We start from the raw sequence: 55321 nt of genomic DNA, 5'->3' as shown, positions 1-55321 counted from the left end.
GGCGCGCCTGGGACTGCTGCCGGCCACGATCAGCCCCTATGTGATCCGCGCGATGGGCGAGCAGGCCGCGCGCCGCTACTTCATCACGGCCGAGCGCTTCGACGCCGCCGAGGCCCTGCGGATTGGCTTCGTCCATGAGGTGGTGCCGGTCTCGGGGCTCGACGCGCGCGTGGCCGAGATTGCCGCCGCGCTGGTGGCCAACAGCCCGAATGCCGTGCGCGAGAGCAAGCGGCTTGTCCAGGAAGTGGCGGGAAGGGCCATCGACAATGACCTGCTGGCCGATACCGCTAACCGCATCGCCGCCATCCGTTCGTCCAGCGAGGGGCGCGAAGGTGTGCGCGCATTCCTCGAAAAGCGCACGCCGTCGTGGCGTCCCCAGTAATTTTTATCGACCGTTGACGGGCGTTGCTGGCGAGAAGCCGGTGGTGGAGCGGTCCATGCTGCACTGCACTCGCCAAGATCGCACAACATCCGTCAACGTGTCGCCAACGCGCTGACGGCGCCCGGTTTGCCAAGTCCACAGGGACCTTCCTACCATGAGCCTCCCCAATCCGTTCGCCCTGCAAGCGCGCCCCGGCACAGCCGGGCGTGACGCCTGCGCGGACGGTCAACAAAGGAGGGTCCCCTTGGAACACCTTTCCCCATTACCGACAGGCGGCGACGCGTCCCTGGCGGCGCGCAGCCAGCGCGCCGTCTGGCACCCGTGCACGCGCCTGCGCCCCGACGCCGGCGCCAACGAGCCGCCGCTGGCGATCGCGCGCGGCGAGGGTCCGTGGCTGGTCGACACCGACGGCAAACGGTACTTCGACGCCATCAGTTCATGGTGGGTCAACCTGTTTGGCCACGCCAACCCGGCCATCAACGCCGCGCTCACCGCACAACTGCAAACGCTGGAACACGTGATGCTGGCCGGCTGCACGCATGCGCCCGCCGTCGAGCTGGCCGAGCGGCTCTCCGCGCTGACCGGCGGCGCGCTCGGCAATACGTTCTACGCGTCCGATGGCGCGTCGGCGGTGGAGATCGCGCTCAAGATGAGCTTCCACTACTGGCGCAATACCGGCCTGCCGGCCAAGCGCGAGTTCGTGTGCCTGCGTCACGGCTATCACGGCGAGACCGTTGGCGCGCTGGCGGTGACCGACGTCGAGATCTTCCGCGATGCCTATGACGCGCTGACCCGGCGTGCGCACGTGGTGATGTCGCCGGATGCCCGCCAGGCCGCCCCCGGCGAATCCGCGGCCGGCGTGGCCGCGCGCGCGCTGGTCGAACTCGAGGCGCTGTTGCGCGAGCATGCCGGCCAGATCGCCGCGCTGATCGTCGAACCGCTGGTGCAGGGCGCGGCGGGCATGGCGATGTACGACCCGTTGTACCTCGAAGGCGCACGCGCGTTGTGCGACCGCTACCGCGTACACCTGATCGCCGACGAGATCGCCGTGGGCTGCGGCCGCACCGGCACGTTCTTCGCCTGGGAGCAGGCGCGCGCGGGCGACCCCCTGCCCGCGCACGCGTGGCCCGATTTCCTGTGCCTCTCCAAAGGCATCAGCGGTGGCTACCTGCCGTTGTCGCTGGTGTTGTCGCGTCCGGAGATCCAGCGCGCGTTCGTTGCCGACGACATCGCACGCAGCTTCCTGCATTCGCATTCGTACACCGGCAATCCGCTGGCCTGCCGCGCGGCGCTGGCCACGCTGGACCTGTTCGAATCGGAAGACGTGATCGCCCGCAACCGCGACCGCGCGCAATGGCTGGCCGACGCGATGGCCCCCCTGGCCGCCGATCCGCGCGTGACGCACGTGCGCCAGCGCGGCATGATCTGGGCCGCCGATATCGATGCGGACGCCGCCGGCGCGGACTTTGCCGCGCGCTTCCATCTGGCGGCGCGCGAGCGCGGCGTACTGGTGCGGCCGATCGGCACCACACTGTACGTGATGCCGCCGTATGTGTTCGACGCCACGCTGGCGCAGTGGCTGGGCGATCAGTTGCTGTCCACGCTGCGCGCCGTGGTAGGCCCGCTTGGTGCATCCACTGAGGCATCGCCGCTTGGTGCATCCCCGATCCAGGAGGTGCGCCATGCTGCTTGAACACCTGACACGCGCTGCTGCGGAGCGCGAAGCCCAGTCGCTCACGCGCCGCCGCCGCATTGCGCATACGGCCTGCGCGCCGCACCAGTCAGTCGGCGCGATCGATGCCACCCCCACGCCGCTGCTGACGTTCTGCAGCAACGACTACCTGGGGCTGGCCAACCATCCGTCCATCGCCAACGCGCTCGCGGAGGGCGCCTATCGCTATGGCGCGGGCAGTGGCGCATCTCACCTGGTCAGCGGCCATTCGCTGGCCCACGCGCAGCTCGAGCACGTGCTGGCACGCTGGATGGCGCCGTTCATCCCGCAGGCGCAGGCGCTGTACTTCTGCACGGGCTACATGGCCAACCTCGCGGTGCTGACGTCGCTGGGGACGGCTGGCGCCACGCTGTTCTGCGAAACGCTGAATCACGCCTCGCTGATCGATGGCGCACGGCTTGCGCGCGCCGACGTGCAACGCTACCCGCACGGCGACACCGGCGCGCTGGACGCCCTGCTGGCTGCCAGCCAGAGCGCGCTCAAGCTGATCGTCACCGACAGCGTGTTCAGCATGGACGGCGACATGGCGTCGATGGCGGCGCTGCTGGCGCTGGCCGAACGCCACGACGCGTGGATCATCGTCGACGACGCGCATGGCTTCGGTGTGCTCGGCGAGAACGGCCGTGGCGTGCTGGAGCATCTGGGCCTCGCCTCGGAGCGCTTTGTCTATATCGGCACGCTGGGCAAGGCGGCCGGCGTGGCGGGGGCCTTCGTGGCCGCGCACGCGACGATCGTCGAACACCTGATCAACACCGCGCGTCCCTATATCTACACGACGGCCGCGCCACCAGCCGTGGCGCATGCGCTGCTGACCAGTCTCGACATCATCGACGGCGAGGAAGGCGGCAGCCGTCGCGCGCACCTGGCCGACCTGATTGCGCAACTGCGCGACGGGTTGGGCCGGCTTGCAGCGCAGGCGGGTTGGACCCTTGGCGACAGCGAAACCGCCATCCAGCCGCTGATCGTTGGCGACAACGCCGCCGCGCTGGCGTTGTCGGCGGCGCTCGAGGCCGACGGCATCCGCGTGGGCGCCATCCGCCCGCCTACCGTGCCAGCGGGCACCGCGCGACTGCGGATCACGCTGTCGGCGTCGCATACGGCCGAGGATGTGCAGCGGCTGCTCGACGCGGTGGCGCGAGCGGTGCCGGGCGCCAGCGATATTGCCGGTATTTCCGACAGGGAGGCCGTGTGAGCGCCATCGCCAACATGCCGCCCCGCTTTGCCTGCTTTGTCACCGGCACCGACACGGGCGTTGGCAAGACGCACGCCACGGCCACGCTGCTGCATGCGCTGCATGACGCCGGTTACAGCACGGTGGGCATGAAGCCCGTGGCCAGTGGGGGCGAATGGCTCGACGAGCGCTGGCAGAACGACGACGTGGAGCAGCTGCGCGCGGCGTGCTCGGTCATCGTGCCGCAGGAGGAGATGTGCCCGTTCCTGTTGCGCACGCCGGTGTCGCCGCATCTGGCCGCCGCCATGGAAGGCGTGCGTATCACGCGCGAGCCGATCCGCGCGGCGTTCGATGCGCTGCGGCAGCGCGCGCAGGCCGTGGTGGTGGAGGGCGTGGGCGGCTTCCAGGTCCCGCTCGACGTGGGCGCGGCCCGCTGGAGTACGGCGGACCTGGCCGTGATGCTCGACCTGCCCGTCGTAATGGTGGTCGGCATCCGGCTCGGCTGCCTGAACCACGCCACGCTGACCGCCGACGCGATCCGGGCGCGCGGGCTCAGGCTGGCTGGCTGGATCGCCAACCGCATGGACCCCGACATGCTGCTGCCGCACGAGAACATCGCCACGTTGCATGACGCGCTGGATGTGCCCTGCCTGGGCGAACTGCCCTGGCAGGTGGCGCCCGCCGTCGCCGCCAGCCATCTCGACCTCGCACCGTTGCTGGCCAGTGTGCCGCGGCAACGCCAGGCCGTGACCTCCCATACCGACGCGGCCCCGAGCCGCGCCTGAACCGAATTCGCATTGATCATGACGCAAACCACCAACACCCAGACCGTCGCCACCATTTCCGCCGAAGCCCTGCGCCAGTCGGCCCGCAACCTGCAGGCCGCCGCACCGCAACCGGACGCCGCGTGGCGCGTCGACGACGTGGCCGCGCTGTTCGCGCTGCCGTTCAACGACCTGCTGTTCCGCGCACAGCAAGTGCATCGCGAGCACTTCGACGCCAACACGGTGCAACTCTCCACGCTGCTGTCGATCAAGACCGGCGGCTGCGAGGAAGATTGCGGCTACTGCCCGCAAAGCGCGCACCACGATGCCGGCGTGAAGGCCGAGAAGCTGATGGCGCTGGATGAAGTGCTCGACGCCGCGCGCGCGGCCAAGGCCAACGGCGCCACGCGCTTCTGCATGGGCGCCGCCTGGCGCAGCCCGAAGGACCGCCACCTGGAGCCCGTGATCGACATGGTGCGCGAGGTGAAGGCGATGGGCCTGGAAACCTGCGTGACGCTGGGCATGCTCAAGGCCGAGCAGGCGCTGCGCCTGAAGGACGCCGGGCTGGACTACTACAACCACAACCTCGATACCTCGCCGGAGTTCTACGGCAAGATCATCGGCACGCGCACGTATCAGGACCGGCTGGACACCATCGGCCATGTGCGCGAAGCGGGCATCAACGTCTGCTGCGGCGGCATCGTCGGCATGGGCGAGACGCGCGAGGCGCGCGCCGGCCTGATCGCGCAGCTGGCCAACCTGGATCCGTACCCCGAGTCGGTACCCATCAACAACCTGGTGCAGGTGGAAGGCACGCCGCTGGCGGGCACCGCCGCGCTGGACCCGTTCGAGTTCGTCCGCACGATTGCCGTGGCACGCATCACGATGCCGCGCGCGATGGTGCGCCTGTCCGCCGGCCGCGAGGCCATGGACGAAGCGTTGCAGGCGCTGTGCTTCATGGCAGGCGCCAATTCCATTTTCTATGGCGAAAAGCTGCTGACCACCGGCAACCCGCAGGCCGACCGCGATCGTGCCCTGCTGGCTCGCCTCGACATCCGTGCGGAAGGGTATGCCGGATGACGAGTCTGCCGTGAGGTAAGCAAGCTGGCCGCCCCCCGGATATAACAAGGAGGAGCCATGTTCAACAAGATCCTGATCGCCAACCGTGGCGAGATTGCCTGCCGTGTGGCGGCCACGTGCCGCCGGCTGGGGATTCGCACGGTGGCCGTCTACTCGGATGCGGACGCGGAGGCCCGGCACGTGGCGTTCTGCGACGAGGCCGTACATATCGGCGGACCCGCCGCGCGCGACAGCTACCTGCGCGCGGACCACATCATCGAGATGGCGAAGGCAACCGGCGCCCAGGCGATTCACCCGGGCTATGGCTTCCTGTCCGAGAACGAGGCGTTCGCCGAAGCGTGCGCCGCCGCCGGGCTGGCCTTCATCGGGCCGCCGGCAGCGGCCATCCACGCGATGGGCAGCAAGAGCGCGGCCAAGCAACTGATGGAAAAGGCCGCGGTGCCGCTGGTGCCCGGCTATCACGGCGAGGATCAGGACGCCGCGCTGCTGCGCCGCGAGGCCGACCGCATCGGCTATCCGGTGCTGCTCAAGGCCAGCGCGGGCGGTGGCGGCAAGGGCATGCGCGTGGTGGAGTCGGGCGACGGCTTCGAGGCCGCGCTGGCGTCCGTCAAGCGCGAGGCCTCGGCCAGCTTCGGCGACGACAAGGTGCTCGTCGAGAAATACCTGACCCGTCCGCGCCACATCGAGATCCAGGTCTTTGCCGATACTCACGGCAACTGCGTCTACCTGTTCGAGCGCGACTGCTCGGTGCAGCGCCGTCACCAGAAGGTGCTGGAGGAAGCCCCCGCGCCGGGCATGACCGAGGATCGCCGCCGCGCGATGGGCGAGGCCGCGGTGGCCGCCGCCAAGGCGGTTGGCTACGTCGGCGCCGGCACGGTGGAGTTCATCGCCAACCAGGATGGTTCGTTCTACTTCATGGAGATGAACACCCGCCTGCAGGTGGAGCACCCCGTCACCGAGATGATCACGGGGCAGGACCTCGTGGAATGGCAGCTGCGGGTGGCGGCGGGCGAAGCGCTGCCGCTGACGCAGGACCGGCTGCAGATCAGCGGCCACGCGCTGGAGGCGCGCATCTACGCCGAGAACCCCGACAAGCAATTCCTGCCGTCGACGGGCACGTTGCGCTTCCTGCGCACGCCGCCGGCGGTGCAGTTCATGCGCGGCGGCGACGCCCATGGCCCGGCTGGCGTGCGGATCGATGCCGGCGTGCGAGAGGGCGACACCATCAGTCCGTTCTATGACCCGATGATCGCCAAGCTGATCGTCTGGGGGCGCGACCGCGACGAAGCGCTGGCCCGCATGGCCCAGGCGCTGGCCAGCTATCACGTGGTGGGGCTGTCGACCAATGTTGCATTCCTGCAGCGGCTGGTGAAGTCCGAAGCGTTCCGGACGGCGGATCTCGACACCGGCCTGATCGAACGCAACCAGGCCGTGTTGTTCCCGCCGCAGAAATCGGTCGGCATCGAGTCCATCTCGCTGGCCGTCGCCGCGCTGCTCGAGCGCGACATCCGCACGCGCCACATCGACGCGGCGGACCGGAATTCGCCGTGGACCCACGCGGGCGCATGGCGCCTGAACGGCCGCGATACGCGCACGCTGCACTTCACGTGCGGCGGCAGCAAGCTTGAGGTCGTGCTGAAGGACGACACGCGCCGCAGCACGCTGATCTATGCCGACCAGGCGGCGCCGTTCGCGTACATCTTCAATGCCGACGACATCCGCGTCGACCTGGGCACACGCCGCACGCACGGCCAGGTCCATGTGGAGGGCGACACGTTCCACGTCTTCACCGCCGGGCGCCATACGGTGCTGGAGTGGCAGGACCCGCTGTCCCACGCCGGGGAATCCGAAGGCGAAGGCGGCAAGCTCACCGCGCCGATGCCCGGCAAGGTTATCGCCGTGATGGTCGAGCCGGGCAGCACCGTCACGCGCGGCACGCCGCTGCTGGTGATGGAAGCGATGAAGATGGAGCACACCATCAGCGCGCCGGCCGACGGCGTGGTGAGCGAGGTGCTCTACGGGGTGGGCGAGCAAGTGGCGGAAGGCGCGCAACTGCTGGCATTCGCGGTGGGTGACACCGCACCCGCCTGATCGCGCAGGAACCGGTGGGAGGTGGGGCGTCCGCCATGCGGAACACCGTCCCGCAATCCCACCGCTTCGCGCCGACCTCTGCCAAAATGCACTGTATCAACGTCCCCCGAAGAGATTGGAGTCGAGATGAAGTTGCAGTTGTACGTGCCGGATGGCCGCTATGAGCCGTGGATCGAAGGGTTCGCCGAAGTGTTGCCCGAGGCGCAATGCCTCAAGTGGGAAGAGAGCCAGGGCCAGGCTGCCGACTACGCCGTGGTGTGGCGCCCGCCGCTGGAAATGCTGCGCGGCCGCAAGGACCTGAAGGCCGTCTTCAATCTCGGCGCTGGCGTGGATGGCATCCTGAAGCTGCGCGACAGCGATCCGGACGCGCTGCCGGCGGGCGTGCCCATCGTGCGACTCGATGACGCTGGCATGGCCGCGCAGATGGCCGAGTACGTCGCCGCCGCCGTGCTGCGCTATTTCCGCAAGCTCGACGCCTACGACACGCAGGAGAAGGCCGGCACGTGGAAATTCCTCAAGCCGCACCGTCGCGCCGACTTCACGATCGGCGTGATGGGCATCGGCGCATTGGGGACGCACATCGCCCGCACGCTGGCCGGCTTCGGTTTCCCGGTGCGCGGCTGGAGCCGCTCACCCAAGACCGTGGAAGGCGTGCAGTCGTTCCACGGCGAGGAAGGCCAGGCGGCATTCCTCGGCGGATTGCGCGTGCTCGTCAACGTGTTGCCGCTGACGCCGGACACCGAGGACCTCATCGACACCGGCTTGCTGTATCGCCTGGCGCGCGGTGCCTACGTGATCAACGTGGCACGCGGCCAGCATCTGGTGGAAGAGGACCTGCTGGCTGCAGTGCAGGAAGGACAGATCGCGGGCGCCACGCTCGACGTGTTCCGCAAGGAGCCGCTGCCGGCCGAGCATCCGTTCTGGCAGGAGCCGCGCATCACCATCACGCCGCATATCTCGGCACTGACGCTGCGCGAAGACAGCATCGCCCAGATTGCGGGCAAGATTCACGCGTTGGCCGAAGGCAAGCCGATCGCCGGCATTGTGGATCTGGCGCGCGGGTATTGAACACTGATTTGATAAGAATGGAGGCGTGGCCGGAGTGAAGGGACGCCGTGCCGGCGGGTGCGAGGCCGGCCGGAATGCTCCCGACGCAGCACCGCCCAAGGAGACAGTCATGAATCTGCCCCAGTACGTGAAGATCGTGGAAGTGGGTCCGCGCGATGGCCTCCAGAACGAAAAGGCGATGGTGCCTACCGACGTCAAGGTCGCGCTGGTCAACCAGCTGACCGACGCAGGTTTCGTCAACATCGAGGCCGCGTCGTTCGTGTCGCCCAAGTGGGTGCCGCAGATGGCTGATGGCGCGGATGTGATGGCGCGCATCCAGCGTCGCCCCGGCACGCTGTACTCGGTGCTGACGCCCAATATGAAGGGCTTCGAGGGCGCCGTGGCGGCCGGGGCCGACGAGGTGGTGATCTTCAGCGCCGCCAGCGAGGCGTTCTCGCAGAAGAACATCAATTGCTCGATCGCCGAGTCGATCGCGCGCTTTGCGCCGGTCGCGGCCGCCGCCAAGGACGCCGGCGTGCGCCTGCGCGGCAGCATCTCGTGCTCGCTCGGTTGCCCGTACCAGGGCGAGGTGCCGGTGAGCGCCGTGATCGACGTGGTGCGCCGCATGCGCGAACTCGGTTGCGACGAGATCGACATCGCCGACACGATTGGCGTGGGTACGCCGGGCAAGGTGCAGGACGTGATGCGCGCGGCGGTGGCGGAGTTTCCGATCGACCGGCTGTCGGGCCATTTCCACGATACCTATGGGCAGGCGCTGTCCAACATCCTGGCCAGCCTCGAGGTCGGCATCGGCATCTTCCATGCCTCCGTGGCAGGGCTGGGCGGCTGCCCGTACGCGAAGGGCGCGACCGGCAACGTGGCGACCGAGGACGTGTTGTACATGCTGCACGGCATGGGCTTGCATACCGGCATCGACCTTGAAGCCGTGGTGCGCACCGGCGACTACATCTCGCAGGCCATCGGCCGCCCGAACAACTCGCGCGTGGGACGCGCGTTGCTGACCAAGTGGGCCGCCGCCGGTGACGCGGCGGTCTGCGCGTGAAGTCGTCACGCGAGCATACATAAGGAGAACCCGACGATGAGCGAAACGACCGCGCTCCCCGATGCCGCGCAGCGCGTGGCGGACCTGCTGGCCGGTATCGGCCATGACCGCCCGGTGGTGATGCTGCCGGCCACCGGCAAGACCTCGGCGGAAGCGGCCGCCGGACTGGGTTGCAGCGTGGCCGAGATCGCCAAGTCGATCATCTTCCGCCGCGTGGCGGATGACGTGCCGGTGCTGGTGATCGCCAGCGGCAGCAATCGCGTCGACGAGGCCAAGGTGGCCGCGCGCGTGGGCGCGCTGGGCAAGGCCGACGCGAAGTTCGTGCGCGAGAAGACCGGCTATGCGATTGGCGGCGTCTGCCCGATCGGCCACGCCGTGAAGCCGGTGATGCTGCTGGACCAGGACCTGTTCCGGTATGACAGCCTGTGGGCGGCCGCCGGCCATCCGCACGCGGTGTTCAACCTGACGCCGCAGCAGCTGCAGGTGATGACCGGGGCTGAGGTGGCCGACGTCGCGCTGGGCGTGAAGCAGGGAGCCGCGCAATGAGCCAGGCAGGGGGCGAGCCAATCGGCGCCGCGAACGCGCGGGGCCTGCGTCCCGGCCTGCGGTTCGAGTGGCAGTATGTGGTGCCTCCCAAGGCCACCGTGCCCAATCTCTATGACGACATCCCGGGCTGCGCGGACATGCCTGATGTGCTCGCCACGGGCTACATGGTCGGCATCATGGAATGCGCCTGCCTGCAGATGCTGCGCGAGCACATGGACTGGCCGCGCGAGCAATCGCTCGGCACGCTGGTCAACTTCACGCATCTGGCCGCCACGCCGCCCGGGATGACCGTCACGGTCAAGGGCGAACTGGTGGCCGTGGAAGGCCGCAAGGTGCGGTTCGCCCTGACGGCGTGGGATGGCGAAGACAAGATTTCGGAAGGCGTGCACGAGCGTCACCTGATCGACCCGGCGCGCTTCAACGACAAGATCGCGGCCAAGGTCGGCCGCATGAAAGGCTGACGTGATGGCTTGCATGACGCCTGCCACACCGGATGCGGCTGATATGCCGGAGACACCCGAGGCGCCCAGCGCCCCCGATACCCCCGACACCCCCGACACCCCGGCCCGGCGCCGGCTGCATGCCGACCTGATCCGTGGCGCCGCCGCGGCCCAGCAGGCGGAGCCGGTGCCGTCGCCGTGCCGCAACGTCTGCAAGATGGACGCGGCACGACTCTATTGCGAGGGGTGCCTGCGTACGATTCCCGAGATCACCGGTTGGTCGAAGGCCGATGACGCGGAACGCCGGCGCATCTGGCAACTGCTGCCCGATCGCCTGGCACCGCGCGGCGCGCTGGCTGTGCCCGGGAGCGTGCCGGGGAGCGCCGCATGACCACGCCGGCGCAACTGCCCGCCACGATGCGCGTGTTCGAGCGTGGCTGGCTGTCGGCCAACAACGTGCTGTTCATCGACGACAAGACCGGTGAGGCCGCGCTCGTCGACAGCGGCTACGTGACGCATGCCGGGCAGACCGAGGCCCTGGTGGAATCGGCGCTCGATGGCCGGCCCCTGCATCGGCTGATCAATACCCATCTCCACTCGGATCACTGCGGCGGCAATGCGCAGCTGCAAGCGCGCTGGCAGCCGCGCACGTGGATTCCGGCCGCTGACGCGGCTGCGGTATCGGCTTGGGACGAGGACGCACTCAGCTACAAGGCCACCGGCCAGCAGTGCCAGCGCTTCACCTTCGATGCCGTGCTGCACGACGGCGACCGCCTGCGCCTGGGGGGTATCGACTGGGAAGTGGTGGCCGCGCCGGGCCACGACGCGCATGCCGTGATGTTGTTCGCACCGGGACCGCGCATCCTGATCTCTGGCGATGCGCTGTGGGAGAACGGCTTTGGCGTGATCTTTCCCGAGCTCGATGGCGAGAGCGGGTTTGACGAACAGGCCGCCGTGCTCGACCGCATCGATACGCTCGACGCCCGCATCGTCATCCCAGGCCACGGCCGCGTGTTCGCCGATGTGGCGGCGGCCGTGACGCGCGCACGCGGACGGCTTGCGCATCTGCGTGGCGACGCGCTGCGCAACGCCACGCATGCCGTGAAAGTGCTGGTGAAGTTCCGGATGCTGGAGGTGCAATCGGTGTCGCGCGACGCGTTGTTTGCGTGGATGTGCGACACGCCGCTGATGCAGCGGATTCACGCGCGCTTCATGCCCGCGCAATCGCTGGACGGGATGTTCGACCAGACGCTGCGGGGACTGGCCGGCGTGGGCGCGCTGACGCTTGACGGCGACCTCGTCGTCAACCGGGATTGAGCGGAGCGGGAGACGCGGCCATGATGCAACCGCTGCGTGGCAAGGACTTCATGTTGCGGCCATTTCGCGCGGCCGACGTGGCGCAGTTCGTCGCGGCCGTGCGCGAGTCCATGGCGACCGTGGGCGTATGGATGCCCTGGGCGCGGATCGACTACAACGCCTACGACGCACAGGAATGGTTCGCGCGCTGCGACGTCAACATGGCGGACGGCAGCGCGTTCGATATCGGTGTATTTGCGCCCGATGGACGCGAGCTCTACGGCGGCGTGGCGATCAACCAGATCCGGCGCGAGGACAATCTTGGCAATCTCGGCTACTGGATTCGTCAGGGCCGCCAGCGGCAGGGCCTGGCGACCGGTGCGGCGACGATGATGGCGTGCCACGGCTTCCACGGACTGGGGCTGACGCGGCTGGAGATCGTGGCGGCGGAGGCTAACCTGGCGAGCCGTGGTGTGGCGGAGCGGGTTGGCGCGCAGTTCGAATGCATCGCGCGAAACCGGCTGATCCTGCGCGGAAGGCCGATTGCGGCGGCCGTGTATTCGCTGGTGCCGGAGTCATTCGGCGGCATCTGATACGCAGCCTGCCGATGCCGGATGCCCCCTCCCGCATGGCGGGAGAGGACTGGGGCGGCCAGCATGGCGGCGCGGGCGCGGATCGCGCAGATCGCGCCGATCCGTCAGAACGTCGTCCGCATCCCGATCTTCACACTTCGACCCGGCAGCGGCGCGATGTCACGCAGGATCGACGTGGCGCTGCGGGCTTCCGTGTTGGTAAGGTTGTCGCCACGCACATACAACAGCGTCTGCGTGCCCGACAGCTTCAGCTTGTAGGTCAGCGCCACACCGAGCAAGGTGTAGGCATCGCTTGCGGTGTCGCCCGCGGGCACGCGGCTCTGGCGCGCGTACCAGTCGAGATTGACGCGCGCGCCCCAGGGGCCGGCGGCGTACGCCAGCGCACCGCCCAGCCGCAGCGGCGACAGGCGCGGCAGCGGCTCGCCCGTGTTGCGGTTCTCGCCATGCACGTAGTCGGCCCGTGCTTCGAAGTCGAGCGTGTCGCTCGTCGTCAGCATTTTCTGCAGCAGGCGCGTCTTGCCTTCGGCCTCGAAGCCGTACAGCGTGGCCGGCACCCCCAGGTATTGCTGCTCGGGCAGCGCGCCGTCGCTGCCGGCGGCCACCACATTGCCTTCCGCGTCGCGGAAGTTGCCCGTGTTCAGCAGCGCCAGGTAGTTCTGGAAGCGGCTGTAGTAACCGGAGAGGCTGCCGCTATGCGGCCCTTGCTTGAAGCGCACGCCGAGGTCGATCGAGGTCGCGCGTTCCTTGTTCGCGTTGGGGTCGCCCACTTCGAAAGCACCGGTGGCCAGGTGCGGGCCGTTGGCGTACAGCTCGTAGAACGTTGGCGCGCGCTCGGTGTACGACAGGTTGGTCGTCACGGACCAGACCGGGTTCAGCTTGTACAGCAGGCCGGCCGACGCGCTGCCGGCGTTGAAGCTGCGGTCGGCATCCGTGAAGCGGTCGTTGCCATTGGCGCTGGCCTTGACGCTGCTGTGGTCGAGCCGTCCGCCCAGATTGAGCTTGAGGTCACCCGATGCCGTCAGCGGCAGTTCCTCGAAGACGAATAGCGCGGCATTGTCGGTGGTGGTGCTCGGCACGAACGCTTCCTCGCCGAGCGCCGAGAAATCGGTATGGCCGAACTGCGTGCCAATCACGCCGGTCATGTTGCCGATCTTGCCGTGCGTGGCTTCCAGGCGTGCATCCCAGCCGTGATTCTTGAACGTGGTGCCGGTGATGCCGTCTTCGATTTCGCGGTGCTCGTAGTCGGTGTAGTTGAACTTGCCCTTCACCGATTCGATGACCCCGCCAGTGGTGCCGGCCAGGTTGCGTGCCTCGCCCTCCAGCGCAAACCGGTCCTGGCGCATCTTGATGCGCGCGGCTTCCTCGGCCGGCGTGCCGTAGTCGTTGCGATAGGTCGAGTAGTTGGCGCCGACAAAGCCGTCCGCCCACGTGTAGGAGCCGCCCATCGAGCCGCCTTCCTGGTGGGCGTTGGTGTTCGGGATCTTGCCGTAGGCCTCGGTCTCGCCCTCGGGCAGCGGTTGCGTCGCGCGCAGGTTGCCGCTGCGGGCAAAGCCGGGGATGCGCAGGTCGCTGGTCTGGCGGACGAAGGCGTCGGCGTGCACCGCGAACTTGCCGTTGCCGGCCTCGATCAGGCCGCTGGCGTTGCGGCCCTTGTCGCCGCCGATGGTGCCGCTCACGTCCGTGGCGCCGGACACGCCCGTGATGGGGTCCCGCGGAATCCGGTTGTCGATCACATTGACCACACCGCCCAGCGCGCTGCCGCCGTACATCAGCGCCGCCGGTCCGCGGACGACTTCGATTTTTTCCGCCACGAGCGGGTCGATCGGCACCGCGTGGTCATAGGACAGCGTCGAGGCGTCCAGTGTGGAGCCACCGTTCTGCAGCACCTTGATGCGGTCGCCGTCCAGCCCGCGGATGGCCGGGCGGCTGGCGTTGGGGCCGAAGTAGCTTGACGCCACGCCGGGCAGGCTGTTCAGCGTTTCGCCCAGCGTGCTGGTCTGGCGCACGGCCAGCGCATCGCCGCCGAGGGTGGAGACCGGTGCGACCATGTCGTTGAGATCGCTGCCCAGCGGATTGGCGGTGACGACGACTTCCTTGAGTGTCTGGGGTACCGGGGCCTTGGCATCGGCTGGCGGCGTGGCGTCCTGGGCTACGGCGTGGGACGACAGACTGGCGCTGACGATCAGGGCGGCAACGGCCGCCAGCGGGGTGCGGCGCACCGCCGGGGAGAGAGTGGGATTCGAGAACATGGCTCGCGATTCGAATTCGGAAGGCGAGCGCCCGGCTGATGGCGCGACGTGCCCCGGTACTCGGACCGGCGCATGGCGATATGGCGAATCATCAGGTGGGCGCTGCGCAAGACAGGCGGATGGGCGGCGTCAGGCCGCCATCCGCGCTCAGGCGATCAAACGAAGACGGGCGAGGCAGGCGGGGCGCGCGTGTGGAAAGGGCGCGCGGCGGGAAGATCTGGCCAGCGCCAGGCCAGGCTGGCCGGCTTGACCGGTTTGCCGAAGGCAAGCAGCGGTAGGGTGAATGTGTCGACGTGACTGTCGGCGATGGTCGCACCGTCGAACAGCACGCAGGAGTGCAGGCCGAGTTTCAGCGACAGCGGCTCGGCGTGATCTGCGTCGGTGGCATCGGACGCGACGGATGTGTCGGATGTGTCGGACGCGTCTGACGTAGAGGACAATGCGGCGGCGGCCTGTGACAGGTTCAGCAGCCCGCCGTGGACCACGCGGTGTGTCAGGCCGGCCTGTTGCGCGAGCAGCAGGCACAGCACAAGCCACAACGCGGGCCAGATACCCAGGCCGCGCGAACGCCACCGGGCCAACTGGCCGGTCAGGCGATCGTGGAGTGTACGCGACTCAGTGCCCATGTCCGCAATCGCACGGGTCGTCGCCGTGCTTATGGTCATGATCGCGGTCATGACCATGCGCAGCGTCGTGATCGTGGTCGTGATCGTCGCCAAAGGCATCACCCCAGTCCGGGAACGGATCCGGATAGGCGGCCCACGTCTCGGGACCGGCAGCCATTTCGGCATCGGTCAGCAGGCAGGCGTCCAGCAAGGCTTCCAGCGCGTGGGCGTTCAGCTTCTCGCCGATCAGCGCCAGTTCCTGCCGGCGGTCGCCGAACGGGGCGGGCAAGCCGTCTTCGATCATGTCGGCTTCGATGCCGGCGCGCGATGCCGCGTCGGCCGGCCATTCGTCGGCGTCGATGGCGGCCCACCAGGCACCGGCCGCGCCGGGACGGCATACCCCGCCGGCCTGGCTCCAGTCGCCGGCGATATCCATGCGGCTGGCCAGCCAGAAGATGCCCTTCGAGCGCAGCACGTCGCCGTGCTCGCGCATCCATTCGGTGTGAATTAGGTCGGCAAAGCGCTGCGGATGGAACGGGCGGCGCCGGCGATACAGCAGTGTGCCGAGTCCGGCCGCCGCAGGCACGGGTTCGCCCTGGAGCGCCGCCTGCCAGCCGGCCGCGTTGGGCGTGGCATCCATATCGAAGCGGCCGGTGTCCAGCACGCGGTCCGCCGGGACCTTGCCGTGGCTGGCATCGACGATGTCGGCGCGCGGGTTCAGCGCATGCAGCACGGCATTCAGATGCCCCAGCTGGCCGGCGTCGACGAGGTCGATCTTGTTGACGACGATGACGTCGCAGACCTCGATCTGGTCGATCAGCACATCCACCACGGTGCGATCGTCGCCGTCATGCGCGCGGAGTCCCCGGTCCGACAGGTAGTCGGCGTCGTGGTAGTCCTGCAGGAAGCGGCTGGCATCGACAACCGTGACCAGCGTGTCGAGATGGGCGACGCCAGCGGATGCGGCGCCCTGTTCGCCGTGTTCGTCTTCGAAGGCGAAGCCCTCGGCGATGCCGAGCGGCTCGTCGGCCGCGCCGGCTTCGATGACCACGCAGTCGTGTTGGCCAGCTTGCGCGAGACGATCGACCTCCGCCAGCAAATCGCCCTCGCCGCCGAGCACGGCCACGCGCTTGCCGGGTTGGGCGAGCAGATGGTTCAGCACGGAGGTCTTGCCGGCGCCGGAGAATCCGGACAGCACAGTGACGGGCAGGCGATCGGCCATGGCGCGCGGTGAGTGGTGTAAGGGGTTATTGCAACAAAGTTGCGACTGTAGCAGAAAGCCGGCGGCGGCAACAGGTGATCGCGTCTCAAAGTGGCGCCGGCCGGTGTCTCCCAATGGTAGTGCCGTGGCCATGGCGCGACAACGACATTGGTTCGGCCATCGGCGAAGCGAGCGCGCCGGCACGCTGGCGTGCAGCGCACCCGGATCGCATCGCACCAAAACAAAACGGCCCGGAATTCCGGGCCGTCTCGGTGCCGCCTGGGCGTGCGGGGGATCAGTCCCCGAACAGCTTCTGGCGCAGTTCGCGGCGCTGCTGGGCTTCCAGCGACAGCGTGGCGGTCGGGCGGGCCAGCAGGCGGGGAACGCCGATCGGCTCGCCGGTTTCCTCGCACCAGCCGTAGTCGCCGGATTCGATGCGCTGCAGCGACTGCTCGACCTTCTTCAGCAGCTTGCGCTCGCGGTCGCGCGTGCGCAGTTCCAGCGCGTGTTCTTCCTCGATCGTTGCGCGGTCGGCGGGATCGGGCACGATGACCGTTTCGCGCAGGTGTTCCGTGGTCTGATCGGCGTTCTTGAGAATTTCGTCGCGAAGCTGCTCAAGGCGATTCCTGAAGAAGGCAAGCTGCGCCTCGTTCATGTAATCCTTGTCGCTCATCTTCAGGATTTCAGCTTCAGTCAGAAGTTTGTTGCTGCTCATGGTTGCTGCTGATTCTCTTGTTGATGCGACCGGCGGCGTCTTCGTCCGCTCGGGTGCAGTGGCCGTCCGCTTGCGCGGCGCGGTCGTTTCACTCTGGCTGGCTGCAGTCTTGCTGCTTCGCGTGCCTCCCTTGGCCTCGCCCGCATCGGCGTGCGCCGTACTGCCGCGGGGAGCTGGCGCAGCCTTCACCGACTGCGCCTTGAGCGTCTCCGCCGCAGCGGTACCTGTCTTGCTGCGGCTTTCTTTCGTCTTTGTTGCGGCTGTCATGGGGACACCTCTCTCTACGCGTCGAAGAGTGACGGCGCTCTTGCCGAGGTACCCCAAGCGGAGGGCGGTCTCCGCACGAAGCACTGCGACCGCGCCTGCCGGCGGCCCGCCTCATGCTGACGACGACCGCCGCCCTGCAAATACGGACGGCGTCAGAAAAGGTGCGTCGCCCGCATCAAATCCGGCCTATTGTACTTGAACAAATTTTTCCGAGATATGGGAGAAAGCCGGACAACAGGCAGGAGTTTTCCCGGTACCCCTCTGGTAGGGAGGCGTGGGGAGGTGTCCGGTGTCACCGCCCGACCCCGCAACAGGGGGCCGGAACGGTGCCCGCCGCGCAAGCGGCGGAAGGGGCACTCAGGCCAGGCAGGCCGCCAGACCTTTCAGAATGGCGTCGCGCGGCAGGTCCACGCCGATAAAGACCATCTTGGTGCCCGGGGTTTCATCGTCCCATTTGGCGCCGACGTCGCTGCCCATCAGCTGGTGCACCCCCTGGAATACCACCTTGCGGTCCACGCCTTCCATATAGAGCACGCCCTTGTAGCGCAGCAGCTTCTCGCCGTACACGGACAGGATGCCCGACAGGAACTCCTCGAGCTTGCCGTAGTGGAACGGCTTGTCGCTGCGGAAGACAAACGACGCGATGCGGTCCGTATGGTGGTGATGGTGGTGGTGATCGTCCGCGTGGCCATGCCCGTGGTCGTCATGGTCGTGATCGTGGCCGCAGTGCTCGTCATGTACGTGGTCGTGATCATGGTCGTGCTCGTCGGCGCGCAGGAAGTCGGGGTCGATCTCCAGTTTCTCGTTCAGGTTGAAGCCGCGCAGGTCGAAGATCGTCTCGATCGGGGCTTCGCCGAAGTGCGCCGTGTTGATCGGGGCGCGCGGGTTCATGTGCAGCAGACGGTGGCGCAGGTCGGCCACGTCGCCGTCGCTGACCAGGTCGGCCTTGGTGATGAAGATGGCATCGGCAAAGCCCACCTGGCGTTGCGCCTCTTCCTGCTTGTCCAGCTGCAGGTGCGCGTGCTTGGCGTCCACCAGCGTGATCACGGCGTCCAGCAGGTAGCGTGAGGCGATTTCCTCGTCCATGAAGAACGTCTGTGCCACCGGGCCCGGGTTGGCGACACCGGTGGTTTCGATCACCACGCGGTCGAAGTCGAGCTTGCCCTCGTCGCGCTGCGTGATCAGGTCGGACAACGCCTGCACCAGGTCGCCGCGGATCGTGCAGCAGATGCAGCCGTTGCTCATCTGCACGATCTGCTCGCGCCCGTCCTGCACCAGGATCTCGTTGTCGATGTTCTCTTCGCCGAACTCGTTCTCGATCACGGCGATCTTCATGCCGTGCTGCTCGGTGAGGATGCGCTTGAGCAGCGTCGTCTTGCCGCTGCCGAGGAAGCCAGTCAGGATCGTGACCGGGGTCAGTTTGGACATGTAGTTGTTCTCCGAGGAAAGCGTTTGCGCGTCCGTGCGCATCAGTGCGCGGCGTCGCCGCGAGGCTTGCCGCATTCGGCGCAGACGCCGTTGACCGTCAGTTCCACGTGCTCGACGGCAAAGCCGCTGGGCACCTTGGGCGTGACGGACGGCGCGGGCAGGCCGGCGGCTTCCAGGCAAAACGTGCGGTCGCAGCGGGTGCAATGGAAATGGCTGTGCTGGCGGTGGACTTCGGCGCGCGCGGCTTCGTGCTCGACCAGCGCGAAGCGGAACACGCGGTCGTTGCCGGCGCGCTTCTGCGCCAGGCCCTGCTCCACGAGCCAGTCCAGCACGCGATACACCGTGACGCGGTCCACCTCGCCGTCGGCCGGCAGGCGGTCGATCACGGCCTGGTGGGTCATCGCGTCCTCGGCGTCGATCAGGCAGGCCAGGATGGCCACGCGCGGCTGCGTCACCCGCGCGCCCAGCTGGCGCAGGCGTTCCTCGGCAGCGTCGAGCGTGGTGCCGGGCAGCGGGGCGGCGGTAGTGGGCGCCGGATGCGGAGTGGGACGGGTCATGCGGGCCATTTAACCATAGCCATCCGCCCGATGCAATTCAGTTGCGTAAGCAGGGTTTTGCCGGCAGCGGCAGGTGCCGATTGCGCCTATGATCGGCAGGGAGAGAATCAGTCGCCGGCCCAGGAATCGAGGAGACGATGCCATGCAGAACGACGCCAGCGCGTTGCTGTTTCCCAACTTCGAGTGGTTTCGCGTGCAGGTGGACGACGTCGAGATTGCCGGCGTGCGCGGCGGCTCCGGTCCGCCGCTGCTGCTGCTGCATGGATTTCCGCAGAGTCACCTGATCTGGCATAAGGTGGCCCCGGCGCTGGCGGACCGCTTCACGGTCATTGCCACCGACCTGCGCGGCTACGGCAGCAGTGCCGCGCCGCCGGGAAATCCGGGCCATGAGGCGTACAGCAAGCGGGCCATGGCGCACGACCAGGTGGAGGTGATGCGTCGGCTGGGTTTCAAACGCTTTGCGCTGTGCGCGCACGACCGTGGTGCGCGCGTGGCGCACCGGCTCTGCATGGATCATCCGGACAGCGTCGACCGCGCCATGTTCCTCGACATCGCCCCCACGCTGGCGATGTACGAAGCGACCAGCATGGCCTTTGCCGCCGCGTACTGGCACTGGTTCTTCCTGATCCAGCCTGCGCCGTTCCCGGAAACGCTGATCAACGCCGAGCCCGAGTTTTTCCTTGAGAAGTTGCTCGGTCTGCGTCATGCCGGGGCGAATCCCTTCGCGCCGGACGCCATGGCGGCCTACATCGCCGCGATGCGGGACCCGGCGCGGGTACATGGGATGTGCGAGGACTATCGCGCCGCCGCTACCGTCGACCTGGACCACGACCGCGCGGACCGCGAAGCGGGGCGCAAGCTGGCGTTGCCCATGCGCGTGCTGTGGGGCGAGCACGGCGTGGTGGCGCGCTGCTTCGAGCCGCTGGCGCTGTGGCAGGCCGTCTCCGAAGATGTCTCGGGCGCCGCGCTGGCCTGCGGCCACTACGTTCCGGAAGAGGCCCCGGACGCGCTGCTGGAGGAGATGCTCGGTTTCTTCGGGTAGGCCGCATTCTCGCGGGTTACCCCCTATACCTCGTGCATGTTCGCGGTTGCTAACATCCACCTCCGGCTCCGCCTGTCGGCGGGGCCAGGCGCCGCACGGCACCCATACATCCTGCCGATGGTCATCGTGGCAATCCGATATGGATCGCACGACCGGAGCGCCCGCACGCGGCGCGCCTCCGGCGGCAGCTGCGGCGCAGGAACGGGGCATAGGGTATTCAGGAGAGACAGAGATGAAACGAGTTGCAATGAACATTGCGGCCGCGCTGGCTGTTGCAGGCGTGGGTGCTTTCACCGGGGCGCAGGCGCAGGAATATCCGGGCAACAAGCCGGTGCAGGCGGTGGTGCCGTTTGCCGCGGGTGGCCCGACCGACAAGGTGGCGCGTGAGCTGACGATGGTCATGTCCAAGCATCTGGGCACGACGATCGTGATCGAGAACCTGGGCGGTGCCGGCGGCACCATCGGCGCCAAGAAAGTGGCGCAGGCCAAGGGCGATGGCTACACCATCCTGATCCACCACATCGGCATGTCCACGGCCCCGGCGCTGTACCGCAACCTGGGCTTCGATCCGCTGAAGGATTTCGAGATGATCGGCGAAGTGGCCGACGTACCGATGGTGCTGGTGGGCAACAAGCAACTGCCGCCGGCCAACTTCAAGGACCTGGTGCCTTATATCAAGGCCAACGCCAGCAAGCTGTCGCTGGCCAACGCCGGGATCGGCTCGGCTTCGCACCTCTGCGGACTGCTGTTCCAGAGCGCCATCCAGACCGAACTGACCACCGTGCCGTACAAGGGCACGGCGCCGGCGCTGACCGATATCCTCGGCGGCCAGGTGAACCTGATCTGCGATCAGACCACCAACATCGCCGGCCAGCTGAAGGCCAACGCGTTGAAGCCGTACGCCGCGATGCAGTCGCGCCGCGTGGAAGCGTTCAAGGACATCCCGACCGCCGCCGAGCAGGGCCTGCCGGGTGTGGAAGTGAAGATCTGGCACGCCATGTACGCGCCGAAGGGCACGCCGAAGCCGGTGATCGACAAGCTGTCGGCTGCGCTGCAAAAGGCGGTGGCAGACCCGACCTTCCGTGCCAAGATGGCCGAACTGGGTGCGGAGGCCGTGCCGGCCCAGCGCGCCACGCCGGACTCGCTGCGCACGTTCCTGACCGCCGAAATCAACAAGTGGACGCCGGTGATCAAGAAGGCGGGTGTGTACGCCGACTGATGACCACCTGACCGGCCATTGCGCCGGCACCAGATGGACGAAAGGCCACGCAGCGATGCGTGGCCTTTTTGCATTGGCACGATGGGCGGCGCGCGTCTCCTATATTGGGGAGACACGCCGGCCGGCGGCGGGGAGGAAACGGGCCGGACTGGCCGTTGCATTCCCGGATGGAATCGCGCACTGAAACCCGCACGAAATCCGCTGCTGAAATGGCACTTGAAAGCGGGGCGGGTGGCGCCACCTACCGACCTGACACACACGACAGAAGGCACCATGGAACAGTATCACGGCACTACCATCGTCAGCGTTCGCCGCGGCAACCAGGTCGCGCTGGGCGGTGACGGCCAGGTCACTCTCGGCAATATCGTGATGAAGGGTACGGCCCGCAAGGTGCGGCGCATCTACAACGGCAAGGTGCTGGTCGGGTTTGCCGGCAGCACGGCCGATGCCTTCTCGCTGCTGGACCGCTTTGAAGCCAAGCTCGAGAAGTACCAGGGCAACCTGACCCGCGCCGCGGTGGACCTGGCCAAGGACTGGCGATCGGATCGCGCGCTGCGCCGCCTGGAGGCGATGCTGATCACGGCCGACCGCGACACCACGCTGGTCATCACCGGCAACGGCGACGTGCTGGACCCCGAGGGCGGCATCGCGGCGATCGGGTCGGGCGGCGCCTACGCGCAGTCGGCGGCCAAGGCGCTGATCGAGAACACCGAACTGGCGCCGAAGTACGTGGTCGAAAAGGCCCTGACCATCGCCGGCGAGCTCTGCATCTACACGAACACCAATTTCGTTATCGAGACGCTGGAATAAGCGTCGCATCGCGGGCCGCGCACCAGCGTTGCGCGGCCGCTCCCGATTCCGACCGGACCCATCGGTCCGGCGCACTGAACGGATACCATGTCGCAAACCATGACCCCGTCGGAAATCGTTTCCGAACTCGACAAGCACATCATCGGCCAGAACAAGGCCAAGAAGGCCGTGGCCGTGGCGCTGCGCAACCGCTGGCGTCGCCAGCAGGTGGCCGACCCCCTGCGCCAGGAAATCACGCCCAAGAACATCCTGATGATCGGACCGACCGGCGTCGGCAAGACGGAGATCGCCCGCCGGCTGGCCAAGCTGGCCGACGCGCCGTTCATCAAGATCGAGGCCACCAAGTTCACGGAAGTGGGCTACGTGGGCCGCGACGTCGACACGATCGTGCGCGACCTGGCCGAAATGGCCATCAAGCAGACGCGCGAATCCGAAATGAAGAAGGTGCGCACCAAGGCCGAGGAAGCCGCCGAGGACCGCCTGCTGGATGTGTTGCTGCCGCCGCCGCGCGACATCGGCTTTGCACAGACCGAGGACAAGGATTCCAACACGCGCCAGGTCTTCCGCAAGAAGCTGCGCGAAGGCCAGCTCGACGACAAGGACATCGAGCTCGAAGTGGCCGCCGGCCTGCCGAGCATGGACATCATGGGTCCGCCGGGCATGGAAGACATGACCGAGCAGATCCGCACGATGTTCGCCGGCCTGGGCCAGGGCAAGAAACATCGCCGCAAGCTGAAGGTGAAGGAAGCGTTCAAGCTGCTGATCGACGAAGAGGCGGCCAAGCTCGTCAATGAAGAGGAGCTCAAGCACAAGGCCATCGCCAACGTGGAGCAGAACGGCATCGTGTTTCTGGACGAGATCGACAAGATCGCCAGCCGCAGCGAGATCGGCGGTGGCGAGGTGTCGCGCCAGGGTGTGCAGCGCGACCTGCTGCCGCTGGTGGAAGGCACGACGGTGAGCACCAAGTACGGCATGATCCGGACCGACCACATCCTGTTCATCGCGTCGGGCGCGTTCCATCTTTCCAAGCCGAGCGACCTGATTCCCGAACTGCAGGGCCGCTTCCCGATCCGCGTCGAGCTGGAATCGCTGTCCGTGCAGGACTTCGAGGCCATCCTCACGCAGACCGATGCGAGCCTGACCAAGCAATACCAGGCACTGCTGAAGACGGAAGAGGTGGAGCTGCTGTTCGCGCCGGATGGTATCCGCCGGCTGGCGGAGATTGCGTTCTCGGTGAACGAGAAGGTCGAGAACATCGGCGCGCGCCGCCTGTACACGGTGATGGAGCGCCTGCTGGAAGACCTGTCGTTCCACGCGACGAAGTCGTCGGGCGAGACGGTGACGATCGATGCCAAGTATGTCGACGAGCGGCTGGGCGATCTGGCCGGCAATGAGGACCTGTCGCGCTACGTTCTCTAACTCGCTGACGCGCGCGATCACGCGCAAAGAATAAGAGCCGGACATCTGTCCGGCTCTTTTTTTGTCTTGCGTTCAGTGCCTCAGTGCACGTGGCCGGCGTGGCCGCCCTGTGCGCCTTCGGGCGCGACTACTTCGAGCGCCGGAGCGGGCGACTTCAGCTCACGCGGGTTTTGCCCGGCGGCAGGAACCTGCGTCCACTCGCTCTTGCCGTTCTCGCATTCCTGCAGCACCGGGAAATACAGCTTGCCGCCTTGCTCCGGCAGTTTCATCAGCATCCGGAATTCATCGAAGTGCGCGTCGGCCAGCGTGCCGCCGAACCAGCGCAGCGTGCGGACGTCTTCCTCGACGGTCTTGCCGTGCGACGCGTACGGCTTGGCCAGCTTCTCGCGGCGAACCTCGACTTGCCAGCCCGCCTTCGGCTGCGGATGGGCGCCTTGCACGCCGTCCGGGATGGTGACCGTGATGGCGCGCGTCGCGCTGCCGTTGCAGCCGTGGCCCACCAGTAGCACGCCCTTGAAATAGCTGCCGGCCGCGGCCTGCTTCTGCTCGAACACGATATGCGCCGATGCGCTGGGCGACCAGGCCGCCGCCGCCAGGCAGGCAACACCGGCGAAGGTGGCGAACAGGGGGGCGAGAGCAGGGCGCAGGCGCAGGGTCATGATGGATCGGGATTCGGAAGTCGGTAAGGAAATTGAAATCGCGCGCCAGTCTAGCGTCAATCCGCCGCATGGCTGTGCGACCTGGTGCCGCAGCGCGCTGCGCCGGTCACATCGGGGCACGCGACGCAGCGCGGTTATCCGTGCGTATCGGCTTGGCTCTCACCAGTAAGGTTGGTAAGCATTGGTAAGCACACTGGCGCGGCACCCGGGGCGAATGAGACCCTTGCGCACCTTGTCGGTCAACTGGGACCGGGGCGGGAGCCACCGCATCCACCTCAAATACCTGCCGGGAGTCAGCCATGTCGCGCAATACCTCGCGTACCCCCTTTTTCAAACGCAACCAGGTGCGAAAGCGCCGGGTGGCGATTGCCACGGCGAGTGTCGTGGCCGGAATCACCGCCGCCACCGTGTTCCTGTGTCTGCGGCCCGCGGTAGCGCCTGCCGTCGCGGCGTCGCTGCCGATCACGACTTCGGCGAAGGCCGATCAGCCGGAGCGCCAGGCCGCGCACGATGGCGCGGCCGCCGTGGCCGCCGTGGCGATGGCATCGGGCGCAATGGTCACGCTGGTCGACCGTCACGCCAGCGATGCCGTGCGCATGGCCGATGCTTCGGACAATGCGTCCGTGGACGACCTCGGCTGGGACTACGTGCAACTGCGCCTGTAAGCGACGGCGCCTGCAAGCGAGGGGCCTAGCGCGACACCGGCCGCTTGCCCAGCTTGCGCTGCAATGTGCGCCGATGCATGTTGAGCGCCCGCGCCGTGGCCGAGATATTGCCGCCGTGCTCCGTGAGCACGCGCTGGATGTGCTCCCACTCGAGCCGTGCCACGGATAGCGGCACCGGTTCCTCAAGCGCGGCTTCCGCCGCATCTTCCGAAATCCCCGCCATCAGTGCCGTCAGGATCGAATCGACATTGGCCGGCTTGGCCAGGTATTCGTCCGCCCCCTGCTTGACCGCCGCCACGGCCGTGGCGATGCTCGCATAGCCTGTGAGCACCAGGATGCGCGCGTCCGGCAGCGCCGCGCGCAGCGGTGCCACCAGATGCAGGCCCGATTCGGCCGGCGCGGTGCCGCCCGATTCCGCCGGGGGCCCCAGATGGAGATCGAGCGTGACATACGCAAACGACGTGCGCGCCGCCAGCGCGAGCGCCGTACTGCCGTTGTGCGCCACCTGCACCGCATAGCCGCGCCGCGTCAGCGCACGGGCCAGCGTGCCGGAGAACACCTCGTCGTCATCGATCACAAGGAAAGGGGTGGCGTCGGTAGGCGCGGAGGCGTCGGTCATCACGGTTGGAAGTCGGGTTGGGGCGCGAGCGCGCGATCGGCTGCGCGAGTCGCGCCCGGAAGTGGCAGCCGCAGTTCGGCCACGGTGCCACCGTCGGGGTGATCATGCCAGGCGAGGTTGCCGCCGAGCTGGCGTGCCGCGCTTTGCGCGAGATAGAGTCCGATGCCCTGGCCGCCATGCGCGCTGACCACGGGCGCTTCACCCAGTCGTGCACGCAGCGCGGGCGGGATGCCGCCGCCATGATCGGTCACGCGGCAGCACAGCGATGCGCCTTCGAGCGCGATGTCCAGCCGCAGCGGCGGTCCCTGGCGCGTCGCCTGCCCCGCCGATCGCTGGCTGCGCGCGGCGTTATCGAGCAGGATCGTGAGGATCTGGCTCACGCGGGCGGTATCGGTGGGTTGCGTCGCCGCTTCCGGCGTGACGCACGATTGCAGGCTGGCCTGCGGGTGGCGCAGTTGCCAGCGTTCGACGAACGGCGCGAGCCACGCGTCGACCGGCTGCGGCGCCAGCGTCTCGTGATCCTCGCGCAGCCGCGCAAGGATCGACCGGCACAACTCCAGTTGCTGTTCCATCGTGCGCAGGTCCGACAGGTAGTCCGCCACCGGCGTGGCGCCGCGCCGGCCATCGGCGGCATCGGCGCGCAGCTCGCCGGCAATGACGGCCAGCGTGGCCAGCGGCGTGCCGATCTCGTGGGCCACGGCCGCAGCCTGGTCGTTCAGCGCTTCCACTCGCGCTTCGCGCAGCAGCTGCTCGCGCGCCTGGTTGAGTTGCGCGTCGCGCTGGCGCAGCACGCCGGACAGGCGCGCGACGAAGAACGCGATCATCACCGCGCTGGCCATGAAGTTCAGCCACATCCCGGCCAGGTGGTAGTTCACCGCGTTGTCCGGGTTGTGCAGGTTCAGCGGGACGTATTCGAGCAACAGCAGCGAATAGCAGGCCAGCGCGTACAGCGCGAGCACGGAGACCAGCCGCCACGGCAGGATGGCGGCGGCAATCGCCAGCCCCGGCAGGTAGAACGACACAAACGGGTTGGTCGCGCCCCCGGTGTAGAACAGGATCGCGGACAGGGCGGTCAGGTCCACCATCATCTGGCCCATCAGTTCGGCGTCCGCGGGCGCGGTATTGCGTGTGGCGTGCCACCGCAACCGCGCCACCGTGAGCAGATTGAATATCGTCTGCAACACGAACAGGAACAGCAGCGGCTTGTAGGGCAGGATGATGCCGGCGATGGATTCGCACGACACCAGCAACGTTGCCTGCCCGGCCAGCAGCGCCCAGCGCAGCCAGCACAGGCGGCGCAGGCTGACCAGGCTGTGGCGCTGGGGCGCCGTGCCGGGAAAGCTGGCGGGGGCGGAGTGGTGGACAGTGGACATGGCGATGGTGGCTTCCATGCCGCGAGTGTAGCAATGCCACCGCACCGACCCCACGCGTGCGACACCGTGCCGCATTCTGGCGCGCGGCGGGCGCTGCCAGACTACGCGGTTGCGCTGTCCCGGGCCTCGCCCTGGCCGGCATGGTCTAATGACCGCACTTTTCTAGCAGACTCGTGGAGACCTCCAAGATGCAAGCCAACTTCCGCGCGGCCCGCGCCGCCACGATCGTCACCCTGGCCCTGGGCGGCCTGCTGGGCAGCGCGCATGCCATGGCGCAGGTGGACGTCAGCAACGCCTGGGTGCGTGGCACCGTGCCGGCGCAGACCGCATCCGGCGCGTTCATGACCCTTCATGCGCACGACACGGCCAAGCTGGTCGGCGTGTCCTCGCCGGTGGCCACGGCCGAACTGCATGAGATGAAGATGGAAAACAACGTGATGCGGATGCGTCAGGTTCCGTCTCTGGACCTGCCGAAGATGCAGAACGTGGAACTCAAGCCGGGCGGCTATCACGTGATGCTGATGGGCCTGAAGTCCCAGCTCAAGGCCGGGGACACGGTGCCCATCACGCTGAAGATTGAGCAGAACGGCAAGGTGATCGAGCAGCAGGTCAAGGCCGAGGTCCGCGACCTGACCGCCGCCGCGCCGGCGGCCGCATCCGGTGCTGCCGGCGCTCACGGCGATCACAAGCACTGATCACGAGATCACGGCGCGAGGCGACAGCGCGCGCAGGGTCAGCCGCGCAGGCTGATGGCCTCCTCGGCCTCCGGCGCGGCGGCGGCCTGCAGCATCCGCTCGCGCAGCCAGGTGTGGCCGGGATCGGCCTCGGCCCGCTCGGGCCAGATCATGCTGTAGGTGAAGCCGGGAATCGCGAACGGCGCCTCGAATATCGCCAGGCGCGGATCGGCCAGCGCCTGCAGGCTGCGCCGCGCAGCGGTCAGCACCATGTTCGTCCCCACGATCAGTCCGGGCGCCACGCTCCAGTGCGGGACCGTGCAGGCAATCTTGCGCCGGCCGCCCAGGCGGGCCACGGTGGCGTCCACCACCTCGCCGCGCTCGCTGGCCGCCGTCACCAGCACGTGGGACCGCGCCAGGTAGGCCACATGGTCAAGCCGGCCGGTGTCGCGTACCGTCGCGGCGTCCACGGCGCAGGCAAAGTCATCGTCGAACAGGATATCCGTGCGCACGCCATCGGGCTGGTAGCTGAAGGCACCGAGCGCGATGTCGATTTCCCCGTCCGCCACCTGCGCGGTCATGGTCTCGCGGCTGGACTGCGTGACCACCAGGTCGATATTGGGCGCGGCCTTGCGAACGGCGCGCAGCAGCCGCGGCAGCACCACCAGCGTCCCGTAGTCCGACATCGCCAGCTTGAACGTGCGTCGCGCGGTGGACGGCTGGAAGCCCGTGGGGCCCAGCAGGATGCGCACCTGCGCCAGCGCCTCCGCCAGCGGGCTGGCCAATTCGTGGGCGCGTGGCGTCAGCACCAGGCCACCCTGGCCGCGCACCAGCACGGGATCGTCGAGGAGTTGTCGCAGCCGTGCCAGCGAATGGCTGACGGCTGGCTGGCTCAGCTGCAGCCGCAGTGCGGCGCGCGAGATGTGGCGTTCGGCCAGCAGTGCTTCCAGCACCACCAGCAAATTGAGGTCGATTCCGCGTAGATCATTCATGTGACGAATGTTAAACCGGATGACTTCGGTTTTGTCATTCGTCGTGCGGAATTTTTCAGGACGCGCCCGCGTCCTGTCGCTGTTTCAGGCAGTTCGGGCAGAGACAGTGCTGCCCCGCCACGATCTGGCGGGCGGGCAACAAGGGCTGGCTGGCGCACCAGCATTCCCGTAGCCCAGCCACATAGCCGCACACGAACGAGGCGCCGCAGCGGCTGCAATGTTCGACGGGGCGAAGCTGACCCGTCTGGATCGTCGACGGATCGGTCATGGCTGGTCGGCGCCGCCCTCGTCCTGCCCCAGCCGGCGCATCGCCTCGCGCATTGTCCGCATCTGACCGCTGAAATTGGTGCAGGCCTCGCAGATGGCCAGATGGCTGCGCACGCGCAATCGCTCGATCCACGACAGCGGACGGTCCATGCCCTTCATGGTCAGGTGATGTACATCTTCACAGTTCGGCATGAAGCGGCGGGAAGGACGGGGCTCGGACATGGGCTGTGGGCAGGTGCGCTTTGGTGTTGGGGCGAGTTGGCTTCGGGGTCGATGCTGTCGGGCCTGTGCCTTTCAGCGGAATTTCGGCGGTGTTTCAGTGGCGTTTCAGCGGAGTTTCAGCGGGCCACGGGTTTTGTGGCGTCACCGCCACGCTGCCCGAACCAGTTCACCTCCAGGCATTCGCGCAGTCGCATGCGGGCGCGGTACAGCATGACCCAGGCATTGGTCGCGCTGATCTGCAGATCCTGACAGATTTCTTCCGTCTCCAGTTCCAGCCATTCCCGCATCATGAAAATCCGGCCGGCCTTGGGCGGCAAGCGGTCGACGCAGACCTGCAGGATCTCGAAGAATTCCCGTCGCTCGAATGTGCTGTGCGGGTCGCCCCAGTCGGATGGCGGGTGTTGGTAGTGGCCATTGCGCGCAAACAGCGCGTCGAAGGCATCCTGCTCGGACTGCGACTCGCCGTCGTCGGCGGTGAGCGTCAGCCGCACCTCGCGCTTGCCGCTGCGCAGGATATCGATGATCTTGTGCTTGAGAATGCCGACCAGATAGGTGCGCAGCGTCGACTGGCCTGCAAAACGCTCTGGATGCTCCAGCGCGGCCAGCAGCGTCTCGGAAACGGTGTCCTCGGCCAGCGCCTCGTCGCGCAGCTGCAGGTGGGCAAAACGCAGCAGGTAGGGCCGCACGGTCTGGAGTTCAGCGGGATCGAGGCTCATGTCGTGAGGCCCTTCGGGTCTTGTGGTCCGGGGCGGGCTTTGCGAACGATCGTTGTGCCGCGCAAACTGCCACTCACTGCGGCAATCACTGTGGCGCGATATGGACACACGTACGGCGCGATCAGAGTCCAGATGACATCGCCAACCCGCTTCCCTCGCGCGCCCTGCGGTTTCTTGTAAAATCGGCGCCTGCCGTGGCCGGTTGGCGCACATTCGGGAGATCCCCCCAGGGCGCCTTTGCTCCCGACGGTTCCCGGCGCAACACCGGCCTCGCCCGTCAACGCCTGCCAGGCGGACGGATTCGCCATGATACCTGTTGAATCACACGGATGTCCCTTGCCATGAACGCCGACACCCCCGGGCCTGCCACCACCTCGGTAGCGGCCATTGCCCCCGCCCTCAAGGCCGAGATCCTCGCCGAAGCGCTTCCCTATATCCGCAAGTTCCACGGCAAGACCATCGTGGTCAAGTACGGCGGCAATGCGATGACGGAAGAAAAGCTCAAGCACGGCTTTGCGCGCGACGTGATCCTGCTGAAGCTGGTCGGCATGAACCCGGTGGTCGTGCACGGCGGCGGCCCGCAGATCGATGAAGCCCTGAAGAAGGTCGGCAAGGTCGGCACGTTCATCCAGGGCATGCGTGTCACGGACGAAGAGACCATGGAAGTGGTCGAGTGGGTGCTCGGCGGCGAAGTCCAGCAGGACATCGTCATGCTGATCAACCAGTACGGCGGCCAGGCCGTGGGCCTGACGGGCAAGGACGGCGGCCTGATCCGCGCCAAGCGCCTGCAGATGCCCGACCGCGAAAACCCGGGCGCCTTCATCGACATCGGCTATGTGGGCGACATCGAGGCGATCAACCCGGCCGTGGTCAAGGCGCTGCAGGACGACGCCTTCATCCCGGTGATCTCGCCGATCGGTTTCTCGGACGATGGCCAGGCCTACAACATCAACGCGGACGTGGTCGCCGGCAAGATGGCCGAGATCCTGAAGGCCGAGAAGCTGGTCATGATGACCAACATCCCGGGCGTGATGGACAAGAAGGGCAACCTGCTGACCGACCTGTCCGCCCGCGAGATCGAGGAACTGTTTGCCGACGGCACCATTTCCGGCGGCATGCTGCCGAAGATCTCGTCGGCACTGGACGCCGCCAAGAGCGGCGTCAACTCGGTCCACATCGTCGACGGCCGCATCGAGCATTCGTTGCTGCTGGAAATCCTGACCGAGCAGGCCTTCGGCACGATGATCCGCTCGCACTGAGCGGACCAGCGCGGGGCGGCGCCGGATGCTTCGGCCCGCCGCTCCGCCGGTCACTTCCCCCATTTGAATTCCCCAGCAGCCGGCGTGTTTCTCCGACAACCTACCTCGCGCCGCGGTCTTCGCGCGCGCCCATCGGGGCAACGGCCCCGGCATCCGCTGGTGAGGCGTCCCGCCGGCGATACGTCGGGCGATACGGTCTGGCTGTTCGATCTCGACAACACGCTGCACGACGCCTCGCACGCGATCTTCCCGGCCATCAATCGGCTGATGACCGCCTACGTGGCGCGCGTGATCGGCAGCGACGACGCCACAGCCAGCCGCATCCGCGTGGACTACTGGCAGCGCTACGGCGCCACGCTGCTCGGCATGATCCGGCACCACGATGTCGATCCGGCGGACTTCCTGCGCGCGGCGCATGACTTCCCCGAGCTGGCCGACATGGTGCGCGTGCGCCGTGGCCTGGTGGCGGCGCTGCGCCGGCTGCCCGGGCGCAAGATCCTGGTCACCAACGCGCCGCGCCAGTACGCGCGGTCCGTGATGGCCATTGCCGGCATCGACCGGTGTTTCGAGCGCGTGGTCGCCATCGAGGATATGTGGGTGCATGGCCACCTGCGGCCCAAGCCGGACCGCCGCATGCTGCGGCGCCTGCTGGCACGCACCGGAGTGGCGCCACACCGCGCGGTGCTGGTGGAAGACACGCTGTCGCATCTGAAGCACTATGCGGGCACGGGCATCCGCACCGCTTGGGTGACGGGGTACCTCCGCACGCTGGCGCCCTCACGGCCGCACGCGGCGCCGGCTCCGGTCGATGCCGCCGTCCCCGGCGCCACCGGAGACGCGGCGATGCGCTCGACGCTGGCTGCCGAGGATCGCCAGGGCGTGGGTCATGCGGCACAGGAGCACTCGGTTACGCTGGTGGCGGCGGAAAGCCAGGATCCGCCGGCAGCCGGTGGCGGCGCGAAACTGGCGCCGCAATCGCAGCCCGACCAGGCCCCGCGCGTACGGGCGCGCGTGGTGAATTGCCCGGGCTATGTGGACATAAAAGTACAATCGATGCATCAACTCCTACGACGAATGCGGAGAATCGGGTCATGACGCAAACCATCGCACGCCAGCCAGAGGCGCCAACGGGCGCCCTCGAGCCGGACGTCCCTGCGCGCAAACGCCCCCGTCCGGGCGAGCGCCGCATCCAGATCCTGCAGACACTGGCAGGCATGCTGGAGCATCCCCGCGGGGAAAAAATCACCACGGCGGCGCTGGCCGCCCGGCTGTCGGTCTCGGAAGCCGCGCTGTACCGGCACTTCGCCAGCAAGGCGCAGATGTTCGAGGGCCTGATCGGCTTTATCGAGCAAACCGTTTTCGGCCTGATCAACCAGATCACCACGCAGGAAGAGCACGGCCTGCGCCAGGCGCAGGCCATCGTACGCATGCTGTTGTCGTTTGCCGAGAAGAACCCCGGCATGACGCGCGTGCTGACCGGCGAGGCGCTGGTGGGCGAGCACGAGCGTTTGCAGGAGCGCATCAACCAGATGGTGGACCGCATCGAGGCGTCGTTGCGGCAGTGCCTGAAGGTGGCGGTCACGCAGGCGGCTTTTCCGCCCGATGTCGATATTCCCGTGCGCGTGACGCTGATCACGGCGACGGTCCAGGGGCATTGGCACCGGTATGTGAAGAGCGGTTTCCGCAAGGCGCCGAGCGAAACCATCGACACCCAGCTGCGCGTCCTGCTGGGCTGAAAGCCGCCGCACCACGAACACCAGCCGGGCCTCAGGGCCCGGTTGTCGTTTCTGCCCGCCTCCACCGCACGCGTGCCTTATCCGGCAGGGCGAGCATCGTATGCGATACGCATCGCGCGGATTGCTCTATAATCTGCGCGTCGCGCCGATTTGATGACTGGCTTGCGGGCGCGCGGCAGCCGGAGGGACCCTGGGTCCGCACCGACTGCCAATATAAATGCGGCTAAAGAGGTTGGGTCGGTGCCTCGCGGATCAGGGTCCACGGATAGCGCCGACACGCGGGAAACCGCGCAAGCCCGACTTGGCTGCGATGCAACACACGCACTGCCAGTCGGGTTTTTTTATGCCTGTTTGCTGACGGGCCCCGTTCCATGACCGATGTCGCTCCTCCCGCTGCCGTGTTCGATGTGCCGACCGATTCCGTCGGCGTCGTCACGCCCCAGCGCATGCATTTCGCCGATCCGCTGAAGCTGCGCAATGGCAGCCAGATCGCCGGCTATGACCTGATGGTCGAAACCTACGGCACGCTCAACGCCGCGCGCTCCAATGCCGTGCTGGTATGCCACGCGCTCAACGCCTCGCACCATGTGGCGGGCATCGCCGCCGACAATCCGCGCGACGTCGGCTGGTGGGACAACATGGTCGGGCCCGGCAAGCCGCTCGATACCAACCGCTTCTTTGTCATCGGCGTCAACAACCTCGGCTCGTGCTTCGGGTCGACCGGCCCGATGAGCACCAACCCGGCCACGGGCGAGCCGTACGGCGCGCTGTTCCCGGTGGTGACCGTCGAAGACTGGGTCAACGCCCAGGCGCGCGTGGCCGACGCCTTTGGCATCACGCAGTTCGCCGCGGTGATGGGCGGCAGCCTTGGGGGCATGCAGGCGCTGGCCTGGAGCCTGATGTACCCGGACCGCCTGCGCCACTGCATCGTGGTGGCCTCCACGCCAAAGCTGTCGGCGCAGAACATCGCCTTCAACGAGGTGGCACGCAGCGCCATCCTCTCCGACCCCGACTTTCACGGCGGCAATTACTACGCGCGCAACGTCAAGCCCAAGCGCGGGCTGCGCGTGGCGCGGATGATCGGCCATATCACCTACCTGTCGGACGAGGACATGGCCGAGAAATTCGGCCGGTCGCTGAAGAGCGAGGACATCCGCTTCTCGTTCGACGTCGAATTCCAGGTGGAGAGCTACCTGCGTTACCAGGGCGACAAGTTTGCCGAGTACTTCGACGCCAATACGTACCTGCTGATCACACGGGCGCTGGATTACTTCGATCCGGCGCTGGCCTACGGTGGCGACCTGACCCGCGCGATGTCGCACACCCAGGCCAGCTTCCTGGTGGCGAGCTTCACCACGGACTGGCGCTTTGCCCCCAACCGCAGCCGCGAGCTGGTGAAGGCGCTGCTGGACAACAAGCGCCCGGTCTCCTATGCCGAGATCGATGCCCCGCACGGCCATGACGCCTTCCTGCTGGAAGATCCGCGATACCACAACCTGATGCGCGCCTACTACGACCGCATCGCCGAGGAGATCGGCGCATGAATGCCTCCGCCAATCCCAACATCCTGGCGCTGCGTCCGGACTTTCGCGCGATCGCGCGCTGGATCGAACCCAATTCCACCGTGCTGGATGCCGGCTGCGGCGACGGCAGCCTGCTGCGCGTGCTGCAGGACGAACTGGACGTCCAGGCCTATGGCATCGAGATCCGCGACGAAGAGGTGCTGGCCTGCGCCCAGAAGGGCGTGCACGTGATCCAGCAAAACCTGGAGGGCGGGCTCGCGCTGTTCGAGGACCAGAGCTTCGATACCGTGATCCTGTCGCAGACGCTGCAGACCATCCACAACACGGCACAGGTGCTGCGCGATACGCTGCGCGTCGGCCGCGAGTGCATCGTCTCGTTCCCGAACTTCGGCTACTGGCCGCACCGCCTGTCGGTGTTCCGGGGCCGCATGCCGGTGTCCGAGTCGTTGCCATACCAGTGGTACAACACCCCCAACGTGCGCGTGCTGACGATCAGTGACTTCGAGGCGCTGGCCCCCAAGGTCGGCCTGCGCGTGCTGGACCGCGTGGTCATGCACGAGGGCGTGACGGTGAACTGGGGCGTCAACTGGCGCGGCAGCCTGGCCGTCTACCGGGTTTGCGCGGCGTGAGCGGAACCCCCGGCCAGGCGGCGTCGCGAACTGGCGGCACGTGGCGCATGATTGCCGCGATGGCGCTCTCGGGCACCATCGGCTGGTTTGTGGTGACGAGCGGGCAATCGCCGCTGGACGTGGTGTTCTTCCGCTGTGTGTTCGGTGCGCTGGCACTGCTCGGCATGCTGACGCTGCGCCGCGGTTGGGTACGGCTGAGCCGGCGCCAGGCGGGCTGGCTGGCGTTCGGCGGCGTGACGCTGATCCTGAACTGGCTTTGCCTGTTTTCGGCGTACCACTACAGCGGCATTTCCGTGTCGACGGTGGTCTATCACACGCAACCGTTCTTTCTGCTGATCCTCGGTACGCTGTTCCAGCGCGAACCGTTTCCGCTGGGCCGCCTGCCGTGGCTGGTGCTGGCCTTTGGCGGCGTGGTGCTGATCACCGGCCTCGAGCATGGCGCCGTGGGCGGCATGCTGGCCGGCATCGGGCTGGCGCTGTCGGCGGCGCTGCTGTACGCGCTGACGACGCTGGCCACGCGCAAGCTCAAGGAGATCTCGCCGGGGCAGATTGCGGGGCTGCAGATGGTGATCGGCATCGTCATGCTGGCGCCGCTGGCGCATCCCGCCGTCGGCACGTACGACGCGAAGACCTGGGGTGCGTTGCTGGCGCTGGGCTTCATCCACACCGGCTTCATGTACACGCTGCTCTACGGCGCCTTCCAGCGGCTGACGATGGTGTCGATCGCCACGCTGTCGTTCGTCTACCCGCTGGTGGCAATTGTCATCGACGTGATTGTCTTCGACCTGCGGCTGTCGCCCATGCAAATTGCCGGCATGGTGCTGGTGCTCCTGGGCGTGATTGCCAACCAGCTGGGCTGGACGCTGCCGATCGGGCGCCGCGCACGCGGCTGACCGGTCTGCCTGGCGGGACTGGAGTCCCGCTGGCTTGACGCCGGGGCAGGGCAGGCATACCGTACGTCAATTACCGAACGATCGTACTTTTTTGCCATGACCCAAGCGCCCCTCGCAACCGCCATCGTGGCGGATACGCTACATCCGCTGGACGATGCCCTGACGCTGGAGCCCGCCGGCCCGCACCGCTTCCTGGGCCGCACGAGCCAAGCCTACTGGAACATGATCGGCCCGTTTGGCGGCGTCACGGCGGCCACGCTGCTGCAGGCCGCGCTGCAACACCCGGAGCGGCTGGGCGATCCGAGCGCGCTGACCGTCAACTTTGCCGGGCCGATCGCCGAGGGGCCCTTCGAGATCGAGGCACGGCCTTCCCGCACCAACCGTTCGACCCAGCACTGGCACCTGGAACTGCGCCAGAACGGCGAGGTGACGACCACTGGCAGTGCCGTGTTCGCGGTGCGTCGCACAACATGGGGGACGGGCGAGGCGGTGATGCCCGATGTGCCGCCGGCCGAGACGTTGCCTGGCATGGGCGGCTTTGCACCCGTGCGTTGGCTGGGCAGCTACGACATGCGCGCGGTGCGTGGCGCCAAGCCCTCCGCGTCGCCGGGCACCGAGCATCCGGACAGCCTGACGCAGTTCTGGCTCCGTGACGAGCCGGCCCGCACGCCCGACTACGCGGCCGTGGCCGCCTGGTGCGACGCGTTCTACCCCCGGATTTTCCTCAAGCGCGCGGGTTTCGTGCCGGCTGGCACGGTGTCCCTGACCACCTATTTCCATGCCGATGCGGCCACGCTGGCCGGGCTGGGCAACAGCCACGTGCTCGGCAGCGCGCGGGCGCAGGTGTTCCGTCAGGGATTTTTCGACCAGAGCGCGCAGATCTGGAGTGCCAGCGGCGAGCTGCTGGCCACGTCACACCAGATCGTCTACTACAAGGAATGATCAGGCCGGGCGCGCGACGGCCGCCTCGGCCGGCTCCCGCGCCTGCGCCTCGTAGCGGTGGACGGTGCCGCGCATCGCCCACAAAAGCACCACGCCGGGCACGGCGGCGAGGACCGTGCCAAGGTAGAACGGCGCCCAGCCCCAGGCTTCGACCATGTAGCCTGACGTCGGGCCCACATACACGCGGCCGATCGACGCCAGGGCGGACAGCAACGCGTATTGCGTGGCGGAGAACGAGCGATTGCACAGCGTCATCAGCAGCGCCACGAAGGCCGCTGTGCCCATGCCGCCGCAGATGTTCTCGATGGCGATCGTCGCGCCCATCGACCACAGGTGCGGTGGCGTGACGGACAGGATCCAGTAGCCCAGGTTCGACACCCCCTGCAGGATGCCGAACAGCATCAGGGACCGATACAGCCCCAGGCGCACCATCAGCGACCCGCCGAACAGCGCGCCGATGATGGTGGCGGCCAGCCCGAGCGTCTTGTTGACGATGCCGACCTCGCCCGGGTCGAAGCCGAGCCCGCGGATCAGGAACGTGGTCGACAGGCTGCCCGCGAAAGCATCGCCCAGCTTGTACAGCACGATCAGCAGCAACAGCCACCAGGCGCCCTGGCGGCCAAAGAAGTCGCGCAGCGGGCCGACCACCGCCTCTTCCAGCGATCGCGGCGCCCGCGCCGGCGCGTCGGGTTCGGGGGCCCAGAGCAGCGTGACCAGCCCGACCGCCATCAAGGCCGCCATCAGCAGGTACATCTGCGGCCACCCCAGCACGCGATCGGCCAGGTACAAGGCCAGCCCGCCCGATACCAGCATTGCCAGGCGGTAGCCCAGCACCTTGACCGCCGCACCGGCGCCGCGCTCGGCGGGGCGCAGCACGTCGGTGCTGTAGGCATCGAACACAATGTCCTGGGACGCCGACAGGAAGGCGACCAGCGTCGCCAGCGCGGCCAGTGCCCAGAGCGCCTCCCGCGGCGGACAGAACGCCATGGCGGCGATGCTAGCCACCAGCCCGAGCTGCGTCACCAGCAGCCAGCCGCGCCGGCGGCCGAGCAGCGGCGGCGTGAAGCGGTCCATCAGCGGCGCCCACAGGAACTTGAAGATATAGGCCTGCCCGACCAGCGAGAAGAAGCCGATGGTCTTGATGTCGAGGCCCTCGACGGTCATCCAGGCCTGCAGCGTGCCTGAAGTGAGCGCCAGCGGCAGCCCGGACGCAAAGCCAAGCGTCAGCATGGCGCCGATGCGGCGGTTGCGGAAGATGTCGAGATAGTCGCGAAAATTCATGGATGGCGGTGCGATGAGGCGGATGCCGCGGCCGTGCGGTGGCACGCGGGACGGGGAATGCCCGACGTCGCCGTTGCACGGGTGCCGTGTATTATTGCATCACCGTTTGCGCCGCCCCGAACTCTTCGTTGCCGAGCCCTGTCGTGCCCCTGATCGCGTCCGAGGAATCGCCCGCATTCCCCCGCCGGTATCGCCTGCCCGCCGCATGGCTGGCCTGCGCGGCGGCGGCCTGCCTTGGTCTGCCGGCCATGGCGCAGGAGGTGGCCCTGGTCGCCGCGCCGGACGATGGCGTGCGCGTGGAGCGCCGCTATTCCAAGGTGCGCGAGATCGTGCCGATGGAGGTCATCGACCAGCAGGCCGCCCGGGAATATGAGCAGCTCAAGCAGGAGGCCATTGCCAAGCATGCGCTGGCCGGCGACGACAATCCGCAGGTGCAGCGCCTGCGCGAAATCGGCATCCGGCTGTTGCCGGAGACCGTCCTGTGGAATCCGCGCGCCGGCCGCTGGGCGTGGGAAATCAACCTGATCGGGTCGAAGCAGGTCAACGCGTTCTGCATGCCCGGCGGCAAGATGGCCATCTACACGGGCCTGCTGGACCAGCTCAAGCTCACCGACGACGAAGTGGCCATGGTCATGGGCCACGAGATCGCCCACGCGCTGGAGGAGCACGCGCGCCAACGCGCGGCCCAGTCGGAAATCTCCAACCTCGGGGCCAATGTGGTGTCGCAACTGACCGGGTTCGGCAACCTCGGCAACACGGACATTGGCAACAATGCCCGTCTGGTGACCCTGCGGTTCTCGCGGCTGGAGGAAACCGAGGCGGACCTGATCGGCATGGATATCGCCGCGCGGGCCGGCTACGATCCGCGCGCGGCCATCACCCTGTGGCAGAAGATGGGGACCGTGCTGCAGGCCGGGGACGAGTTCACCTCCACCCACCCCTCCGGGCGCAGCCGCATCGCCGTGCTGGAGGCGCATATGGCCGAGGTCATGCCGCTCTATGCCAAGGCCATGAGCATGCCGATGGAGAAGCTCGCGCCCTACAAGCCCAACATGGCCAACCTCGGGGGCGCCCCCGTCGACGCCGGCGACGAAGACCGCCAGCGGCCACTAAAAAAGTAAAGACGGCGATCCGGTCCGGTTATCGACCTATCCTGTAGGATGAAAAAGTGGTGCTTGCGTCCCGGTTGGGCGGGGCGTCCAAGCCGCGTTCAGGCCGCATTCATCCAGGCATTGCATCGCCTGATCAGGGAGAACCGAGATGAAGACAGTATTGCGTTGCGGCCTGGTGGCGGCCGCCCTGCTGGCCAGCGGCGCTGCCAGCGCCGCCGATGAATTGCTGACGATGCCGATCGACAAGGCGCTGGCCTCGCCGGACGCCAAGTCCCGCATCAATCCCAACGTGAAGCTGCTGTTCGGTTTCAACAGGCTCGACGGGGCGACGGACCCCAAACCGTTCAAGACCGTCAAGCGGGTGCGCCGCCCGGTCAGCCAGGTGCCCGACAGCGCGATGCCGACCGATGCCGACCTGTGTGCCACGGTCTTCGTGCAGGCCGTGCAGGAGTTGCAGCAGCGCGCCAGTCAGGAGGGTAGCAACGCGGTGGTGGAGATCCACAGCAACTGGAAGGATGACGAGACCGCCAGCGACGCGACCTACGTTTGCGCCAAGGGGTCGGCGTATATCGGCGTGGCGCTCAAGGCCACGGTGGTGAAGGCCTCGGGCGGCTGATTGGGCGGCCAATCGCCGCGTGGCTTGCCGCGCGGAATCGGTGGCCAACTAGTTCGCGGATTGGCTCGCGGATTTCCGCGCGGATTTGCGCGTAAATCGCCAGAAAGCAGAAAAGCCGGCTTGCGCCGGCTTTTTCATTGGGACGGGAGGGCTCAGGCAGTCAGGCCAGTTGCCTCGTCCGCGCCCAGGTGGACGTTCATGCATTGCACGGCCGCACCGGCCGCGCCCTTGCCGAGGTTGTCCAGGCGTGCCACCAGGTCCATGCGATCGCCGTTGCCGAACACGAACAGGTCGACGCGGTTGGTGTCGTTGCTGGCCTGCACGTCAAAGAATCCGCCGTCCAGGTTGGCATCGCTGTTGAACGGATGCACGCGCACGAACTGCTCGCCTTCGTAATGCCGGCGATAGATGTCCAGGATCGCCTCGGCATCGGCCTTGCGCGACAGCAGCGCCGGGAATACCGGCACGGTCACGGCCAGGCCCTTCAGGAAGTTGCCGACGATCGGGTTGAAGATCGGCGCCTGCGACAGGCCGGCCTGCACGCGCATTTCGGGCAGGTGCTTGTGTTCCAGGCCCAGCGCATACGGGCGCGGGCTTTCCAGCTTCGGGTTACCGCCAGCTTCGAACTCGGCGATCATCTTCTTGCCGCCACCGCTGTAGCCGGTCAGCGAGAATGCCGAAACCGGGTAGTCGGCCGGCATCAGGCCGGCTTCCACCAGCGGACGTACGGCGAGGACAAAGGCGCTGGCGTGGCAGCCCGGCACCGCGATGCGCTTGCTGGCGCGTACCTTTTCACGCTGGCCGCGGGTCAGTTCCGGAAGGCCATAGGCCCAGTTGTCCGAGGTGCGGAATGCCGTGCTGGCGTCGATCACGCAGGTGTTCGGGTTGGTCACCAGCGATACGGCCTCGCGCGAGGCCACGTCCGGCAGGCAGAGGAACGACACGTCCGAGGCATTCAGGAAGCGTGCTCGCTCTTGCGGGTCCTTGCGCTTGTCATCGGCAATGCGCAGCAGCTCCACATCGGTGCGACCCGAGAGATAGTCAAGCAGCCGGAGACCGGTGGTGCCTTCCTGACCATCGACGAACACTTTGAAAACCATGGCGGACTCACTCTGGAAAATACGAAAAAGCCCCCGCCGCCAGGGCGGCGCGGAACCTGCATTGTAGCGAGGTTGGCAGCCACACGCAGGGTTTACGAGAAAGTGGCGAGGCGGCTGTTACGGGAGACTACCGGACCGATGTCCGGCGCCGGCCAGACCGCCGTCCGGAGCCGGTCGGCAACGCTTCCGGCGATCGGGCACGGGGGGCGGCCCGATCGCCGGGGCCTCCACTCACAGCGGGAAGTCGTAGTCGATCGACAGCGGCGCGTGGTCGCTGAATTTCTCGTCCTTGTAGATCGAGCAGGCCTTTGCCGTGGCGGCGATGGTCGCCGTGGCCAGGTGGTAATCGATACGCCACCCGACGTTCTTCGCGTACGCCTGGCCGCGATTGCTCCACCAGGTGTATTGCTCCGGGCGCGGATCCAGCTTGCGGAACACGTCCACGTAGCCGTGGCGGTCGAAGAGTTCGCCGACCCAGGCGCGCTCCTCGGGCAGGAACCCGGAATTCTTCAGGTTGCCCTTCCAGTTCTTGATGTCGATTTCCTTGTGTGCGATGTTGACATCACCGCACAACACGACCTCGCGCCCGCTGGCCCGCAGTTGGAGCAGGTGAGGCAGGAAGGCCTCCATGAAGCGGAACTTGGCGAGCTGGCGTTCCTCGGAACTCGAGCCCGACGGCACGTAGACCGAGATCACCGCGAGGTGCGGATACTGCACCTCCACGTAGCGGCCCTCGGCGTCGAACTCGGGATTGCCAAAGCCCGTGATCACACGTTCGGGCTTGTGCCGGGTGTACAGGCCAACACCGCTATAGCCCTTTTTCTCGGCATAGTGGAAAAAGCCGTGGTAGCCATGTGGCGCGAGGAACGCCTCGGTCATGTCGGCTTCCTGGGCCTTGAGTTCCTGGACGCAGACCATGTCCGCTTCCTGCTTGCCCATCCATTCGAAGAAGCCCTTCTTGGAGGCCGAACGGATGCCGTTGAGGTTGGCGCTGATAATCCGTAACATCTCGGGAAATTTTGAATTCAGAGAGAAAAGATGACGCAGCAGACGACGCCGGACGACCTCAGCCAGACCTTCATCCGCTTCGCACTCGACGCGGGTGTGCTGTCTTTCGGCGAGTTCGTGACCAAGGCGGGCCGCAAGTCGCCGTACTTCTTCAACGCCGGCCTGTTCAATCAGGGCGCGATGCTGGGTCAGGTGGCGCAATTCTATGCGAAAACCCTGCTTGGCTCGGGCGTGCAGTTCGACGTGCTGTTTGGGCCGGCCTACAAGGGCATCACGCTGGCGTCGGCCACCGCCGTGGCGCTGGCCGGCCTGGGCCGCGATGTCGGGTTTGCCTACAACCGCAAGGAAGCCAAGGACCACGGCGAAGGTGGCACGCTGGTGGGCGCCAAGCTGCGGGGCAAGGTCGTGATCGTCGACGACGTGATCTCGGCAGGCACCTCCGTGCGCGAGTCGATGCAGCTGATCCGCGCCGCGGGCGCCGAGCCGGCCGCCGTGCTGATTGCCCTCGACCGCATGGAAAAGAGCGGCACGGCCGACAACATCGGCACGCATTCGGCCGTGCAGGACGTGCAGCGCGAGTACGGCGTGCCGGTGATCTCCATCGCCAGCCTGAAGGACCTGCTGGCCTACCTCGATGCCTCGAAGGACCCGGCCCTCGGGAACTCTCGCGACGCCGTGGCGGCCTATCGTCAGAAGTACGGCGTCTGACGGCACCGCCCCGTCGGGGCGGGCATCGACAGCACGGGCGGGAACCCGGGCGCGCTCCAATGGCGCGCCCACCTAGGAGCGCGGTGTGGCGGACAAGCGGCAGCAGCAGGTAGCGGAGGCCATCGGGCGGGAGCTCGGCGAGCAGGGCGCGGCCCCGCAGGATTCTGCATCGACGGCGACGCCCGCGCGGGCAAAGCGCCCCGGTGGATCGACGATCCCGGAGACGCCCGCCAAATCAGCCAAGTCAGCCAAATCGACGAAGTCCGGCGCCAGCCCCCGCCGTTCCGCCTTGAGCGATCACTGCGCCCCCGACGCGCTGCCCGGCGACGGCCCGGCGCACGAAGCCTACGCGGTGCGCGCGCTGGTGCTGCAGGGTGGCGGCGCGCTCGGCGCCTACCAGGCTGGCGTCTACCAGGGCCTGTCCGAAGGCGGCATCCATCCCAACTGGATCGCCGGTATCTCCATCGGCGCGCTCAATGCCGCAGTGATCGCCGGCAACCCACCCGAAACCCGCGTCGCGCAACTACGCGCGTTCTGGGAATACATTTGCGCGCAGCCCTGGCTGCCGGGCCTGCCGGTCGATTTGCTGACGGAGACGGCCCCCACGTGGCCGGAGCCGATGCGGATCTGGTTCGACAGCTTCAATGCCGCGCGCGCGATGCTCGAAGGCCAGCGCGGCTTTTTCACGCCGCGTGGCATCACCGACCTCTGGGCGCGATGCGATGATCCGGCCCGCGCCAGCTACTACGACACCGCGCCGCTCAAGGCGACACTCGAGCGCTTTGCCGATTTCGATCGCATCAACCACCCTAGGGAGATGCGCGTCTCGGTAGGAGCCGTCAACGTGCGCACGGGCAACTTCGCCTATTTCGACAATACCCGCCAGACGCTGCGGCCTGAGCATTTCATGGCGTCGGGCGCGTTGCCGCCTGGTTTCCCGGCGGTCGAGATCGATGGCGAGTACTATTGGGATGGCGGGCTGGTCTCGAACACGCCGTTGCAGGAAGTGCTGACCGCGCAGCCGCGACGCGATGCGCTGATCTTCCAGGTCGACCTGTGGAGCGCGCGCGGCAAGCTGCCGCACAATCTGCTGGATGTGGCCGAGCGTCAGAAGGACATCCAGTATTCCAGCCGCACGCGGGCCATCACCGACTATATGCGCGAGCAGCAGAACTATCGCCGCATGTTGAGTGAACTGATGGCGCTGGTGCCGCCGTCAAAGCGCGACGACCCGTGGTACCAGCGCGCGGCCGACCACGCTTGCGACGCGCGTCGCAACGTGATCCAGCTGATCTACCGCGACAAATCGTTCGAAGGCAGCGCCAAGGACTACCAGTTCGGCGCGCTGACCATGCACGAACACTGGGCCAGCGGGCTGGAAGACATCCGCGATACGCTCAGGCATCCGAAGTGGCTGGCGATGCCCGGTCCGGAGCGGCCTTTCGTTACGCATGACGTACACCGAGGCGACGAATCGTAATTACTCCACGACCAGCTTCGCCAGCTCCGGCTTGGGCGGCGGGTAGGCCGGCTTGAGCTGATCGAATACCGAGGCCAGGATCTCCGCCACCATCAGGTTGCGGTGGCTTTTGGAATCCGCCGGCACGACGTACCACGGGCATTCCGGCGTGGCGGTAGCCGCGATGGCGGCCTCGTAGGCCTGCTGATATTCCTTCCAGAACTTGCGTTCGGCCAGGTCCTGCGGATCGAATTTCCAGTGCTTTTCCGGATCGGCGATGCGTGCCTCCAGGCGCGCCTTCTGCTCGCCCTTGGAGATGTGCAGGAAGCACTTGACGATCGTCGTGCCGGTCTCGGTCAGCATCGATTCGAAGGCGCGGATCTGCTGGTATCGCCGCTCGCACTCGGCTTCGTCGATCCACCCGTGCACGCGCGTGATCAGCACGTCCTCATACTGGCTGCGATTGAACAGCGCGATCTCGCCGGCGCGAGGCACCTGTGCGTGAACACGCCACAGGTAGTCCCGCGCAAGCTCCTCCGCGGTGGGCGCCTTGAAGCTCACCACGCGGATGCCCAACGGATCGAAACTGCGGAAGACCGAGCGCACCGTGCCGTCCTTGCCGCTGGTATCCATCCCCTGCAGGATGACCAGCAGCTTGCGGCGGTGCTCGGCGTAGAAGATGTCCTGTTGCACATCGAGCTGGGCCGAGAGAATGGCCAGCCGGGCGAGGTCGGATTCCTTGCTGCCGGTGGACAGCGGTTTGCTGTCGGCGGCAAAGTCGGCAAGGTTGAATTTCTTGCCGTTGGCGATGCGGAAGTCGTCCAGCGTCATGGGCTCTCCATCTGAGGGTCACACCAGACTGCATGGTCGTGCAAGCCGCCGGCACCGTCAAATCGCGGCGCCGTTCGGCTGGCATTCGGGTATTCAGGTATTCAGCGCGGCGAGGTCGATGGAGCCTTCGAAGACCGTCGTGGCCGGCCCCGTCATCTGCACGGGCTGACCCGTGCCGTCCCAGGCGATGGTCAGGTCGCCGCCGTGCGTATGTACCTTGACAGGCGAGTCGAGCAGGCCGCGCCGGATGCCGGCCACCACGGCCGCGCATGCGCCCGTGCCGCAGGCCAGCGTTTCACCCGCGCCACGTTCGAATACGCGCAGGCGGATCGTGCGGCGATCCACGATCTGCATGAAGCCGGCGTTGACGCGCCGGGGGAAAGTCATGTGATGCTCGATCACGGGGCCATCCTGCAGCACCGGGAACTGTTCCACATCGTCGACCACCTGCACCGCGTGCGGATTGCCCATCGACACTGCCGAGATCCAGGCGGTGCGGCCGTTGATTTCCAGGCCGTAGACCGTGTCGTCGCCTTCCGTGCGCGTCGGCAGGCCCTCGGACTGGAACGGCACGCGTGCCGGCTCCAGTTCGGGCGCACCCATGTCGACCGTGACCTGGCCGTCATCCTGCAGCGTCAGCGTGATGACGCCGTTCATCACTTCCACGCGCACCGAGCGCTTGTCGGTCATGCCCTTGTCCGTGACGAATCGCACGAAGCAGCGGGCGCCGTTGCCGCAGTGCTCCACCTCGCCGCCATCCGAATTGAAGATACGGTAGCGGAAGTCCACATCGTCGCGTGTGGACTTTTCGACGATCAGGATCTGGTCCGCGCCCACGCCGAAATGCCGGCTGGCCAGCGCGCGCCATTGCGCGTCGGTGAGGTCGAGCTTCTGGTGAATGCCGTCCAGCACGACGAAGTCGTTGCCGGCGCCATGCATCTTGGTGAACTGGAGTTTCATGGTGCGATTGTAGCGGTGGCCGTGGCAGTCTGCCGGGGGGGCGTCAGTAGATCTCGGGCTCGCCGGGCGGGCGATGCTTGAAGCGCTTGTGGACCCAGTAGTACTCGGTCACGCGGGGCCGGATCGCGTCCTCGAAGAAGGCGTTCATGCGGCGCGTGTCGTCGGTCACGCTGTCGCCCGGATAGTCCTCCCACGCGGGCAGGATGTGCAGGATGTAGCCCTTGTAGTCCGGCAGCATCTCCGTGTAGATCGGCACCACTTTGGCGCCGGTCAGCCGGGCCAGCCGCGACACCGACGTCAGCGTCAGCGCCTGCACGCCGAAGAACGGCACGAACTCCGAGTCCCGCTCGCCAAAGTCCATGTCGGCGATCAGTTGCAGCGCCTCGCCCTTCTTCAGGCAGCGCAGGATGTCGCGCGCGCTGTCGTTGCGGGAAATCATGTTGGCGCCAAAGCGGCCCCGCGCATGCTTCAGGAAGCCGTCGAACAGCGCATTCTTCTGCTTCGTGTAGAGCGAGGCCCCCGAACGCCCCACGTGATCGCGCAGGTGGATCGTCAGGCGAATCGCGCCGGCTTCCACGCCGGAGAGGTGCATCGTCACCAGGATATGGGGCTTTCCGTCCAGCGCAACCAGGTTCGCCTGGTCGTCGATCTGCACCCAGCGGCGCATCTGCGCCTCGCTGCCGGTCCAGAAGATGCCGCGCTCGGCAAAGCTGCGGAAGATATGGCGGAAGGTCTCGCGCGACATCGCGTCGATTTCCGCCTCGGTCTTGTCCGGAAAGCACAGGCGCAGGTTGGCGCGCACCACCTCGCGGCGGCTGCTGGGGATCCGGTACAGCAGGCTGCCCAGGCCTTCGCCAAAACGGGCGACGAGCGGGTACGGCAATTTGCCCAGCACGGTCAGGAGACCGATGCCGAGCCAGGTAAAGATGCGGCTCATTGGATGGTGTCGTTGGGAGCCGCCGGGGCAGTGCCGGCGGTATCGGGCGGCAGTCCGGCGCCGGCCGGATGCTTGTAGCGGTTGTAGCCCCAGAGGTACTGGGTCGGGTTGATCGCGATCAGTTCCTCGATGGTCCGGTTGATCACGGCGGCGCTCGCGGACGGATCCTCGGGCAGCATGCCGCCGTCGCACAGGACGCGCAGGTGTCCCCGATAGCCGGCGCCGCGCGGCAGGCGCTCGGCAAACACCATCACCACCGGGGATTGGGTCAGCTGCTGCAGCCGGTGTACCAGCGTCATGGAATAGGCCGGCTTGCCAAAGAAGGGCGCCCATGTGCCTTCACCGGCGCTGGGCACCTGGTCCGGCAGGATGCCCACGGCCTGGCCGCGCTTGAGTGCCTTGACCAGCATGCGAACGCCGCGCGGGTTGGCTGGAGCCATGGAGATGTTGTGGCGCGTGCGCATGCGTTCGACGAAGTCTCGCAACCACGGCTGATGGGGCGGCTTGAACAGGCACGTCACCGGATGGTGTCGCGCATGCGACTGTGGCAGCACCTCGAAGCAGCCAAGATGCGGCGTCAGGATGATCACGCCCTTGCCATTCGGCCGGATCTCGTTCAGGTAGGGCCAGAGGTAGTCGTCGAATCTTTCCAGGGGGACGTCGAGTGACTTGCGGCTCCAGAAATACGGCATCTCCATGATCAGCCTGCCCGTGGAGCGGGCGGCCTCCGCCAGCATGTCGTCGGTGGCGTCCGGGTACGCCAGGCGGAAGTTCTCGGTGAGCCGCCGGCCGTAGCGGCCGGGCAGGCGCGCCACCAGCAAGCCCAGCGCGCCACCGATGGCGTGCAGCACGCGTAGCGGCAGGCGGGAAATGAGCCAGAAGAGAAATGTCATGACGCCGTCAGGGACAAAGGCCGGCCTGGGGCCGGCAGGGTGTTCTTGGTCTTGGCTGCCGTCCCGGGTCACGTACCCGCGGTGGCCCGAGGCTTACGCCGCCGGGCAATTCGCGGAATTGCGGGCAAAAAAGGCTTGCCGGCGCCAGATTGCGCGAGCTGCCTCGCTGGTATCGTGCTGAATGCGTACCCGCCCGGGCTTGCGCTGTGGCGCTGCCTTCATTGGCGCGATGCAGCGAAGACGGCAGGCGCGTATAATAGCCTGTATCGCCGAGTTAACTGACAACTTGCGGGGCGATGCCGCTCTATCCGAGTGGCCTGAAAATACCGCTAAAGCGTCGCCGCGCCGTTTCCCAACGCTGGCACGCAATAGCCAACCTGGAGAAATAAGCTCGTGGCAAACGACTTCCTGTTCACTTCGGAATCCGTTTCCGAAGGTCATCCCGATAAAGTCGCCGACCAGATTTCGGACGCCGTCCTGGACGCCATCCTTGCTCAGGACAAGTACGCCCGCGTGGCGGCCGAAACCCTGTGCAACACCGGTCTGGTAGTGCTGGCTGGTGAAATCACCACGACGGCCAACGTCGACTACATCCAAGTCGCTCGCGACACCATCAAGCGCATTGGCTACGACAACACCGACTACGGCATCGACTACAAGGGTTGCGCCGTGCTGGTCGCGTATGACAAGCAATCCCCGGACATCGCCCAGGGCGTGGACCGCGCGTCTGACGACTACCTGAACCAGGGTGCCGGCGACCAGGGCCTGATGTTCGGCTACGCCTGCGACGAGACCCCGGAACTGATGCCGTTCCCGATCTACTACGCCCACCGTCTGGTGGAGCGTCAGTCGCAATTGCGCCGCGACGGCCGCCTGCCCTGGCTGCGTCCGGATGCCAAGTCGCAGGTGACCGTGCGTTACGTCGACGGCCGCCCGCACAGCGTGGATACCGTGGTGCTGTCGACCCAGCACGCACCGGACATCTCGCAGGCACAGATCCGCGAAGCCGTGATCGAAGAGATCATCAAGCCGGTGCTGCCGGCCGAGATGCTCAAGGAAACCAAGTACCTGGTGAACCCGACCGGCCGTTTCGTGATCGGTGGCCCGCAAGGCGACTGCGGCCTGACCGGCCGCAAGATCATCGTCGACACCTACGGTGGCGCTTCGCCGCACGGTGGCGGTGCGTTCTCCGGCAAGGATCCGTCGAAGGTGGACCGCTCGGCTGCCTACGCCGCCCGCTACGTGGCCAAGAACGTTGTGGCCGCCGGTCTGGCGCGCCAGTGCCAGGTGCAGGTGAGCTACGCCATCGGCGTGGCCCGCCCGATCAACGTGACCGTGTACACGGAAGGCACCGGCAAGATCTCCGACGAGAAGATCGCCGCACTGGTGCAGGAGCATTTCGACCTGCGTCCGAAGGGCATCGTGCAGATGCTCGACCTGCTGCGTCCGATCTACGAGAAGAGCGCTGCGTATGGCCACTTTGGCCGCGAAGAGCCGGAATTTTCGTGGGAAGCCACGGATAAGGTTGCCGCCCTGCGCGCAGCCGCCGGCCTGTAAGCACCCACCGCATCGCGGTCAGGTGAAACCCCGCCGGTCCTTCGGGACCCGCGGGGTTTTTTGTTGCGCGGGCGTCACGTGGCAGCTGGCACGTCGCGGAGTAGAATCCGGGCAACCGCAATCCACCGGAATGGCCATGTCCATCGACACGCCCACCCTCGTACCCCAGTCCGCTGCCGGCGCCGTGCCGGCAGGCGCCGCCCTGGACCTGATCCGCACGCAGCCCTATACCGACTGGGCGCCCGCCGTCGCACCCGAGACCCGCGCCACGCTGCGCCGCGAACTGGAGCAGGGCGCCGTGCTGTATTTCCCGAACCTCCATTTCCCCTTTCAGTCCGGCGAGGAGCGCTTCCTTGACAGCCGCTGGTCCGATGGCAAGTCCAAGAACATCAACCTGCGCGCCGATGACCGGGCCGTGCGCGGCGCCACCGGCAGCGAGAAGGACCTGGCCGATCTCTACGCGCTGATTCGCCGTTATGCCGAATCGAGCGAATCGCTGATCCACGCGCTGTTTCCGGAGTACATCCCGCACATGACGCGCGCGGGCACGTCGCTGCGGCCGAGCCAGATCGCCGGCCGTCCGGTCAGCTGGCGCAAGGACGATACGCGGCTGCACGTGGATTCATTCCCGTCCAATCCGATGCTGGGCAAGCGGTTGCTGCGCGTATTCCACAACATCGACCCCGCCGAGCCGCGCGTCTGGCGCGTGGGCGAGCCGTTCGGCGATTTTGCGAAGCACTTCGTGCCGAAGACGCACGGCATGTGGCCCGGCCAGGCGTGGCTGATGAAGCAGTTGCACATCACCAAGCGCACGCGATCCGAGTACGACCACCGCATGCTGCAACTGCACGACTTGGCCAAGGCCGACCTGGACTACCAGAAGACCGTGCCGCAGCAGGAGTTCCGTTTCCCGCCGGGCTCGACCTGGATCGTGTTCAGCGACCAGCTGCTGCACGCCGCCATGCGCGGCCGCGCGATGATGGAGCAGACCATCTACCTCGATCCGCAAGCCATCAGCGATCACACGCACTCACCGGAGGCCGTGCTGACGCGCATGCTGGGGCGGCCCATGCTGGCCGCCTAGGCGCCGCCGCGAGCGAGGCCCGGCATCGGGCAAATTCAGCGCAGCAGCAGCTTCAGCATCGACTCGAAGCGCTTGCCATACGGCGGCTTGAGCAGGCCGGCGCCATTCAGGCCGGCCTGATGGAACACCGGCTTGAGCTTGGAAAACGTCTCGAAGCCCGCCTCGCCGTGATAGGCGCCCATGCCGCTCGGCCCCACGCCGCCGAACGGCAGGTCGTCCTGGGCGATATGGAACAGCGTGTCGTTGACGGTCACGCCGCCGGCCACGGTCTGGCGCATCACGCGATCGACCACCTCGGCGCCCTTGTCGAACACATACAGCGCCAGCGGGCGCGGGCGCGCATTGACGAAGGCGATGGCCTCGCCCACGGTGCGATAGGTCACCACAGGCAGCACGGGCCCGAAGATCTCCTCCTGCATTGCCATCGCGTCATCCGGCACATCCATCAGCAGCACGGGCGGCAGCCGGCGCGCGTCGGCATCCGGCGCGGCGTCGGTGAGCGGCACCACGCGCGCGCCGGCCGCGCCGGCAGCCTCGATCATCGACACCAGCCGCCCGAAGTGGCGCGGACTGATGATGCTCGTGTAGTCGGGGTTGTGTGCGAGGCCGGGGTAAAGCCGGTTCACGCAGCGGCGCGCGGATTCCACAAAGCGGTCGCGTTGCGCTTCGGGCACCAGCACGTAGTCGGGGGCGATGCAGGTCTGGCCCGCATTGAGCAGCTTGCCGACCAGGATCCGTTCCACGGCGTGGTCGAATTCGGCGCCCGGTCCGACGATGGCCGGCGACTTCCCGCCCAGCTCCAGCGTTACCGGCGTCAGATTGGCCGCGGCGGCGCGCATGACGTGATGGCCGACGCTGGTCGATCCCGTGAACAGCAGGTGGTCGAACGGCAGCGCGGTGAATGTGCTGGCAACCTCGGCATCGCCATTGATGATCGCCACCTCGTCCGGCGCAAACGTGGCCTGTACCAGCTGGGCGAACAGCGCCGAGAAGCGCGGTGTGTATTCCGACAGCTTGATCATCGCGCGGTTGCCGGCCACCAGCGCACCCGCGAGCGGGCCGACGGTCAGGAACAGCGGGTAGTTCCACGGCACCACGATGCCGATCACGCCCAGCGGCTGCGGCATCAGCCGCGAGCGGCCCGGCTTGAACCAGAGGCCGGTGCGGGCCCGGCGCACGCGCATCCAGCGCTTGCCGTGCCGCAGTGCATCATTGATGCCGGCGATGCTCGGAAAGGTCTCCAGCAGCGCAGTCTCCTGGCGGGGCCGGTTGGTGAAGTCATCGCTGATGGCGGTGGCGATCGCCTCCTGGTTGGCGTGCACGAGCCGCCGCAGCCGGCGCAGGCGATCCGCCCGGATTTCCCACGACGGGGTCTGATCGTGCCGCGACGCCGCGCGCATCGCGTCGAACACCGAGGACATGGCGGGGACTTCTCTCATTTTTGCGGTCTCCTTCTTCTCACCGGGGCAGGACTGATGGCCGACTAGTCTGGCTGGGGGTGCCTGATACCATCGCGCAACATAAGCGAACCCTTCGGTTATCGCAATGGAGGGCTGCCCTCAAACGCAGGGGGCGGCCACGGCGGCCGGCCCCGGCCAGTGGCGGTCGGTGCAGGGCGATGGCGGACGGTGTCCGCTCCCGCGTCCGCGCCGCTTCTCCCCCCCGGCGCCAGCGCCTACACTAAATTTTCGCGGCAGGCGCCCACCGGGACCGGGGGGCATGCCAGACAAGCATTGCCGTGCCGGACACCGGACTCACGGGGATACAGATGGAAATGACCTTTGACTATCTCGTCGTGGGGGCCGGCTCCGCCGGCTGCGCGCTGGCTGGCCGGCTGGCCGACAGCGGGAACGACAGCATCGGCCTCGTGGAGGCGGGGCAGCACGATCACCATGTGCTGGTCCGCACACCCGCGGCGTGTGCGGCCATCCTGCCGCGCGCGGGCGCGCGCAACTACGCCTACCAGACCGTGCCGCAGGACGGATTGGACGGCCGGCGCGGCTACCAGCCTCGCGGCCGGGGCCTGGGCGGATCGTCATCCATCAACGCCATGATCTACATGCGCGGCCGCCCCCGCGACTACGACGGCTGGGCCGCCGCCGGTTGCGATGGGTGGTCGTGGGACGACGTGCTGCCGTACTTCCGCCGCGCGGAGTGCAACGAGCGCGTGGCCGGCCATGACGACGATCCCCTGCACGGCGGCACCGGCCCGCTTCATGTCAGCGACCTGCGCTCGCCCAATCCTTTCGGTCAGCATTTCATCGACGCCGCGCAGCTGGCCGGCTATCCGCGCAACGACGACTTCAACGGTGACGAGCAGGAGGGCGTGGGCTGGTTCCAGGTCACGCAGCACAACGGTGAACGCTGGAATGCCGCGCGCGCCTACCTGCATGGCGGCAACGCGCGCGACCGCGCCTGCAACGGCGGCCGTGCGCATCTGCATGTGCTGACCGGCACCCAGGTGCTGCGCATCCTGTTCGAGGGACGGCGTGCCGTCGGCGTGCTGGCGTGGCGCGATGGCCGCGAAGTCATCCTGCACGCGCGACGCGAGGTCATCGTGTCAGCCGGGGCGTTCGGGTCGCCCCAGTTGCTGATGGCGTCAGGCATCGGCCCGGCCGCGCACCTGCGCGAACACGGCGTGACCGTGGTGCACGACCTGCCCGGCGTCGGCGGCAACCTGCAGGACCATCTGGACGTCATCCTGCACAAGCGCGTGGCCGCGTCGGAACTGTTCGGCCTGTCGCTGCGTGGCGCAGGCCACCTGCTGGGCGAGATATTGCGCTACCGTCGCGATCATTCCGGCATGCTGACGTCGAACTTCGCGGAAGCCGGCGCATTCCTGCGCAGCCGGCCGGATCTGGACGAGCCGGACCTGCAACTCCACTTCGTGGTGGGCATGGCCGACGACCATATGCGGCACCTCAACCTGGGGCATGGCTATTCCTGCCACGTCTGCGGGCTGCGGCCGCACAGCCGCGGCGAGGTCAGGCTGGCATCGCCCGACATGCGCGATGCCCCGCACATCGATCCCCGCTACCTGTCCGATCCACAAGACATGGAGGACCTGCTGGCCGGCGTGCGCATCGTGCGGCAGATCTTTGCCCAGCCGCCGCTGGCATCCTTTGGCGGCCGCGAGCTGTATTCGGAGGGATTGCAGGCGGATGGCACCGACGACGATGCGGTGCGCGCGATGATCCGCCGTCGCGCGGACACGATCTACCATCCGGTGGGTACGTGCCGCATGGGCATGGACCCGCTGGCCGTCGTGGATCCGCAGTTGCGCGTGCGGGGCGTGGAGGGGCTGCGTGTCGTGGACGCGTCCGTCATGCCGACGCTGATCGGCGGCAATACCAACGCGCCGTCGATCATGATCGGCGAGCGCGCCCACGATCTGATCCGCTATGCGCCCCACGTGACGCTGCGAATACGGGAGACAGTAGCCGCCGACTAGGCGGCGTCCGCCTCCTGCGTGGTTCAGCCGCGCATCTGGAACTGACCCACGGTCTCGCGCAGCTTGCCCGCCTGTTCATCCAGGGACTGGGCTGCTGCGGCCGCTTCTTCCACCAATGCCGCGTTCTGCTGCGTTACCTGGTCCATCTGGCCCACCGCGTGGCCCACCTGCTCGATGCCGGCGCTCTGTTCCTGCGACGCCGCGGCGATCTCCGCGATGATGTCCGACACGCGCTTCACAGCCTGGCGGATCTCCGTCATCGTGTTGCCCACGCCCTGCGCCTGGCTGGAGCCGGTGCGCACCGTATCGACCGAGCTCTCGATCAGTTCCTTGATTTCCTTGGCGGCGCTGGACGAGCGCTGCGCCAGGCTGCGCACCTCGCCGGCCACCACGGCAAAGCCCCGGCCCTGTTCCCCTGCGCGCGCCGCTTCCACGGCGGCGTTGAGTGCCAGGATATTAGTCTGGAACGCGATGCCCTCGATCAGCGTGGTGATTTCGGCGATGCGTTCCGAGCTGCCGCTGATGGCGCCCATCGTATCGACCATCTGCTGGACGGCCTGATTGCCCTCGTCCGCGACCAGCGCCGCGTTGGACGCGAGCGAGCTCGCCTGGCGGGCGTTGTCCGCGTTCTGGCGCACGGTGGTGGTCAGCTCCTCCATGCTCGATGCGGTCTCTTCCAGCGATGCGGCCTGTTGCTCCGTGCGGGCGGACAGGTCGGTGTTGCCGGCGGCGATCTGCGCGGCGGCCACGCTGACGGAATCGCTGGACTGGCGCACGTCGCGCAGTGTCTGGCCGACGCGCTCGATCAGCGTGTTGAACGACTGCGCGGTCAGGCCGATTTCATCGAGCTGGCCGACCGTCGCCCGGTGATCGAGGTCCAGCGACTGGCTGACATGCAGCAGCGTGCCCTGGATGTCTTCCAGGCTGTGCCGGATCCGGCGGTAGAGCGACAACGCCATGAATCCCGTGAACAGGACGGATGCGGCGATGACGGTCAGGAACACGCGCACGGACCACTTGTGCTGCAGCTTGTTGTCCGCCACGGTCTCGTCGCCGAGTTTCGTGTTGTACGCGACATGCTCGTCGATGGCCTTGCGCAGCGCGATCGACGCGTCGTGCATGGCGCCGGCGGTCAGCATTTGCTGCGTGGCGGCGTAATCGTTGTTATTGGAGCGATCGAAGAATGCGGCGAATTCGTCGCGATAGCGCTTGCCCGCGGCGCGATCGGCTGCGAGCAGCGTGCGATCGGTATCGTCGGCGATGTCATCGCGTTCATAGACCGCCAGCAACTCGTCGAAGCGTTGGCCGCTCTTGGCCAGCAGCGCTTCGGCCTGGACCTTCGCCGCGGTGTCGTCGGTCATCGCATGGCGGTACAGCCCTTCGCGCATGTTGCCCACGGCATCCGCGACGGCGTTCAGGTGCCGCACGCTGCCCAGCG

55 protein-coding genes (2 of these 55 running past the window's edge) are annotated in these 55321 nt (G+C 67.2%); 33 read left to right on the top strand and 22 right to left on the bottom strand.

Annotated elements, in window-relative coordinates; genetic code table 11:
• The 13 genes from AC1DOX_RS01305 to AC1DOX_RS01245 form a co-directional block, all read left to right on the top strand.
• Window positions 1–382, top strand: partial view of an enoyl-CoA hydratase/isomerase family protein gene (locus AC1DOX_RS01305; protein ID WP_092135553.1) — the 3' end only. Its footprint begins 407 nt before the window's first position; only the last 382 of its 789 coding nucleotides appear in the window; its start codon lies beyond the left edge, outside the window; its stop codon occupies window positions 380–382.
• A gap of 244 nt (window positions 383–626) precedes the next feature.
• Entirely contained in the window at window positions 627–2075 is a 1449-nt protein-coding gene (gene bioA, locus AC1DOX_RS01300) for an adenosylmethionine--8-amino-7-oxononanoate transaminase (protein ID WP_477101355.1), read from the top strand.
• Complete coding sequence (gene bioF, locus AC1DOX_RS01295) at window positions 2065–3306, top strand: 8-amino-7-oxononanoate synthase (RefSeq protein ID WP_441618569.1); 1242 nt, start codon at window positions 2065–2067, stop codon at window positions 3304–3306. The genes bioA and bioF overlap by 11 nt, the downstream gene beginning before the upstream one ends.
• A 14-nt stretch (window positions 3307–3320) precedes the next feature.
• Entirely contained in the window at window positions 3321–4070 is a 750-nt protein-coding gene (gene bioD, locus AC1DOX_RS01290; protein ID WP_441618771.1) for a dethiobiotin synthase, read from the top strand.
• An 18-nt stretch (window positions 4071–4088) separates the two neighbouring features.
• Window positions 4089–5129, top strand: coding sequence for a biotin synthase BioB (gene bioB, locus AC1DOX_RS01285; RefSeq protein WP_092136595.1), 1041 nt, complete (start codon window positions 4089–4091; stop codon window positions 5127–5129).
• 57 nt (window positions 5130–5186) lie between these two features.
• A complete protein-coding gene (locus tag AC1DOX_RS01280; protein WP_441618571.1) occupies window positions 5187–7220 on the top strand; it encodes an acetyl/propionyl/methylcrotonyl-CoA carboxylase subunit alpha in 2034 nt (677 codons plus the stop codon).
• 126 nt (window positions 7221–7346) lie between these two features.
• The gene (locus AC1DOX_RS01275) at window positions 7347–8288 is read left to right on the top strand and encodes a 2-hydroxyacid dehydrogenase (protein ID WP_441618573.1); all 942 of its coding nucleotides are present in this window, start codon (window positions 7347–7349) and stop codon (window positions 8286–8288) included.
• 109 nt (window positions 8289–8397) lie between these two features.
• On the top strand, window positions 8398–9330 hold the full coding sequence (locus tag AC1DOX_RS01270) for a hydroxymethylglutaryl-CoA lyase (protein ID WP_441618575.1): 933 nt from the start codon (window positions 8398–8400) through the stop codon (window positions 9328–9330).
• Window positions 9331–9366: 36 nt separating this feature from the next.
• Window positions 9367–9876, top strand: coding sequence for a YbaK/EbsC family protein (locus AC1DOX_RS01265; RefSeq protein WP_441618577.1), 510 nt, complete (start codon window positions 9367–9369; stop codon window positions 9874–9876).
• A complete protein-coding gene (locus tag AC1DOX_RS01260) occupies window positions 9873–10337 on the top strand; it encodes a thioesterase family protein (RefSeq protein WP_441618579.1) in 465 nt (154 codons plus the stop codon). The genes AC1DOX_RS01265 and AC1DOX_RS01260 overlap by 4 nt, the downstream gene beginning before the upstream one ends.
• A gap of 43 nt (window positions 10338–10380) precedes the next feature.
• Window positions 10381–10707 carry a DUF1289 domain-containing protein gene (locus AC1DOX_RS01255; RefSeq protein ID WP_441618773.1) on the top strand — a complete coding sequence of 109 codons (327 nt, stop codon included), beginning with the start codon at window positions 10381–10383 and terminating at the stop codon, window positions 10705–10707.
• Complete coding sequence (locus AC1DOX_RS01250) at window positions 10704–11633, top strand: MBL fold metallo-hydrolase (RefSeq protein WP_441618581.1); 930 nt, start codon at window positions 10704–10706, stop codon at window positions 11631–11633. The genes AC1DOX_RS01255 and AC1DOX_RS01250 overlap by 4 nt, the downstream gene beginning before the upstream one ends.
• A 20-nt stretch (window positions 11634–11653) precedes the next feature.
• Entirely contained in the window at window positions 11654–12205 is a 552-nt protein-coding gene (locus AC1DOX_RS01245; RefSeq protein ID WP_255371123.1) for a GNAT family N-acetyltransferase, read from the top strand.
• A 104-nt stretch (window positions 12206–12309) separates the two neighbouring features.
• Here the strand turns inward: AC1DOX_RS01245 and AC1DOX_RS01240 are convergent, their stop codons facing one another.
• The 6 genes from AC1DOX_RS01240 to AC1DOX_RS01215 all read right to left on the bottom strand — a co-directional run bounded on the left by AC1DOX_RS01240 (window position 12310) and on the right by AC1DOX_RS01215 (window position 19227).
• Window positions 12310–14454: a TonB-dependent receptor gene (locus tag AC1DOX_RS01240; protein ID WP_441618583.1), complete on the bottom strand. Its 2145-nt coding sequence runs from the start codon at window positions 14452–14454 to the stop codon at window positions 12310–12312.
• A 155-nt stretch (window positions 14455–14609) separates the two neighbouring features.
• The gene (locus tag AC1DOX_RS01235) at window positions 14610–15137 is read right to left on the bottom strand and encodes a hypothetical protein (RefSeq protein WP_441618585.1); all 528 of its coding nucleotides are present in this window, start codon (window positions 15135–15137) and stop codon (window positions 14610–14612) included.
• Window positions 15070–16281 (bottom strand): GTP-binding protein, encoded by a 1212-nt coding sequence (locus AC1DOX_RS01230; RefSeq protein WP_441618587.1) that lies wholly within the window; start codon window positions 16279–16281, stop codon window positions 15070–15072. The genes AC1DOX_RS01235 and AC1DOX_RS01230 overlap by 68 nt, the downstream gene beginning before the upstream one ends.
• 274 nt (window positions 16282–16555) lie before the next feature.
• Window positions 16556–17242 carry an RNA polymerase-binding protein DksA gene (gene dksA, locus AC1DOX_RS01225; protein WP_255371153.1) on the bottom strand — a complete coding sequence of 229 codons (687 nt, stop codon included), beginning with the start codon at window positions 17240–17242 and terminating at the stop codon, window positions 16556–16558.
• Window positions 17243–17599: 357 nt separating this feature from the next.
• A complete protein-coding gene (locus AC1DOX_RS01220) occupies window positions 17600–18670 on the bottom strand; it encodes a CobW family GTP-binding protein (RefSeq protein ID WP_441618589.1) in 1071 nt (356 codons plus the stop codon).
• Window positions 18671–18711: 41 nt separating this feature from the next.
• Window positions 18712–19227 carry a Fur family transcriptional regulator gene (locus AC1DOX_RS01215; RefSeq protein WP_441618591.1) on the bottom strand — a complete coding sequence of 172 codons (516 nt, stop codon included), beginning with the start codon at window positions 19225–19227 and terminating at the stop codon, window positions 18712–18714.
• Between the two features lie 142 nt (window positions 19228–19369).
• Between AC1DOX_RS01215 and AC1DOX_RS01210 the strand changes: the two genes are divergently transcribed.
• From AC1DOX_RS01210 to hslU, 4 genes are all read left to right on the top strand, one after another.
• Window positions 19370–20269 carry an alpha/beta fold hydrolase gene (locus AC1DOX_RS01210; protein WP_441618593.1) on the top strand — a complete coding sequence of 300 codons (900 nt, stop codon included), beginning with the start codon at window positions 19370–19372 and terminating at the stop codon, window positions 20267–20269.
• 232 nt (window positions 20270–20501) lie between these two features.
• Window positions 20502–21488 carry a tripartite tricarboxylate transporter substrate-binding protein gene (locus AC1DOX_RS01205; protein ID WP_441618595.1) on the top strand — a complete coding sequence of 329 codons (987 nt, stop codon included), beginning with the start codon at window positions 20502–20504 and terminating at the stop codon, window positions 21486–21488.
• 273 nt (window positions 21489–21761) lie between these two features.
• Window positions 21762–22298, top strand: a complete 537-nt coding sequence (gene hslV / locus AC1DOX_RS01200; protein WP_477113982.1) for an ATP-dependent protease subunit HslV — start codon at window positions 21762–21764, stop codon at window positions 22296–22298.
• Window positions 22299–22385: 87 nt separating this feature from the next.
• Complete coding sequence (gene hslU / locus AC1DOX_RS01195) at window positions 22386–23717, top strand: ATP-dependent protease ATPase subunit HslU (RefSeq protein WP_092135575.1); 1332 nt, start codon at window positions 22386–22388, stop codon at window positions 23715–23717.
• 80 nt (window positions 23718–23797) lie between these two features.
• Here hslU and AC1DOX_RS01190 read toward each other — a convergent pair whose 3' ends face one another.
• Entirely contained in the window at window positions 23798–24376 is a 579-nt protein-coding gene (locus AC1DOX_RS01190) for a YcnI family copper-binding membrane protein (RefSeq protein ID WP_441618598.1), read from the bottom strand.
• Between the two features lie 299 nt (window positions 24377–24675).
• On the opposite strand from AC1DOX_RS01190, the gene AC1DOX_RS01185 reads away from it, so the two are divergent.
• Window positions 24676–25041 (top strand): hypothetical protein, encoded by a 366-nt coding sequence (locus tag AC1DOX_RS01185; RefSeq protein WP_092135578.1) that lies wholly within the window; start codon window positions 24676–24678, stop codon window positions 25039–25041.
• Between the two features lie 25 nt (window positions 25042–25066).
• Here the strand turns inward: AC1DOX_RS01185 and AC1DOX_RS01180 are convergent, their stop codons facing one another.
• Entirely contained in the window at window positions 25067–25660 is a 594-nt protein-coding gene (locus AC1DOX_RS01180; protein WP_092135580.1) for a response regulator transcription factor, read from the bottom strand.
• A complete protein-coding gene (locus tag AC1DOX_RS01175; RefSeq protein ID WP_441618602.1) occupies window positions 25660–27033 on the bottom strand; it encodes an ATP-binding protein in 1374 nt (457 codons plus the stop codon). The genes AC1DOX_RS01180 and AC1DOX_RS01175 overlap by 1 nt, the downstream gene beginning before the upstream one ends.
• 188 nt (window positions 27034–27221) lie before the next feature.
• Between AC1DOX_RS01175 and AC1DOX_RS01170 the strand changes: the two genes are divergently transcribed.
• Window positions 27222–27728 (top strand): copper chaperone PCu(A)C, encoded by a 507-nt coding sequence (locus AC1DOX_RS01170; protein WP_441618604.1) that lies wholly within the window; start codon window positions 27222–27224, stop codon window positions 27726–27728.
• 38 nt (window positions 27729–27766) lie between these two features.
• Here AC1DOX_RS01170 and AC1DOX_RS01165 read toward each other — a convergent pair whose 3' ends face one another.
• The 4 genes from AC1DOX_RS01165 to AC1DOX_RS01150 form a co-directional block, all read right to left on the bottom strand.
• Window positions 27767–28699, bottom strand: a complete 933-nt coding sequence (locus tag AC1DOX_RS01165; protein WP_441618606.1) for a LysR family transcriptional regulator — start codon at window positions 28697–28699, stop codon at window positions 27767–27769.
• Between the two features lie 55 nt (window positions 28700–28754).
• Window positions 28755–28967 carry a cysteine-rich CWC family protein gene (locus tag AC1DOX_RS01160; protein ID WP_441618608.1) on the bottom strand — a complete coding sequence of 71 codons (213 nt, stop codon included), beginning with the start codon at window positions 28965–28967 and terminating at the stop codon, window positions 28755–28757.
• Window positions 28964–29188, bottom strand: coding sequence for a zf-HC2 domain-containing protein (locus tag AC1DOX_RS01155; RefSeq protein ID WP_441618610.1), 225 nt, complete (start codon window positions 29186–29188; stop codon window positions 28964–28966). The genes AC1DOX_RS01160 and AC1DOX_RS01155 overlap by 4 nt, the downstream gene beginning before the upstream one ends.
• A gap of 116 nt (window positions 29189–29304) precedes the next feature.
• Window positions 29305–29904 (bottom strand): sigma-70 family RNA polymerase sigma factor, encoded by a 600-nt coding sequence (locus AC1DOX_RS01150; RefSeq protein WP_441618612.1) that lies wholly within the window; start codon window positions 29902–29904, stop codon window positions 29305–29307.
• A gap of 341 nt (window positions 29905–30245) precedes the next feature.
• Here AC1DOX_RS01150 and argB point away from each other — a divergent pair, with 341 nt between their 5' ends.
• The 7 genes from argB (at window position 30246) to AC1DOX_RS01115 (ending at window position 36886) form a co-directional block, all read left to right on the top strand.
• On the top strand, window positions 30246–31163 hold the full coding sequence (gene argB / locus AC1DOX_RS01145) for an acetylglutamate kinase (protein ID WP_092135590.1): 918 nt from the start codon (window positions 30246–30248) through the stop codon (window positions 31161–31163).
• An 84-nt stretch (window positions 31164–31247) separates the two neighbouring features.
• On the top strand, window positions 31248–32258 hold the full coding sequence (locus tag AC1DOX_RS01140; protein WP_441618614.1) for a pyrimidine 5'-nucleotidase: 1011 nt from the start codon (window positions 31248–31250) through the stop codon (window positions 32256–32258).
• Window positions 32255–32899 (top strand): nucleoid occlusion factor SlmA, encoded by a 645-nt coding sequence (gene slmA, locus AC1DOX_RS01135; RefSeq protein ID WP_092135593.1) that lies wholly within the window; start codon window positions 32255–32257, stop codon window positions 32897–32899. Before AC1DOX_RS01140 ends, slmA begins: the two co-directional genes overlap by 4 nt.
• A 371-nt stretch (window positions 32900–33270) precedes the next feature.
• Window positions 33271–34443: a homoserine O-succinyltransferase MetX gene (gene metX, locus AC1DOX_RS01130; protein WP_441618617.1), complete on the top strand. Its 1173-nt coding sequence runs from the start codon at window positions 33271–33273 to the stop codon at window positions 34441–34443.
• Window positions 34440–35051: a methionine biosynthesis protein MetW gene (metW, locus tag AC1DOX_RS01125; protein ID WP_092135596.1), complete on the top strand. Its 612-nt coding sequence runs from the start codon at window positions 34440–34442 to the stop codon at window positions 35049–35051. The genes metX and metW overlap by 4 nt, the downstream gene beginning before the upstream one ends.
• A 47-nt stretch (window positions 35052–35098) precedes the next feature.
• Window positions 35099–35944 carry a DMT family transporter gene (locus tag AC1DOX_RS01120; protein ID WP_441618775.1) on the top strand — a complete coding sequence of 282 codons (846 nt, stop codon included), beginning with the start codon at window positions 35099–35101 and terminating at the stop codon, window positions 35942–35944.
• A gap of 96 nt (window positions 35945–36040) precedes the next feature.
• Window positions 36041–36886 carry an acyl-CoA thioesterase gene (locus tag AC1DOX_RS01115; RefSeq protein ID WP_441618619.1) on the top strand — a complete coding sequence of 282 codons (846 nt, stop codon included), beginning with the start codon at window positions 36041–36043 and terminating at the stop codon, window positions 36884–36886.
• Here AC1DOX_RS01115 and AC1DOX_RS01110 read toward each other — a convergent pair whose 3' ends face one another.
• Window positions 36887–38167, bottom strand: coding sequence for a muropeptide transporter (locus tag AC1DOX_RS01110; protein ID WP_441618621.1), 1281 nt, complete (start codon window positions 38165–38167; stop codon window positions 36887–36889). It lies immediately after the preceding gene.
• Window positions 38168–38415: 248 nt separating this feature from the next.
• On the opposite strand from AC1DOX_RS01110, the gene AC1DOX_RS01105 reads away from it, so the two are divergent.
• On the top strand, window positions 38416–39288 hold the full coding sequence (locus AC1DOX_RS01105) for a M48 family metallopeptidase (RefSeq protein ID WP_092136607.1): 873 nt from the start codon (window positions 38416–38418) through the stop codon (window positions 39286–39288).
• Window positions 39289–39427: 139 nt separating this feature from the next.
• On the top strand, window positions 39428–39895 hold the full coding sequence (locus AC1DOX_RS01100; protein WP_441618623.1) for an excinuclease ATPase: 468 nt from the start codon (window positions 39428–39430) through the stop codon (window positions 39893–39895).
• Between the two features lie 152 nt (window positions 39896–40047).
• Here the strand turns inward: AC1DOX_RS01100 and argC are convergent, their stop codons facing one another.
• Both argC and AC1DOX_RS01090 read right to left on the bottom strand, forming a co-directional pair.
• On the bottom strand, window positions 40048–40995 hold the full coding sequence (gene argC / locus AC1DOX_RS01095) for an N-acetyl-gamma-glutamyl-phosphate reductase (protein WP_441618625.1): 948 nt from the start codon (window positions 40993–40995) through the stop codon (window positions 40048–40050).
• 231 nt (window positions 40996–41226) lie between these two features.
• Window positions 41227–42003, bottom strand: a complete 777-nt coding sequence (locus AC1DOX_RS01090; protein WP_441618627.1) for an exodeoxyribonuclease III — start codon at window positions 42001–42003, stop codon at window positions 41227–41229.
• 30 nt (window positions 42004–42033) lie between these two features.
• Between AC1DOX_RS01090 and pyrE the strand changes: the two genes are divergently transcribed.
• Complete coding sequence (pyrE, locus tag AC1DOX_RS01085) at window positions 42034–42711, top strand: orotate phosphoribosyltransferase (RefSeq protein ID WP_441618629.1); 678 nt, start codon at window positions 42034–42036, stop codon at window positions 42709–42711.
• Between the two features lie 121 nt (window positions 42712–42832).
• Window positions 42833–44191, top strand: coding sequence for a DUF3734 domain-containing protein (locus AC1DOX_RS01080; RefSeq protein WP_441618778.1), 1359 nt, complete (start codon window positions 42833–42835; stop codon window positions 44189–44191).
• Here AC1DOX_RS01080 and AC1DOX_RS01075 read toward each other — a convergent pair whose 3' ends face one another.
• From AC1DOX_RS01075 to AC1DOX_RS01060, 4 genes are all read right to left on the bottom strand, one after another.
• Window positions 44192–45001, bottom strand: coding sequence for a polyphosphate kinase 2 family protein (locus AC1DOX_RS01075; protein ID WP_441618631.1), 810 nt, complete (start codon window positions 44999–45001; stop codon window positions 44192–44194).
• Window positions 45002–45094: 93 nt separating this feature from the next.
• Window positions 45095–45961 carry a diaminopimelate epimerase gene (gene dapF / locus AC1DOX_RS01070; protein WP_441618633.1) on the bottom strand — a complete coding sequence of 289 codons (867 nt, stop codon included), beginning with the start codon at window positions 45959–45961 and terminating at the stop codon, window positions 45095–45097.
• A 43-nt stretch (window positions 45962–46004) separates the two neighbouring features.
• Complete coding sequence (locus tag AC1DOX_RS01065; protein ID WP_441618635.1) at window positions 46005–46898, bottom strand: lipid A biosynthesis lauroyl acyltransferase; 894 nt, start codon at window positions 46896–46898, stop codon at window positions 46005–46007.
• A complete protein-coding gene (locus AC1DOX_RS01060) occupies window positions 46895–47791 on the bottom strand; it encodes a lysophospholipid acyltransferase family protein (protein ID WP_441618637.1) in 897 nt (298 codons plus the stop codon). Before AC1DOX_RS01060 ends, AC1DOX_RS01065 begins: the two co-directional genes overlap by 4 nt.
• A 393-nt stretch (window positions 47792–48184) precedes the next feature.
• On the opposite strand from AC1DOX_RS01060, the gene metK reads away from it, so the two are divergent.
• Window positions 48185–49348, top strand: coding sequence for a methionine adenosyltransferase (metK, locus tag AC1DOX_RS01055; protein WP_092135613.1), 1164 nt, complete (start codon window positions 48185–48187; stop codon window positions 49346–49348).
• A 136-nt stretch (window positions 49349–49484) separates the two neighbouring features.
• Window positions 49485–50432, top strand: a complete 948-nt coding sequence (locus tag AC1DOX_RS01050) for a Kdo hydroxylase KdoO (RefSeq protein WP_441618639.1) — start codon at window positions 49485–49487, stop codon at window positions 50430–50432.
• 35 nt (window positions 50433–50467) lie between these two features.
• Here AC1DOX_RS01050 and AC1DOX_RS01045 read toward each other — a convergent pair whose 3' ends face one another.
• Window positions 50468–51871 (bottom strand): coniferyl aldehyde dehydrogenase, encoded by a 1404-nt coding sequence (locus AC1DOX_RS01045; protein WP_441618641.1) that lies wholly within the window; start codon window positions 51869–51871, stop codon window positions 50468–50470.
• A 329-nt stretch (window positions 51872–52200) separates the two neighbouring features.
• Between AC1DOX_RS01045 and AC1DOX_RS01040 the strand changes: the two genes are divergently transcribed.
• Window positions 52201–53883 carry a GMC family oxidoreductase gene (locus tag AC1DOX_RS01040; RefSeq protein WP_441618643.1) on the top strand — a complete coding sequence of 561 codons (1683 nt, stop codon included), beginning with the start codon at window positions 52201–52203 and terminating at the stop codon, window positions 53881–53883.
• 23 nt (window positions 53884–53906) lie between these two features.
• Here the strand turns inward: AC1DOX_RS01040 and AC1DOX_RS01035 are convergent, their stop codons facing one another.
• A protein-coding gene (locus AC1DOX_RS01035) for a methyl-accepting chemotaxis protein (protein ID WP_441618645.1) crosses the window boundary here: on the bottom strand, window positions 53907–55321 show its 3' portion. It continues 127 nt past the right edge of the window; the window shows 1415 of its 1542 coding nt (coding positions 128–1542); the start codon falls outside the window, past its right edge; its stop codon occupies window positions 53907–53909.

Source organism: Cupriavidus sp. 01L415, assembly GCF_056400065.1.
The sequence above is the reverse complement of the archived record's forward strand: the minus strand, read 5'-3'. Positions and strand labels throughout refer to the sequence as shown.

What these genes read in the sequence shown, in the direction of transcription:
- AC1DOX_RS01260 (WP_441618579.1), top strand. Translation starts at nt 9,873, where the DNA reads ATGAGCCAGGCAGGGGGCGAGCCAATCGGCGCCGCGAACGCGCGGGGC.
- AC1DOX_RS01045 (WP_441618641.1), bottom strand. Translation starts at nt 51,871, where the DNA reads ATGAGAGAAGTCCCCGCCATGTCCTCGGTGTTCGACGCGATGCGCGCG.
- metW (WP_092135596.1), top strand. Translation starts at nt 34,440, where the DNA reads ATGAATGCCTCCGCCAATCCCAACATCCTGGCGCTGCGTCCGGACTTT.
- AC1DOX_RS01230 (WP_441618587.1), bottom strand. Translation starts at nt 16,281, where the DNA reads ATGGCCGATCGCCTGCCCGTCACTGTGCTGTCCGGATTCTCCGGCGCC.
- AC1DOX_RS01280 (WP_441618571.1), top strand. Translation starts at nt 5,187, where the DNA reads ATGTTCAACAAGATCCTGATCGCCAACCGTGGCGAGATTGCCTGCCGT.
- AC1DOX_RS01185 (WP_092135578.1), top strand. Translation starts at nt 24,676, where the DNA reads ATGTCGCGCAATACCTCGCGTACCCCCTTTTTCAAACGCAACCAGGTG.
- AC1DOX_RS01110 (WP_441618621.1), bottom strand. Translation starts at nt 38,167, where the DNA reads ATGAATTTTCGCGACTATCTCGACATCTTCCGCAACCGCCGCATCGGC.
- AC1DOX_RS01100 (WP_441618623.1), top strand. Translation starts at nt 39,428, where the DNA reads ATGAAGACAGTATTGCGTTGCGGCCTGGTGGCGGCCGCCCTGCTGGCC.
- AC1DOX_RS01275 (WP_441618573.1), top strand. Translation starts at nt 7,347, where the DNA reads ATGAAGTTGCAGTTGTACGTGCCGGATGGCCGCTATGAGCCGTGGATC.
- pyrE (WP_441618629.1), top strand. Translation starts at nt 42,034, where the DNA reads ATGACGCAGCAGACGACGCCGGACGACCTCAGCCAGACCTTCATCCGC.
- metX (WP_441618617.1), top strand. Translation starts at nt 33,271, where the DNA reads ATGACCGATGTCGCTCCTCCCGCTGCCGTGTTCGATGTGCCGACCGAT.
- AC1DOX_RS01050 (WP_441618639.1), top strand. Translation starts at nt 49,485, where the DNA reads ATGTCCATCGACACGCCCACCCTCGTACCCCAGTCCGCTGCCGGCGCC.
- argB (WP_092135590.1), top strand. Translation starts at nt 30,246, where the DNA reads ATGAACGCCGACACCCCCGGGCCTGCCACCACCTCGGTAGCGGCCATT.
- hslU (WP_092135575.1), top strand. Translation starts at nt 22,386, where the DNA reads ATGTCGCAAACCATGACCCCGTCGGAAATCGTTTCCGAACTCGACAAG.
- AC1DOX_RS01065 (WP_441618635.1), bottom strand. Translation starts at nt 46,898, where the DNA reads ATGAGCCGCATCTTTACCTGGCTCGGCATCGGTCTCCTGACCGTGCTG.
- AC1DOX_RS01160 (WP_441618608.1), bottom strand. Translation starts at nt 28,967, where the DNA reads ATGACCGATCCGTCGACGATCCAGACGGGTCAGCTTCGCCCCGTCGAA.
- AC1DOX_RS01090 (WP_441618627.1), bottom strand. Translation starts at nt 42,003, where the DNA reads ATGTTACGGATTATCAGCGCCAACCTCAACGGCATCCGTTCGGCCTCC.
- argC (WP_441618625.1), bottom strand. Translation starts at nt 40,995, where the DNA reads ATGGTTTTCAAAGTGTTCGTCGATGGTCAGGAAGGCACCACCGGTCTC.
- AC1DOX_RS01115 (WP_441618619.1), top strand. Translation starts at nt 36,041, where the DNA reads ATGACCCAAGCGCCCCTCGCAACCGCCATCGTGGCGGATACGCTACAT.
- AC1DOX_RS01175 (WP_441618602.1), bottom strand. Translation starts at nt 27,033, where the DNA reads ATGTCCACTGTCCACCACTCCGCCCCCGCCAGCTTTCCCGGCACGGCG.
- AC1DOX_RS01240 (WP_441618583.1), bottom strand. Translation starts at nt 14,454, where the DNA reads ATGTTCTCGAATCCCACTCTCTCCCCGGCGGTGCGCCGCACCCCGCTG.
- AC1DOX_RS01250 (WP_441618581.1), top strand. Translation starts at nt 10,704, where the DNA reads ATGACCACGCCGGCGCAACTGCCCGCCACGATGCGCGTGTTCGAGCGT.
- AC1DOX_RS01150 (WP_441618612.1), bottom strand. Translation starts at nt 29,904, where the DNA reads ATGAGCCTCGATCCCGCTGAACTCCAGACCGTGCGGCCCTACCTGCTG.
- AC1DOX_RS01180 (WP_092135580.1), bottom strand. Translation starts at nt 25,660, where the DNA reads ATGACCGACGCCTCCGCGCCTACCGACGCCACCCCTTTCCTTGTGATC.
- AC1DOX_RS01220 (WP_441618589.1), bottom strand. Translation starts at nt 18,670, where the DNA reads ATGTCCAAACTGACCCCGGTCACGATCCTGACTGGCTTCCTCGGCAGC.
- bioF (WP_441618569.1), top strand. Translation starts at nt 2,065, where the DNA reads ATGCTGCTTGAACACCTGACACGCGCTGCTGCGGAGCGCGAAGCCCAG.
- AC1DOX_RS01235 (WP_441618585.1), bottom strand. Translation starts at nt 15,137, where the DNA reads ATGGTCATGACCGCGATCATGACCATAAGCACGGCGACGACCCGTGCG.
- AC1DOX_RS01040 (WP_441618643.1), top strand. Translation starts at nt 52,201, where the DNA reads ATGGAAATGACCTTTGACTATCTCGTCGTGGGGGCCGGCTCCGCCGGC.
- bioB (WP_092136595.1), top strand. Translation starts at nt 4,089, where the DNA reads ATGACGCAAACCACCAACACCCAGACCGTCGCCACCATTTCCGCCGAA.
- AC1DOX_RS01265 (WP_441618577.1), top strand. Translation starts at nt 9,367, where the DNA reads ATGAGCGAAACGACCGCGCTCCCCGATGCCGCGCAGCGCGTGGCGGAC.
- AC1DOX_RS01245 (WP_255371123.1), top strand. Translation starts at nt 11,654, where the DNA reads ATGATGCAACCGCTGCGTGGCAAGGACTTCATGTTGCGGCCATTTCGC.
- AC1DOX_RS01120 (WP_441618775.1), top strand. Translation starts at nt 35,099, where the DNA reads ATGATTGCCGCGATGGCGCTCTCGGGCACCATCGGCTGGTTTGTGGTG.
- AC1DOX_RS01210 (WP_441618593.1), top strand. Translation starts at nt 19,370, where the DNA reads ATGCAGAACGACGCCAGCGCGTTGCTGTTTCCCAACTTCGAGTGGTTT.
- AC1DOX_RS01060 (WP_441618637.1), bottom strand. Translation starts at nt 47,791, where the DNA reads ATGACATTTCTCTTCTGGCTCATTTCCCGCCTGCCGCTACGCGTGCTG.
- AC1DOX_RS01215 (WP_441618591.1), bottom strand. Translation starts at nt 19,227, where the DNA reads ATGACCCGTCCCACTCCGCATCCGGCGCCCACTACCGCCGCCCCGCTG.
- AC1DOX_RS01105 (WP_092136607.1), top strand. Translation starts at nt 38,416, where the DNA reads ATGGCGCAGGAGGTGGCCCTGGTCGCCGCGCCGGACGATGGCGTGCGC.
- AC1DOX_RS01165 (WP_441618606.1), bottom strand. Translation starts at nt 28,699, where the DNA reads ATGAATGATCTACGCGGAATCGACCTCAATTTGCTGGTGGTGCTGGAA.
- AC1DOX_RS01170 (WP_441618604.1), top strand. Translation starts at nt 27,222, where the DNA reads ATGCAAGCCAACTTCCGCGCGGCCCGCGCCGCCACGATCGTCACCCTG.
- AC1DOX_RS01075 (WP_441618631.1), bottom strand. Translation starts at nt 45,001, where the DNA reads ATGACGCTGGACGACTTCCGCATCGCCAACGGCAAGAAATTCAACCTT.
- hslV (WP_477113982.1), top strand. Translation starts at nt 21,762, where the DNA reads ATGGAACAGTATCACGGCACTACCATCGTCAGCGTTCGCCGCGGCAAC.
- AC1DOX_RS01270 (WP_441618575.1), top strand. Translation starts at nt 8,398, where the DNA reads ATGAATCTGCCCCAGTACGTGAAGATCGTGGAAGTGGGTCCGCGCGAT.
- AC1DOX_RS01255 (WP_441618773.1), top strand. Translation starts at nt 10,381, where the DNA reads ATGCCGGAGACACCCGAGGCGCCCAGCGCCCCCGATACCCCCGACACC.
- slmA (WP_092135593.1), top strand. Translation starts at nt 32,255, where the DNA reads ATGACGCAAACCATCGCACGCCAGCCAGAGGCGCCAACGGGCGCCCTC.
- bioD (WP_441618771.1), top strand. Translation starts at nt 3,321, where the DNA reads ATGCCGCCCCGCTTTGCCTGCTTTGTCACCGGCACCGACACGGGCGTT.
- AC1DOX_RS01205 (WP_441618595.1), top strand. Translation starts at nt 20,502, where the DNA reads ATGAAACGAGTTGCAATGAACATTGCGGCCGCGCTGGCTGTTGCAGGC.
- dapF (WP_441618633.1), bottom strand. Translation starts at nt 45,961, where the DNA reads ATGAAACTCCAGTTCACCAAGATGCATGGCGCCGGCAACGACTTCGTC.
- dksA (WP_255371153.1), bottom strand. Translation starts at nt 17,242, where the DNA reads ATGACAGCCGCAACAAAGACGAAAGAAAGCCGCAGCAAGACAGGTACC.
- AC1DOX_RS01155 (WP_441618610.1), bottom strand. Translation starts at nt 29,188, where the DNA reads ATGTCCGAGCCCCGTCCTTCCCGCCGCTTCATGCCGAACTGTGAAGAT.
- AC1DOX_RS01190 (WP_441618598.1), bottom strand. Translation starts at nt 24,376, where the DNA reads ATGACCCTGCGCCTGCGCCCTGCTCTCGCCCCCCTGTTCGCCACCTTC.